Here is a 57,671-nt window from a genome sequence, read left to right as displayed (position 1 = left end):
CCAATGACCTACATTTGGTTCTGACGCCCAGGGTTCCTTTGTTGGCAAAGGTTCTCCTTTTTGCAGTAGTTCTATGGAAATATTATCAGGAGAACGAATAAATGCCATATGTCCATCTCGTGGAGGCCTGTTTATTACAACCCCGGAATCTTTCAACCGTTGGCAGGTATCATATATATTATCTACGCGGTACGCCAGATGGCCAAAATTACGGCCTTCTTTATACTCCTCTCTATCCCAGTTATAAGTGAGTTCAAGCAATGGCGTTTTGAGGTGTTTTGCTTGCTCTAAATCATTTGCTGCTGCGAGGAATATCAAGGTAAATCGGCCTTTTTGATTCTCTGTACGGTTGACTTCAATCAATCCCAATTTCTTGCAATAAAAATCAAGCGATTCATCCAAATTGGAAACTCGTACCATTGTGTGCAAATAATTCATTCCTTTTTCTCCTTAAGTGAACTATTTCAACTTTACTCTGTAGGTACTTTAACCCTCTTGTGTATTTACATTCAATCCCTTCTGAATCCAGTTGGAATAGATTTTACCGTCTATAATTAAAGTGTGGAGCTTATTATCACCACACTTGGGTAATAAGTAGTGTTTATTAACCTCGCAAAAAGGAAAAAAACATGCCTGATAAGATCCAACATACTGCAGCCAGTCTGCAGCAAAAAATGCTCGCTCGTTATAGCGATGGGTTACCTCATAAACATAACAAACATCATCTAGAATATCGTCAACACTGTAGATCTCACCCATGTAATCAAAGCAATGGCTTAAGTAATGAAGAAGAAGGGTTAACCGGTTCTACGGGATTGCTACGTCAATTTAAATTGAGGAAAATGCGTAAACGGCCTGATAAGGGGAGTTTCCATTAAAAATACATCCTAAAAAAAGCGATTGTATGTATGTAATTCATCGAACGCTTTTTTTAGGATCACCCCACAGAACTATCTTGATACGTAAAATATTTAAGAATTTTTACTACACGAACTACATCATTTGTTCGTCTTGCCATATTAATTACTTTTTCTGCCTGTTCTTTACGAACATCGCCCATCAAATAGACAACTCGGTCTGAAGTAACTATTTTGAACGCATTAGGATCAATAGAATCATCAGCAAAAATTTGGCTGCGAATTTTAGTTGTTATCCAACTGTCTTGTACTGTATTAGACTCTGAGGCACTCACTTTAACTTGATTAAATAAACGTCGATAACCCCGTACTTTGGCTAAACGCCGGCTTAATTCCATTTGCATTTCAGCAGTAGGAACATGTCCTGCTACTAAAATATCGCCATTGAAAATTGCAATATCAATAACACTTTCAGTATTTTTAAAGGTGTTATCAACCATTATCGCATTATTTACTTTAATGTATAAACTGTAATCATCCAGTTTTTTATAGACATTATGTCGATTGTAAACCATAGTGGCGCCTGTCCATAAGCTGCCCATACAGCCGGATAAACACAAGAGAAGAGAAGCAAGTAGTACAGCAAAACATCCCTGTTTTAACATATTATTTAGTGAATATACTGAAAAATTTTAACTACTTTACTCACACCATTAACGCGCCGCGCAGCATCTACGGCAAGAGCTGCTTGCTGGGCATTAACGATACCCATGAGATAAACTACCTTATTTTCTGTCACAATACGAATCGAGCCAGACTCAAGTCCTTTTTTTGCCAGCAACATGCTGCGGACCTGGCTGGTAATCCAACTGTCTTTGGAGCGTTCGGTAAGTGGTATAGGGTAGCCTACCGATATTTCATTATATACTCGGTGTACTCCCGGAGTAGTTCGCGCGATTTTTTCTGCTAAATTGCGTAAAGAAGCGGTTGGTGTTTGACCAACAAGCAAGACAACTCGATTAAAGCTGGTTACAAGAACTCGTGAATCACTCAACTGTCGGTTTGTTACGATTGCTTTATGAATTAAATGAAACAAACGGGCATCTGCTTCCATAGTAATGATACCTCGCCGATCATAGACCATTCCCGCAACGGCGCCGGTTACTACCGCAGCAACACATCCTGTCAATAAGGCAGTTACTAAAAGAAAAACTATTGATTTTAATTTAAATCTCATTTTTTACCCCATAACCTGACCAAACAACGATTGGTCAATTAAATCACAAAAGCAATGTAATATGAACAAGTGCATTTCTCTTATTCGTGCTGAATTGTCTGAGGTTACACGGAGTTCAATATCTTCAGGACCCAAATGATTTGCAAGAACACCTCCATCACGCCCACTTAAAGCAACAGTATCCATTCCGCGTTCATTTGCAGCATGAAGTGCGTGCAACATACTGTCTGAATTACCCGAAGTAGTTAACAGTAGCAATACATCATTCTCTTGGCCTAAGGCTTGAATTTGTCGCGCAAATACCTGACTGTAATGATTATCATTTGCAGAAAAACTTAAACTGGTCGCATCAGTACTTAAATTAATTACGGGAAGAGATGGCCTTTCTACTTCAAATTGGTTCAACATGGCGCTAGCAAAATGCATGCAATTGGCGCTGGATCCCCCATTACCGCATAATAATATCTTCCCATCAGCAAGCAAACAATTCACTAATCGTTGTCCGGCCTTGGCGATCAAATCAGATAAAGAATCGGCAAGCGCTATTTTGGTTTCTATATTCACACCAATCAAATGTCTTACTCGTTCTTCCATTTGTACCATCATATTAAAACCTCTACTTCTTAATTTTTTGTAGTTTACTGTTTAGGTAAAAAATTTCCGCGTTACACTTCGCCGCATACAAGAAACCACTTCTCCAGGTCCCGCGACTTGTTCGTGGGGGATAAATGTTCGGATATTTAACTTTAAGGGCAACGACGCCTCACTTTATCCCGATTACATCAATCAATAATCTGCACCAAATGCATCTTTAACCCAATTAATGGATGCTGATTTCCCATCAATACTTACCACATCAAAACGAAGGGCAAATTGCTCATACTCTTGATGTTCCAGTATATAATATACAGCTGTTTTAAGTATTTTTTGTCTCTTTGCATAGGTAACGCTCGCAATACCGCCACCAAACTGCATAGAAACCCGCGAACGAACTTCTATAAAAACCAGCTGATCTTTATCTCGCATAATTAAATCAATTTCGCCCAGGCGGCAATTGTAATTTTTCTTAATCAGCTCAAGGCCTTGATTATTTAAATAGGCTAAAGCTTTTTCTTCAGCGATACGTCCTTTCTCATAGGTCATCAATTACACTGTCTCACCTAATGAATGTACAAGACCTTGTCTAAATTGTCCCCACTCCAAAACACGCGCAACCTGCTGTGACGGCTTGAGATATAAAATACCCTCTCCATTCTGCGATTGGTCTGCTGGGAATAACATCAATTGATTCAATTGAGTAGCCAAAGTATAACTATCTATTCCTAAAGCATACAATCGATTGTAACTATTAAATTGTTCCGGCCAATTACGCGTCCCCACCTGATGCGAGAAAACCCAAGGAATATCACAAAAAATAATTCCATCAAGATCTTTGTCTTTCAAAGGATTAGCACTGCCACCATAAACACTGGCTGTAGCATATACTGGAACATTGCTTGCATAATAGTAATTTAATAAAGGCATAATTTGCCGGGCTTTTGATGGATAAGCTAACAAAAATATCATGTCGAAATCTTGCCTGCGGCTGATAACTGGCTGAATTTTTTGCCCTAATAGCTCTCTTAATTTCTTTTCGCGCTGCTGGCTGTTGGTGATTTGCAGAAAATCTTTCATTTTTTTATTCAAATCATCATTAGAACCATATAAATAAGTATCAACAACATACCCGCCACTCTTTTGCCATTGTTGGGTAAATGCTTTGGCTACATCTTTTCCCCAATCATTTCCTGGTGCAATAATTAAGGCTCGACTATATCCTTTATTTTTTGCTCTGATTGCTACCTGTGTTGCTTCATTTGCTGGTGAAAGTCCGAATAAATAGGAATTTTCCTGAATGGTGGTATCTGCATCGTTGAGTAACAATGTAGGAACAGGATGTGGCAGGGCTGCAACTGCAGCTACTTGCGATTTAATTAAAGGCCCTACAATGTAATCCGCGCCATCGTTGACTGCATTTTGATACAAAGAGGCAACATCACCTTTATTGGTATCGTAGGTTTTCACCTGCATGGATATTTCGCTGTTATTGCTCTTGTATGCAGCCATAAATCCATCACGCACCGCAGTTCCTGGTCCTTGCAATGTACCACTTAGGGGTAACAAAAGAGCTACTTGTTTTGGTTGAGTACGTATTTTATCTGCAATAGAGTCAAGTGGAGTAGGCAAAATATGATTTGCCGGGTGATTCCTGTGTTGTGATTGCCAATGATCTAGAGCAGCCAACAGCGATTTTGGATTGTCGCGATATTTACGTGAAATCAATGAGAGTTCTATCCAGCCCTGTAACACCGATTGATTCGTGGCTTGCGACGCTATGAAAGAGTTTAATTCTGCTTGAGGTATGCGTGTTAAAGTTAACCAAAGCGTACGTCGGTTATTGGCTTGACTTTCCTCGTCAGTGAACAATGCCTCAAGTTGGATACGCTCATTAACTGATTCCAATTGCTTACCTGTACTACGATAAGCTTGTGCCAAAAGTTCATGAAGTTGGATCTTTTGATAAACAGATAATTCTTCACGCTCAGTAATACCATCTAATTTATTCAATGCGACCTGCGGTCGGTCACGAATGAGATCAATTTTTGCCAATAAAAGATTCTTTTCATCCTTAAGTGTCGGTGTTAAGTCAGAAGTCTGTGCTAAAATAGCAGCACCTTGTCGCCATTGCCCATCTGAAATCAGTCGGCCTGCAGCAAGAAGCAAGGATTGTTGTTTTTCCATACCTTCTTGATTTTTAGCCTGTGCAAGGTAACTTCCAGTAGGTTTGGAATAAGGATTCGCTATTTTTTTCTTCTCTACTTTTGCTGTTGGCACTGGCATTTCTGGAGGATTGATCGCTGTAGTGCATTGGCAAAGAAGAAAAGTAGATGTCAGTAAAAAAAATAGGCGAATTTTTAGTAGCATGTTTTTAATAATTGAATGAGCAATATCGCAAGAGGATAAACCATGACTTACTCACTAGCAACAGGCGCAGGAACTCTCTATATCGTTGCAACTCCAATAGGAAACCGTGAGGACATTACGTTTAGAGCATTAGAAGTGCTTAAGTCAGTTGATTTTATTTTAGCTGAAGATACCCGTCACTCGGTACAGCTATTAACTTCTTTAGGAATAAAAAATAATCTTGAATCACTCCATGCACATAATGAAAATGATAAAAGCAAGCACATTATTGAAGAACTTTTAGCGGGGAAATCTGTAGCATTAGTCAGTGATGCGGGTACACCACTAATTAGCGACCCTGGTTTTTTATTAGTAAAATTAGCGCATCAATACCATATTCCTGTTATCCCTGTTCCTGGGGCGTGCGCATTAATTACCGCACTTAGCGCGGCTGGCATTCCTTGTGATTCTTTTCTGTTTTTAGGGTTTCTCCCCGCAAAACAGCAGGCAAGAAAAAGCAAATTGGACACCTTACGTACAGAGCCTTATACATTAATTTTCTATGAATCGACTCATCGTATTCTTGAATGCCTTGATGATATCAGTGAACTCTTCGGTCAAACATGCGAGATTGTGCTGGCAAAAGAATTAACCAAAACGTTCGAACGATTTATTACTGGAACTTTGCTTGAAATCAAAAGCTGGCTTTTAGCAGATCCGGCGCATGTAAAAGGAGAGTTTGTGCTGCTTATTCCTCCGCGCCCAACTGCTCGTGAACCAGGTGCCCATGAAAAATTATTAGAAGTATTATTGGATGAGCTACCGCTTAAACAAGCGGTAGCTATCGCATGCAGGCTATGCAATGGAAGTAAAAATGAATTGTACGAGAAAGCATTGGCAATAAAAAATAAATCACTATAAACAGGGCGGGAGCAACTGAATACGCCTTACTGGCAAATTTCCCTATCCACTGTCACTTATGTAGGGATTACAGTGGATAGGGGATGATAGAATACATAAAAACAAGCTTTATGCGAAAACATAATGCTCTATTAGCCGATAGTTCAACGAGAACATCTACCAATTAAAAAGAGCAGCATAAGTCGTCCTCTTTTGTAAGCAGCCTCTCTTCATCATCATATTTGACATCTAGAAAATCGTCTTCTTCAGGACTTTCCAAAGCCAACCTTTCCGCCTCTTTTTTACTCTGGTGTTGATCGTATGAATGATAAATCTCATAACCTATATACAATACAGTTAAAGCAATTGCTGCAGGCCAGCATACAGCATAAGTAGCAATTAAAAGGGTGGGTATGACTGTATTTTTAATCATCGTAAAAACAAAATCATTATATGCAGCGTTATATTCCTGTCGTGCTTTTTCCAACTCTTTTCCCTTAAGATGGCCGAGCTCTAAACGATAACCTTTTTCCTGGTACTTTGTATAAGCATCAGAAGAAAGATACATTGCTACAGCAATGGTACATGCAAAGAAACAAACAATAGCTACTCCTGGGCCAGTTAATAGCAATGAAGCTGAAAAACCAAACATCAATAAAGCTGCTGCTGCGGCATTAAAATAAAATGTTACTTCTTTAGTGCGCCAGTTAATTTTCAGTTCCAGGATTTGCTCTTCAAGCATGGCTATATGCGTCTCTCGCTCTTTTTGACTTAAATGTTTAAACAAGTCTTTATTGCGGTAATCCTCTATTTCCTGCTCGTATTGTGTCTTTTTAGTCAGGTATTCCCGTTTTGCCAAATAACATTTATATAAAGTCATGCATACATCGAATCCTAAAAAGACTGCCGTAATCACTCCTGCAGTAGGATCTGGTATATGAGTAATATGATTAAAATTAGTTAAGAAATTAACTGTTGCCCATACCAAGTCATTCGCAAAATTACAGTGCCGTTTATAAAGTTCAAATTTAAAGCGCTCAAGGGCTGTAGTTTTATCTTTTTTTTCCTCTTCCGTAGGGAACCAGGTATGCCGTACCAATAAACCCGCATCGATCAAAAAACGTACCAAAAATAAGCCTACACTGAAATAATTTAATACGCCATTAGGTGCTTTAAGCGTGTCAATTATTTTATCAGCATCCGTATGCGTCCCTAATATTGCATCCAGTTTTTCAAGAAAATGAGTTTCCTTAGCTAGAGCAAAACCTGAAACTAAGGTTAAGCGGCAAAATATCCAATACACGCGACATAAATTCGAATACGCAACATAGTCACGAATTCGCGATATGTGCGCCGGTGCAGTGTATAAGTTTTCAAAACTATTGAGATAGCTGTTTTTTAGTAAGTTAATAAACTCCTCTTCAGCCTTTGCATCTTTTTCCTTTAACAAATATTTCTTGATATTTTCTTTAAACTTTTTATATTCAGCTTCTTTATTGTGCTGTGCGTAGGCTTTATGAAAAGCTTCTAAAAGAGTGGCGCAATAGTAGCAATACAACCAAAAAGCTTTGTTCTTTTCTTCATCTTCATTTTTTTGCTTTTGCAACACAGCAAACATCTGCATGAATTCAGCTTCGAGTGCTTTTTGATTTTCTAATATAAAGGTATAACTTAATTTACCTGCATCATCCTGAATTTCCTCTAGGGTTATCTCTTTACGGCCGTGAAGTTGCTCAAAAAATTTTTTTTTATTGTTACTAATGGGATTTGGGTTCAGACTTTTAGATTGAGCCATAGCAACCTCACAAAAAATATACAGATAGTTTTATTTATAGATTCTCATACGTTATCATTTGCCTTTCATTTTGACAAGATATTTTTGTTTGTTTTTTTGACATTATGTTTCAAATCAGTAAAGAAGACCTTCAGTTTTGATACATTTAAATTTTTGTGCAAATAATATTAACAACCATTTTTGTAGCGTATTTATTGCAGGCTATTTAGAAGACTATTGATGTGTGCTTATTTACCAATACAGAAGCTGGAAAAAATACGGCCTAACAGATCATCAGAGCTGAATTCACCGGTTATTTCGCATAAGCTTTGATGGGCTCGGCGTAAATCCTCTGCCAATAGCTCACCGGCACGATGCACTGTTAATTGTTGTTGGCCTGTGGCAAGAAAATTTTTTGCTTCGTCTAGTGCGTGTAGATGGCGTCTTCTGGCTAGGAAGTGACCTTCATTCGGTTGATAACCTACTACCTGCTTTATTATTTGTTTTAAACCCTCAATTCCTTCACCTGATTTTGCAGAGAGAAAGATTGCATGATCTTTTATTTCAGCGCTACGACCCAAGGTATCAATTTTATTGAATATCGTAATAATGGGAACATCTTGTGGCAATGCTGTTCTAATTTCCGTTGTTAAATAATGATGGTGTTCCAGATCATTCACATCAACGACGAGCAAAACACAATCTGCCCTCTTTAACTCTTGCCAAGCCCTTTTAATTCCTTCTTTTTCAACTAAATCATCAGAATCACGTAAACCTGCAGTATCAATGATATGTAGAGGAATATCATCAAGTAAAATATGTTCGCGCATCACATCACGAGTTGTGCCGGCAATTTCCGTAACTATAGCAACATCTCGCCCAGCGAGACAGTTAATCAAAGTTGATTTACCCGCATTAGGTCTTCCCGCTATTACTACAGATAGGCCTTCACGTAAGATCACTCCTTGATTGGCTTGCGAACGTATCTCATCCAATTCAATTAAAATATTGTGTAGCAAATGAGCTACTTTACCGTCGTTCAAAAAATCAATTTCTTCTTCTGGAAAATCTATTGCTGCTTCTACATAGAGACGTAGATAAATAATTTTTTCATTTAATTGATTGATTTTATTTGAAAATTGACCTTGTAATGATTTAAGTGCCATCCGCGCTGCAGTTTGAGAACTTGCCTGAATTAAATCAGCTATTGCTTCAGCCTGTGTCAAATCAATTTTATCATTTAAAAATGCACGCTCAGAAAATTCTCCTGGTCTAGCCATTCGCGCGCCTTGAAGAATACATGCTTTAGTAAGCATATCAAGGACTACAGGCGAACCATGCGCTTGTATCTCAATAACATCTTCTCCAGTAAAAGAATGTGGCGCTTTGAAATAGAGCATTATTCCCTGATCGATCAAGTCACTTTGATGCGTGGGTTCACTTGAAATAGAGTAAAAAGAACAAAAAGTAGCCACACGGGGCTGTAAAAGCTTATTGCCGTTAAGAGAAACAGCAATGGAGTATGCTTGGGGACCTGATAATCGTATGATTCCAACCCCACCTCTACCTGGTGGGGTTGCTATAGCTACTATAGTTTCTGTAGGCATTTATTTTACAGTTACCAGTTTTTTTGCTGTTTTTTCATCCGAATACTTACGTGTAATATACCATTGTTGCAGTATGGACAAGGTATTATTCACAATCCAATATAACACTAAACCAGATGGAAAGTTCCAAAATAATCCTGTAAATAATATAGGCAAGAACATCATGATTTTTGCTTGCATTGGATCAGGTGGCGCTGGATTTAATTTTTGCTGAATCAACATGGTAGCACCCATAATTAAAGGCAACACATGAAATGGGTCGGGCGAAGCCAAGTCCTTAATCCAAAGGATAAAAGGTGCTTGTCTTAATTCAACACTTTCTAATAAAACCCAATATAGAGCAATGAATACGGGAATTTGAATCAGTATGGGCAAACAACCGCCTAAGGGATTTACCTTTTCCTGTTTGTACAGTTCCATAGTTGCTTGGCTGATTTTTGCTTTATCATCACCGTAACGCTCACGTAAAGCTTGTAGCTTAGGCTGTAATTTACGCATTCCTGCCATTGATTTATAGCTGGCAGCAGACAAACGGTAAAAGGCTAATTTAATTAATACCGTAACTAAAACGATTGACCAGCCCCAGTTGCCAACAAAATTATAAATTGCTTTCATCAATGAGAATAATAGCGAAGATAAAAACCACAAAATTCCATAATCAACGGTAAGATCAAGCGAGGGGGCAATACTTTTTAATACGCTGGTGATTTCTGGCCCCACATACAACCTAGAACCAATGGTTGTCTGTTCTTCAGGCTTAAGCGTAATAGGTTTGCTTACAGAACCAATGATATAATCATTATTTACAGAGCGAGTATAAAACTTGTTGTTCGAATCGGGTTGTGGAATCCAAGCACTTAAAAAATAATGCTGTTGCATGGCAATCCAGCCCCCTTTACTGTCTACATCGAGGTTTGCCTTATTCATGTCGCTAAAGCTTACTTTTTGATAGCGATGTTTTCCTGGTTCTGAATAGGATGCGCCTGTATAGGAGCCAACGTGAAATACGCTTGACTTATCCTCTTTGGGAGAGCTACGCAACAGCTGGGTATTCAAATAACCAGTCCAATCATTGCTTCCCCTATTTGCAATTTTGTAATTTACCTCAATAAGATAGCTACCTTTTGTAAAGGTAAACTGTTTTTTTACATCTAGTCCTTCATCACTTTTCCCGCTAAGAGTGACGATTAACTGCTTTTGATCCGGACCTAATTCGAATTGTTGTTTTGATGCTGTAAAATTAAAATCGAGTGCTTGAACGTTTTGTCCCGAAGCGACAAAAAGACTGCTGTTAGCAACATATCGTTCGTTGGGCTGGTTTTGTAAAAGAAGAAAAGGTTTATTCTTTTCATCTACGCTTTGTGGGTAATCAAGAAGTTGACTTGTAACAACATCACCGTGTTGTGGATCAATCGACACGTTCAAAACATCAGTTTTAACATGGATTAGGGATGCAGTATTGCTTTTAGCTTGTTCAGAAACCGAACTAATTGGGGATGATGTTGACGTATTGGATGGGGTTACCTGAGGTAACAAAGGCTGACCACTTTTCTCTTGGCTTATCGCATTTTCTCTTGGCACTGGCTTTGGAGGATAGTCAAGTTGCCAAGCATTCCAAAGCGATAAACTTACTAGCGCAAGCGCCATATATAAAACAATACGTCGTATATCCATCAATGATTCTCGTTGTTGGGGAGTATAGGATCATAGCCACCACGTGACCAAGGGTGGCAACGCAATACTCTTTTTAAAGCCATCCATAAACCTTTGGTTATGCCACATTGTTGGATAGCACTTTCTGCATATTGTGAACAACTTGGGTAATATCGGCAACTTGGCTTTAACAAAGGGCTAATAAAATATTTGTATAGTTTGATAGGTAGACAAACTATTTTTCGTAACATGAGATTACTTTTTTCCATGTTTTGCCCATTCTAGCGTTTATAATTGCATTTGTTTGTTTTGCTACGCCATGTCTCGCTAAAAAAACCAAATCGACAGCTGGTAATTCTTTTTGTCGAAAGCTTTCTCTTAACAGCCGCTTAATACGATTTCGATCATGGGCTTTTGCTATCAATTTCTTCGACATCGCCAGCCCAAGTCGTGCATAACCTAAATTATTCTCTCTAAAGAGAACGATAAATTCGGATGTTACAATTTTTTTCGCTTGTTCAAACACATGATTGTAATCACTTTTTGTTAACAATCGCTGTGTTTTTTTAAAAGCAAACACTTAGGCAGTCAAACGCTTACGGCCTTTAGCTCGACGACGTTTGATTACTAATCTACCTGCACGTGTAGCCATACGCTCACGAAAACCATGATCACGTTTACGTTTTAAATTACTGGGTTGAAAGGTGCGTTTCATGATGAACCTGCTAATAAAATTATGAGGTTGGCAATAATAGATAACTTTTTTTCTACTGTCAATTTTGTAGTCTGATTATTTTTTGACTATTTTCTTTTTTTACACTTAACCTTCGTGCCTGTTAATAACTATATCATTTTATATTTTTTAATTTTTTATTATTATTATGTTACTAATCTCTTGTTGATAACTTATATATTTGTCTTTAAATCAATTAGTTATTGTAAATATAACCTTGTTTGTAAACTCTCTTTTATCCTGTGATCTAATTGTATGTAACTTTGTACTTTGATTTATTCATACTTTTATCATCATCTTATTCCCTATTTTTGATCCCGTTTACTCATAGTTAACTTGATCCAAAGTGATTTAAATTTAATCGCTTTATTTTCTTCTTAGATGTTTATTTACTTGTATCTCTTTTATTTTCTGCTTCTTTTCTTTGTCATATTGAGCAAAAATGAAGCTTGTAGTCACTTTCAACATTATTTTTATTTTTATTTTTTATTTGATTTGTACTGCTTTTACATAAAAGATATGGTTTCTCAGAAAACAACATCAATCATTTGATTTTAGTTACGTACTCTAATTATGGATTGCTTGGAAAAATTATGGTTTTTTTTAAATCAGTTTTAAATGGTATTGGTTCGGGATCCGGTGTTGCATGGCCATTATTTGGTATTTTATCGACAGCACTAGGAGGGACTATCGCGAGTATTTTTTCTTTAACTCTAGGGATTATTTCCATCACTTTATTTTTTGCATTAAGTAGTCTTGTTTTTTATTTTTCCTATCAAGAACAGAAAGATACCGAGCAAGTTTTTCAAAATCAATTTCATAAGAATCAACAAAAATTATTAACTGACATAAACGAATATATAAAAAGTATTGAGAATTATTTCTTATATGAAAAGGATGCAGAGGACTTTAATGAATTATTTAGGCGAATACTAATTATGGATCTCGATAGAATAGGTCATGTCGATTCGAATTCATCTTTGTATCAAATTTTATTACTTCTGAAAGAAGAATATGATTTGAATCAATGCATACCTAATAATAAAAATATATTACAAAATGTTACTGATAAAGTATCACGACAATCAGTGCCTGTATCAAAAAAAATGATTCCTGCTTTTTTTGCTTTTATAGGAACTTTTGGTTCTATTGCTGGGTGCTGTGCTGGAGTTTCGGGTTTATTAACTGGAATGGGAATATGTTCCAGTTTTGCAGCATTTCCCTTATTAGGATGCAGTGTTTTGTTAGTTGCATTAATCTGTGCTGCTGCTTTAGCTTATGAAGCCTTTATTAAGTCAATTGTAGATTTTAAAATGATACAGCTTAATCTGTTGATGAAAAATATGCATCAACAATTGAGTAAAGCTACTATGGAGCGTAATCTTAATACCACATTATATAATGCTTCCATGTTGTTAAGCGCTCAAAATGAAGGGGAATGTGAGGTTGCTCCTATTACTCAACGAATCTTTGCAAGGCCATATTTTATAAATTTACATGGAAAAAAAACCAGATTATCCTTTTTTAATGTGAATCAACCTGATCCTACCCTAGTTAACAGTACTTTAAATGTGTTCCCTAGTGCTCAATTGATGCCTCTATTTTAAATGAATTTAGGTACTTTGCGTGGTGATGTTTTTAAAAATATCCACACTTTTTTTGTGGATAACTTTTCTTTATCCAAAAGCCTGAGTATAATTTACCTGTAGCAGCACCTAGGTGAATCGAAGAAATTCTACTTTTTTACTTCATGCAAAGTTAATTTCATACTTAATTATCTTGCTGTCCGGGTACTTTCAGTGGCATATTTAAATGCTGTGGCTAATTAGTTTTATACTCTTTTTACCACCCTTCTTTGATGAGGAGTTATGTTGTGTCAGCATCTGTTTGGCAAAAATGTTTAGGTCTATTACAAGATGAATATTCTGCGCAACAATTTAATACCTGGTTGCGCCCTTTGCAGGCTCATACAGATGAGCAGCGATTCATTTTATTTGCGCCTAATCGATTCGTTGTTGACTGGGTTAAGAAACATTTCTTTTCTCGAATCGAAGAGTTGGTTAAACAGTTTTGTGGTGACGAGATTAAATCAATTTCCATAGAAATTGGTAGTAAAACTTCCAGTACAGACTCAGATTCGAGTTCTTCTGGTTCATTTTCTTCTGAAGTGAATACATCTCCTCCTGTCACTTCTAATGTGAGTAAGGCAGTACCGAAGAAAGCTGTTGATTATAAAAGTAGCCACTTAAATAAAAAATTTATTTTTGAGAGCTTCGTTGAGGGTAACTCCAACCAACTTGCTCGCGCGGCTTCAATGCAAGTGGCTGAAAGACCCGGAGATGCCTATAATCCTTTATTTATTTATGGTGGCGTAGGTTTGGGAAAAACTCATCTGATGCATGCTATTGGAAATGCCATCTTAAAGAATAATCCTGATGCAAAAATACTTTATTTGCATTCTGAACGTTTTGTTGCCGATATGGTTAAAGCGATCCAGACGAATTCAATTAATGAATTTAAACGTTTTTATCGTTCTTTAAATGCATTACTAATTGATGACATACAGTTTTTTGCCGGTAAGGACAGGTCGCAGGAAGAGTTTTTCCATACCTTTAACGCTTTATTGGAAGGACAGCAGCAAATTATTTTAACCAGTGATCGTTATCCAAAAGAAATTGAAGGCATGGAAGAGCGTTTGAAATCCCGATTTGGCTGGGGTCTAACTGTTGCTGTTGAGCCTCCTGAGCTGGAAACCCGAGTTGCCATTTTAATTAGTAAGGCTGAACAATCGAATATTGAATTACCTTATGAAGTTGCATTTTTTATTGCAAAACGTATTCGTTCTAACGTAAGAGAACTTGAAGGCGCGTTACGTAGAGTTATTGCTAATGCACATTTTACTGGTAAGCCAATTACCATTGAGTTTGTTCACGAAGCGCTGCGTGATCTTTTAGCGCTGCAAGATAAATTAGTTACGATAGAAAATATTCAAAAAACTGTTGCTGAGTATTATAAGGTCAAGGTGGCTGATATTTTATCAAAAAGACGAAGTCGTTCTATTGCCCGACCGCGGCAAATGGCTATGGCTTTGAGTAAAGAGCTAACGAATCACAGTTTGCCTGAAATTGGTGATCATTTTGGTGGTCGCGATCATACAACGGTCATTCATGCATGCAGGAAGGTTAAGGAATTGATTCAGGATGATAGTGATTTTGCCGAGGATTATAAAAATTTAATGCGTATTTTATCTTCTTAGTGCTAGTTAATGCGGTAATACGCCTTATTGCCCATATTTGTATTCTGGGTAGATAGTTTTTTAGCTTTGTCTATTAATAAATGATTCCACTAGTGTATCTATGCTGTATATGAATTAGATGAAGTGATTTATTTGTATTTTATTCTTATGCTCATATGGAGTTCTATCTTGTTTGAATTCGCTATTAAAAAAGAAGATTTACTTGCGCCCCTGCTTACAGTGGCTGGTGCTGTAGACAAAAAACAATCTTTAGCTATTTTGTCAAATTTTTATTTTAAGTTAGCGGATGATTTGTTGAATATAACTGCTACTGACTTGGAAATTGAAATTTCTGCACAAGTTGCCTGTGAGTCCGGGCAGCATTCTGGCAGTATTACTGTTCCTGCAAAGAAGTTTATCGATATTATTCGCTCTTTAGATGATGAAAGCAACCCAAAGGTAATCGTTGATAATGCCCTTTTAACCATTAAACAAGGGCGAAGCTCATTTAAGTTAACGACTTTACCCGCTGAGAGTTATCCTTTAAGTGAAGATGAATGTAATGAAGTTGAGTTAACTGTTCCGCGATTGGTTTTATTAAAGTTGTTGCAATCAACACATTTTGCCATGGCGCAACACGATGTACGTGTTTTCCTCAATGGTTTGTTCCTTGATTTTGAACCAAATCTTATTTCTGCGGTTGCAACGGATGGACATCGAATGGCGATTTGTCGTCATCCGTGTTCTAACACCAGTGAGAAGAAATTGTTATTGCCTAAAAAAGGAATTCAGGAGTTGTTGCGACTTCTTAATAGCATTGATGATGAAGAAGTTTTATTGGCAGCTGGTAAATCACATTTTAAATTAGTATCGCGGCAGTTTATATTTTTATCGAAATTAATCGAAGCTCGTTTTCCTCCTTATGCTAAAGCGATCCCCAAAAATCAGGATAAACAGATTATTATTGATTGTTCTGTTTTTAAGCGTTCTTTATCGCGGATTGTTATTTTGGCTCATGAAAAGTCAAGAGCCGTTATGCTTCATTTACAACCAGGTATGCTCACTTTAATTGCAAACAATAACGAGCAAGAAGAGGCCGTAGAGTCTCTAACTGCTGAAACTCAAGGTGATGAATTAAAAATTGGTCTGAATGCAACTTACTTACTTGATGTGCTGTCACATTTTGGGGAAGGAAAAATCCGTTTGTCCTTATCGAATACGGATAGCAGTATTTTAATTGAATCACTAGATGATGATAATTATCAATATATTATTATGCCCATGAAAATATGATCCTTTCTGAATTAAAAATTCATCACTTACGAAATATTTTATCGGTGCACCTTGGTTTATGCCCTAGATTCAATTTTATATTTGGGCCAAATGGAAGTGGCAAAACTTCTGTCCTTGAGGGACTCTATCTTTTAAGCTGCGGTCATTCTTTTAGATCTCGTGAAATTTCGCCAATTATTTCCTATGAACAATCTTCTTTAACTGTATTTGCTCGTTCTCAGCAGGAGGAGACGATCAGTATTCAGAAATCTTATTCTGAACCAACTCAAATTAAGCTGAATAGTCAATTTTGTTCTACTACGAGCCAACTGGCTTATGCTTTACCTTGCCAGATTTTCTATGCCGATATTTTTCAAATTATTGACGCTGGTCCTTCGGAACGACGTAGTCTATTGGATTGGGGATTGTTCCACGTGAAACAAAATTATCATGCTCTATGGAAAGAATATAGAAGGGTTCTTAAACAGCGTAATGCATTATTGAAACAACATGCGCCGCAAATTCAGTTCATTCCCTGGGATAAACAATTAAGCCAACTTGCGATCCAGCTCCATTTATATAGAGAAGAATATTTTAAAAAATGGGAGGAGGAATTTACCACTGTTTTAAGTGAATTAAGTCACATTGACTGCAAGATAACTTATTATAAGGGCTGGGACAAAAAATGCTCCGGAAAGAACTTGGAATATATTTTATCTGAGTGCTTCACTAGTGATCTTCAAAAAACATACACACAATTTGGAGCCCACCAGGCTGACATTCTGATCGAAATAAATCAAAATAAAGCCAAGCAGATTTTGTCACGCGGTCAACAAAAGATAATTTTGATTTCCTTAAGATTAGCTCAGGCAAATCTGCTTGAGCAGGACTGTTTGTATTTAATTGATGATTTACCTGCTGAACTTGATGAAGTGCATCAAATGAAAGTAATGCATTATTTAGCGAAAAGAAAAGGTCAATACGTTATTACGTCAACTACTAATCCCCAGCAATTGATTTCGGCTATATCAAATCAAGAATATTTCATTCATCAAATTAATGATGGCATTTTGAAGCAGAAATAATGTTTCACGTGAAACAAACTACACTTCATGTTCTATGGTATTTACACATATTGTATATAAAATATGTTGATAGCTTCCTATCCTGAGGTGTGCTCCTCTTTATGAATGTATTTTTTGTTCAAGCTGAGCTTAAATCTGATTTGTAACCAAGATTATAAGTTGCCCTGAACGGTTGCCAGTATACCAAAAGTATAAAAAAATCGGGAATAGTTGAGTTAATTATCCATAGGTATAATCCATAATCTTAGGCTTTCTATATGGAGTGACGAATGAATGTAAAGTTCCCCAATGAGATATAAACATAGGACAAAATATGCTATGATAAGGTATTTAGAACACCACTAATAGGGTTAAGAGGACCACTAATGAGCGTTGATGCCAGTTATGATTCAAATAATATTAAAGTCCTAAAAGGTTTAGATGCAGTAAGAAAAAGACCAGGGATGTATATTGGTGATACAGATGATGGCACCGGCCTGCATCACATGGTTTTTGAAGTTGTTGATAACTCTATAGACGAAGCACTGGCAGGCCATTGCAAAGAGATTTTTGTTACCATTCATACCGATGAATCAATTACTGTAAAAGATGATGGACGGGGAATACCCGTCGATATTCATAAGGAAGAAGGGCGATCCGCTGCCGAAGTGATTATGACTGTGCTTCACGCAGGCGGTAAATTTGATGATAATTCTTATAAAGTATCTGGTGGTTTGCATGGAGTGGGTGTTTCGGTAGTTAATGCCTTATCCGAAGAGTTACATCTAACTGTGCGTCGTCATGGCAAAATCCATGAGCAACATTACCGTAACGGGGTTCCAGATACACCAATGACAGAAACAGGTGATGCATCAACGACAGGAACTCAAATTTGGTTTAAACCAAGTGGCGAAACGTTTTCTAACATTGAGTTTCACTATGATATTTTAGCAAAACGGCTAAGAGAATTATCCTATTTAAATTCAGGTGTTTGCATCCATTTATTTGATGAACGCACCCAAAGGCAAGATACTTTTCATTATGAAGGTGGAATCACCGCATTTGTGGAGCACCTTAATAAAAACAAAAACGTCATTATTCCCGCTGTTTTTTCTATGAATGCTGAAAAAGATAACATTGTTGTTGAATTGTCTATGCAGTGGAATGATTCTTATCAAGAAACACTTTATTGCTTTACAAACAATATTCCTCAACGTGACGGCGGAACACACATGGCGGGGTTCAGAGCCGCATTGACTAGAACTTTAAATAACTATATCGAAAGCGAGGGTTATGCTAAAAAAGCTAAAGTATCGCCAACAGGTGATGATGCTCGCGAAGGATTAACCGCAGTACTTTCCGTGAAAGTACCCGATCCTAAATTCTCCTCGCAAACGAAGGATAAGCTAGTTTCTTCGGAAGTAAAATCTGTTGTCGAGTCCAGTGTTGCGGAAAAGTTCAATGACTTTCTCCTGGAAAATCCATCCAGTGCAAAAGCAATTGTCGGTAAAATAATAGATGCTGCACGCGCAAGAGAAGCAGCGCGGCGTGCACGGGAAATGACTCGCCGTAAGGGCGCATTAGATATTGCCGGACTTCCTGGAAAACTTGCCGATTGCCAAGAGAAAGACCCTGCATTATCTGAACTCTATCTGGTAGAGGGAGACTCAGCAGGTGGTTCAGCAAAACAAGGGAGAGATAGAAAGTTCCAAGCAATTTTACCGCTCAAAGGAAAGATACTGAATGTTGAAAAAGCACGCTTTGATAAGATGCTTGCATCTCAAGAGGTTGCTACCCTTATTACTGCTCTAGGCTGTGGCATAGGGCCAGATGAATATGATCCAGATAAAGTTCGTTACCATCGTATTATCATTATGACGGATGCCGATGTTGACGGATCACACATCAGAACTCTATTACTTACTTTCTTTTACAGACAAACACCTGAGTTATTGGAGCGTGGTTACATTTATATCGCTCAACCACCTTTATATAAAGTGAAGCGTGGAAAACAAGAGCAATATGTAAAGGATGATGAAGCATTGTTTGAATATTTGACACAAAGTGCTTTAGATGGAGCTGCATTTTATCCAGGAAAAGATACTCCTCCAATTAACTCTTTAGCTCTGGAGGAGTTAGTTCAGCAGTACAGGCGCGTTGAAAAAATTATTCGGCGTTACAAAAGAAGATATCCAGCAGATATACTGAAACGTGTTGCCTATTTACCAATTTTACAAAATGAAGATTTTAATCAGCAAGAAAGAATAGCAAATTGGTGCAAACAATTACATCTAAGCTTGCAACAGCTTGGAAGCAAAACAGAGCAATACCAAGTCGTGGTGCATACAATAGAGGATACGAATCAATTTATACCTCAAATAATCGTTAAACAGCATGGGATGGAAAATTACATTCCTATGAATGCTGAATTCTTCTATTCAAAAGACTATAAAGAAATGGTAAATCTAGGATCCAAGTTGGCAAGTCTGATAGAAGAAGGGGCTTACATTAAACGAGGTGACAAGGAGTTAGTAGTAGAAAACTTCGAGCAAGCCTTAAACTGGCTCATGGAAGAAGCGAAAAAAGGCCAGACGATTCAACGTTACAAAGGTCTTGGAGAAATGAATCCCAATCAACTCTGGGAGACAACGATGGATCCAGCAGTTCGCCGTATGCTGCAAGTCAGCATCGAAGATGCTGTTGCTGCCGATGCTATTTTTACTACATTAATGGGTGATAATGTTGAGCCCAGAAGGGAGTTTATAGAATCTAATGCTTTAGAAGCAGAGAATATAGACATCTAAAATGTATCGCGTGATCATTAAACTAATAATGATCACGCGACATTTATAATAACTTCCTAATCTGCTTTATATACCCCGGAGTTACCCATCCATTCAAAATACTATAATTAATAAAGAGATAAATATCTCTAAATTGGCCTGCTTTTGCATCTGCTCTTTATTTCTAACAGGCCTTTTCCTCGTCTCAACTTAATAAAATGGACCGGGCACAGCGAATATTAAACGAAACTGACTTGTCTGCGATTCCTTGAGCACCCATACTGTTAAAGTTAAGAAACCATGCATTATTAGGAGGATTAGCGCTTGACTGAGTGGAACTCCAATACGAGCCTGTTAAACCAGCAGTAAATCCCAAACTAAATAAGTTAAAAATCGATTCGGTATTAGCAGGGCAACCTGCACTACCTGTAATTCCTAATTCACAAATAGAAGGAAGGTACCAAGTATTCTGAGGTGTCGTTTCCAAATAACAGCTACCAGCCGCAATAGCCATAGGATCAAAGCTTGTTATGATACTTGTATTACAGAATCCATCAGTGGCGCCATTACAAAAAGAAGGAGGATTTGTAGAAGTTTCGTTAATCCCAGGTATTTCAGTATAGCCAATACTCCAAGAGCCTGGAAAATTAAAATCAGTATTTGCAATGACATGCGCAAAGTTACTTACCACAGAATAGATTAAAAAACCATCGATAGAAAAAGCTAAGGCGATTGTAGGAGGCGAGATCACATTATCTCCAGTAATTGAGATACCTCCCCGAGGAGCGAATGGAGTTAAGGCTGTAGAAGCAATGTTTATGACACATGAGCCGTTTGCAGGAATAACAGCACAAGTAGTGCTGGTGACGTTGGTCCAGAAAGCAGGCAAATTGACCCTGACATTTAAAGCTGGAATACTGGTAAGATTATTCACAGTAATATCAACGCCAACCGAATCATTAGTAGGAATAACTGCATTCGTGGGCGCACTAATAGTAGTTTGTGACGGAGCACATTGTATAGCCTGCATGTCAAAGAAGGTTGCGTTGGTATTGGTTCCTTTAACCATAACACTGGGTATCAAAAAGACAACCGAGGTATTCGTAAAAAAAGAAATGGCGCAACTTCTGCCCGGTAATAAAGAGGCTGGACAGCTGTTGTTTTGCAGGACATAGAGAGAAAAAAAACCATTTGACGAAGAGGCTTGAATATTATTTGCAGGAACTCTGGAGTTATTCGTAATTATAACAGTGCCTGGGGTTGGGAGGCATTGAAGTTGGCTCACTTGAATCAGGCAGTTTTGCAACGACTTGGAGCAAATGACTCCATTTTTACCTGCGCTAATGGTTAAGTGGGCTTTTTCGTCTATTTTAGAAGATTTAACCGCCCATAAGAGTTGAGTTGGAACAATAAAAAAAAGAAAAATATACAATGATAGTTGCTTCAAGAGGCGCATAAAATTCATCCTTTTAATTAAACTAAGCGCATAGTTATGCAACCATATTACAGACCCTATCTTTTTTGCAAGAGTTTATTGGGATATGTTGAAAGTTTTCCATGAAATGAAGTTTCTTGGACTTGAACTGATTGATCTAACAGTAATAATTGCCATCTCACCTATTGAACCCTTTCATTAGCACAAGTAAAAAAAGATTCATGTAGCGATGAAGAAAGGTACAATTTTAAAATAAAGTTTTTCTTGTATATTTTTAAAATGAATAAGAGTGATAGTGATTAAAAAGGAGCTCGGTTGCACTTCGATCATAGAGTTTAGACAATCCTTTAAAAAAATTACCTGCAGAAACTCTTTCTGCGATCAGGTATCTATCAAACATAGCACAGCAAGCATATGATCAGACCAGTGGGCTTGTGTTAATGAGCGAGATTCGATAGCATGATTTGTTATCGAACTATTCCGCAAATTGAATAGTTAAGCTTTATTGAGGTAAACTCTCTTCCCGTCAAATAGAAGGGAAGAGAGGTTCTTTTCTTATGGAGAAACAAGATATATTAAACGGTAAGTGTGCTGCATCCTTGCAGCGAAGTACGTCCTATGTACTTGTCCCTTAGCTTGACTTCCTGTCAGACAAATCCGTGTCTTCCCTTTGAGTTACAGTATAGTATTTTGATGACAGTTGTCATTGCGTCGATAGAGCAACAGGATGTAAGAAATTTCTCAAAGAGCAAGCTGTGTTGTCTTCGGTTGCTGTTGCGTAATGCAATGAATCCCGCCGCCGCCGGCGAATACATCCAGCGCATCAATTTGGGTAATTTGATAATCAGGATATAATTGTGTGAATAATTCGTAGGCTGCTTTATCTTGTTGATCATAACCGAAAGCAGGCATGACAATTCCCTTATTTGCCAAATAAAAGTTGATATAGGACAAGGTCAATCGTTCTCCGTCAAGATAAGTCGCAGGGGGTTGCTCAACAGTATAAACTTCTAACTTTCGCCCTTTCGCATCAGTTGCTGATTTAAGAATTTCCAGATTCTCATGTAATATAGAATAGTTGGGGTCATTTTTGTCATGAGTAATAAGACATAAGACTTTCCCTGGTGCTGCAAAGCATGCAATTTCATCAACATGGCCATCTGTTTCATCACCTAATAATCCCTTGTTTAACCAAATGATTTTTTGACCGCCAAGAAAATTATTCAGATGGTTTTCAATCTCTTGTTGCGTGAGTTGTGGATTTCGATTCTTATTCAGTAAGCATTCACGAGTCGTTAAAATGGTCCCTTCGCCATCTACATGGAATGAACCTCCCTCCATAACCAAAGGTGCGGAAAAGGATAAAGCCTGAGTTTGCTTTATGATTGCTGCGGCAATCTGGTTATCTAGGGCACAATCTTGATAGTTACCACCCCAAGCATTGTGAATCCAATTGATACCGGCTAATTGATGTTTCTGATGTAATAAAAAGGTAGGGCCTGTATCTCTAGTCCATGAGTCATTGATAGGAAGAGAAAACAATGTAATGCCCTCGCCACATAAGTTTTGCGCGGATTCTTCATCACCAGGATTCACTAACATGGTTACCGGCTCATATTGAGCTATAGCTTGGGCAACTCGAGCGTACGCTGTTCGGGCCTTTTGCAAGCCTATCTTAGACCAGGTTTCAAGGTGACAAGGCCATGCCATCCAGCATCGTTCATGTGGATGCCATTCCGCGGGCATAAAAAATCCACTTTGTTTTGGTGTCATCTTATTTTCTCCGAATGTTTTCGTCTAAATAAGTTAATTGAGAAAAAATGCTTCTTAACTCATTTAAATACAAAAGCGTTGTCTCTTTAGGTAATTCAGCATGAATTAATTGCTTCTCATAGGATTGAACTAATTTTTTAGTATCAAAATGAGCAAGATTCAGGACGTTAGTTACTGTATCTCCACTCACTAAATCGTTGAGTTCAAACTGTCCATCGTCAAAGAGTTTAACATCCAGCGAATTGGTATCCCCAAATAAATTATGTAAATTACCCAATATTTCCTGATAAGCACCTACCAAGAAAAAGCCCAATGAGTAAGGGTTATTATTATCATATGGAGGAAGCATTAACGTTGAGTTAACGCAAGAACTGCCTAGATATTCTTTAATAGTGCCATCTGAGTCACAGGTTAAATCTTGCAATACACTGTGCATAGCTGGTGTTTGTGTAAGTTGTGAAATAGGTGCGATGGGAAAAATCTGTCCTATAGCCCAAGCGTCAGGAATCGATTGGAAGAATGAGATATTGCAGAACACTTTAACTGCCATATCTTCATTGATTTTTGCTAACAAAGTTTCTTCAGTAGGATTTTCTACATTCAGCCGCTTTTTAAGCTCCATGCATATATTGGTATGGAATGCTTCTACCTTGGCTTTTTCTTGCAAACTAATCACTCCATGCTTAAACAAAGAATGAGCTTCATTCAACGAATGTTCTGCATAGTTATATATCTCCGTAGGTGAGCTTGCTGTTATTGCATGAAACGTATCATAAATATCACGAATTACATGGGAATCTTCATCGGTAATTTCTGGAAGCGAGGGCGATTTATTGATAATTTCTATATCACTGATATCAGAAATTAAAACAGCATGATGGGCTGTTAACGCTCTTCCTGATTCTGAAATAATGTTAGGTTCAGGAACATCGGCTTCCTGGCAGAGATATTGAATTGCAAGGAGAATATGCGTGGCATATTCATGCAAACTGTAATTCATGGAACAGCCTTGATTTGAATGAGTTCCCTCATAATCCACGCTGAGTCCACCCCCAACATCAATGGTATCGATGGGGGCATTTAATTTGCGTAATTCGACATAGTAACGAGATACTTCTTGCATACAATGGCGAATATCATGAATATTGGCAATTTGTGAACCCAAATGACAATGCATAAGTTGCAAGCAATCGAGCATGTCATGCGCTTTTAATTGAGTGATTACCTCAAGTACCTGCTTTGCTGTAAGGCCAAATTTGGATTTGACGCCACCAGTATGTTCCCATTTGCCTGCACTTTTGGTGATTAAACGGATACGAACTCCAAGAGAAGGTTTTATTTTCAAGCGAGCAGATTCTTTTAAAATAATATCCAGTTCAGATATCTTTTCAATAACAATAAAGACCTTATGCCCCATTTGCTGGGCGATTAATGCAGTACGTATATAATAGCTGTCCTTATAACCATTACAAACTATCGTACTGTTTTGCTGATTGCCTAACATGCCAATTACAGCCATAAGTTCAGGCTTTGAACCAGCTTCCAGGCCTATAGAGTGGTTTGGGGACTTTAATAACTCTCTAACCACACTTTGCTCTTGGTTTACTTTAATGGGATAAACCAGCTTGTAGTCCCCCGTGTATTCATTTTCTGCTATGGCCTGAGTGAATGCCTCATAAATGCGATGCACGCGATCATGTAAAATATCAGAACAGCGAATAAGAAGCGGTAAATGGAGTCCTGCCCTGCTCGCTGCCTTAACAATGGCCTGCAGTTCAACACCAGGCTTCCCTGGTGCCTTGCTGATTTCGATATTCCCTTCGGCATTAATACTGAAGTATCCCTCACCCCAGTTGTTGATGTTATATAAATTTTCTTCAGATGGTGCACCGACGTTCATAGTATCAATATTCCAAAGGGATTAACGTGATTTTACAAGTTCATGATAGGTGGAAGGCTCTCGCTGTTGCGCAAAAGGAAATAATCGTCCCCATAATTCGCGTTGGCTAAAGTCTAATTCCACCACTAGTACTGCAGGTTTGTCGCGGGGTGCTTGTGCCAAAATTTCACCCATAGGCGTACTGATAAAGCTACTGCCATAAAACTCCAATCCATCTTCACAACCTATTCTATTAGCTGCAATGATAAATGTATTACTCATGATTCCTTGCGCAACCATAACTTTTTGCCACATCGGCTGTGTATTTACTTCAGGAGCAGTGGGCTCCCCACCGATTGCTGTGGGATAAACTAAAATTTCCGCTCCTTTTAAACCATAAATGCGTGACAGCTCAGGAAACCATTGATCATAACAGGTAGGTAACCCCCATTTGTGTGCTGCGATGTGATGAACTGGGTAATTGGAGTCGCCGGGTTTAAAATAGAAATTTTCATGGTATTTTTCACCACTGGGGATATGTTGTTTCCGGGTTACGCCAATAAGCTCCCCCTCATTATTGTATGCCACAGCAGTATTATAGCCTGCTTTTTCAAACAATGAGGCAGTAATGCATACATTATGTATCTTTGCCATTTTGCTGACAAATTGGGCAGTTGGACCAGTATGAATATCTTCCATAAAAGGAGTCGAATTTACATCTGAACGAGTACAAAAATAAGGGCTTAGCGTAAGCTCTTGCAAACAAACTACAGCTGCTCCTTGTTGTGCTGCAGCATGAATTCCTGAAGCCAGCTTATCCTGATGTTCTTTGGGGTTTTCGTGCCATTTTTCTTGCACTAATGCGACAGTCAGTTTTTCTTGCGTCATTAACTTACCTCTCTTGCAATTAAGGATCAAAAAAAAGTGCCCTTACTTTGTAAGGGCAGATGTATTTAAAACGAAGTGCTTGTGAATGAGTCACTGCGTGTGCTTTCATCATATTCTTCCTCTTCCTTACGTTGGGAGCGTTCTTTTTCATCAGTATCATTGGTTGGTGTTATGCTCAACGGAAGTATTGGTGATCTGCTATTAAAATAACCATATGGATTTGTTGTCTGAGAGCCTGTTTTCTTTTGTTCAGAACTTTCTTTTGCACGGAGGGAATCAGCAATGAGTTTGAACGGATTTGTTTCATCGAATACTTCAGTGTGCAGTAACTCTAAGTGACGCTTGACTGATGCTCGCGTGCTTTCAGACTCGATAGTACATAATTTTTCACCGATTGTTTCTTCTTGGCCTTTTAATAAGGTGCGAAACATATTGATGAACATCCTGCAGGTATCTTTACTGTAATCACGATTCGTAAAAAATTTCTCTGGATTGTCTCCTAATAACAACTTTTCTATATTCCGACGCATCATAAACGCAAGTTGAGTTTTTTCTGCAAGGATATGCTTGGGGAACATAGTACTTAAATTGTGAGCTACTTGACTGCGATCCTGCTCGGGGACACTTAAAGCTAAGCGTTCTGCAATTGCAGGCTCATTACTTTCTAATAAATGCTTGGCTAACGTGCTAAAACGATGGAACGGGCCGGGGTTAAATTCCTTTCCTAAAAATAAAGCATGTGGTGTTTTATTGCGAGAGTCAAGTAAGGAGTTAAGGCGCTGTCTAACTTGATATGCTTCAGAGAGTACAGAGTGGAATGTATCCGCGCTTTGGGTTAGGTTCCCTAATGCTCTAATGTGATGGGCATATTGTTTGAATTTTGCTTCAGGGCAGGCGGCGATTATATTAGTAGCCAGTGCGACTTGTTCTTTATTGCTTAATGTATTGAGCACTTCAGCATTCTTTGCCAATGCATCCCCATCGCTCAACTGCTCATAGGGATTTTCTAGCGCAATTATATCTATACGAGTAAATGCCATTTAATCCTCCTTAAATAAAGATGAGAAAGTGTAATGAACAATTAGGGTCTGTTTCCATTTCTACCCTCTTGGCGGGGCTGCCCAGATTTTCGGTGCGCCAATGCTTTCGTACTGCGTGCATGCTGTGCTTCGGGCGCGCGAAAACTAGGCCATTTGGGCTCAAGCTAGCGAAATGTAAACAGCCCCTGTACAAAGGAGTTACTCCAATTAAAAATAAATATTATCTCCTTTGTTCTCTTCCGGCATAAGCTACCGAAATTCCTTTTTACTGACATCAGAGCTAAATTTGGAAACTATAGTAACGGATAAAAATCGAACTGTCATGAAATTAATCTAAAGTTTTACGAAAAAATGTCGAATAAGTGATCAGATGCATGTTTTGCCTTTAAAAAATACAATAACAACAAGGAGTGGGCAATGTCTAAAACTCATTTACTACAAGACCCCTTTTTAAATGAATTACGCAAAGAAAAGGTGCCTGTATCCATTTTTTTGGTAAACGGAATCAAATTGCATGGTATTGTGGATTCTTTTGACCAATATGTGGTCATGCTGAAAAATTCAATTACACAAATGGTTTATAAGCATGCCATTTCTACCGTGGTTCCTTCACGAGCAATAAAAATGCCTGTTGAAGACGAAACTGGTGGAAGCGAAGGAACTGTGGCAGACTAGAAAAATTTCAGTATCCATCGTAGGTTGGGCCTTTGGCTCAACCTGAATTCCGGTAATGAGAAGATAATTCATTTCTGGGTGAAAGCACTCGTCTGAAAATTTACATATCTCTCAGAGGAGGCTTTTGTTTGTTCTCAACCGTGGATTCAGTTTTTTCGGAGAATAAGTTAGTGTTTGAACGACCTCAAGGCGGGGAGCGAGCGGTATTAGTGCAACTAACACTGCCGGGAGTTGATGCAGATAAGGCATTGCAGGAATTTGAAGAATTAGCACTTTCAGCAAAAGCAGAAATATTGGATTGTGTTTTAGGCACTCGAGCAACTCCTGATGCCAAATATTATATCGGTAAAGGTAAGGCGGAAGAAATTGCGCAGCTGGTTAAAGTGCTTGATGCTGAATTGGTGCTGGTCAATCATGAATTGTCGCCATCGCAAGAACGAAATCTGGAGCGTTTATTTGAATGCCGCGTAGTAGATAGAAGCGGTTTAATTCTGGATATTTTTGCTCAGCGCGCACGAACTTTCGAAGGGAAACTGCAAGTTGAGTTGGCTCAATTACAACATTTATCAACGCGCCTGATACGTGGTTGGACCCATTTGGAACGGCAAAAAGGAGGTATAGGATTAAGAGGCCCTGGTGAAACGCAATTAGAAACAGACCGTCGTTTATTGCGAGAACGCATCAAATACATTAATAAACGTTTGGAAAAAGTACGTAGTAGTCGGGATCAAAACCGACAGGCCAGACGTAAAGCCTCTTTGTTTACCGTGTCTTTAGTAGGCTATACCAATGCTGGTAAATCCACTTTGTTCAATACTTTAACTGGTGAAAGCATTTATGTGGCAGATCAGTTGTTTGCTACTTTGGATCCAACCATGCGTCAACTCAATTTACCTGGTTCTTCCTCAGTGATTTTAACTGATACGGTAGGTTTTATCCGCGATTTGCCTCATCAATTGGTAGAAGCATTTCGTGCTACTCTGGAAGAGACACAACAGGCTGATTTGTTATTGCATGTAATTGATATTTCTGACACTCATTGGCGAGACAACGTTTTTTCAGTGCAACAAGTTTTAGATGAATTGGGTGTGCATGATATCCCCATCATACAGGTATTCAATAAAATTGATTTAAAGGAAGGGTGGAAGCCTAAAATTGACTATCAGGACGAGAAGTGTAAAGTCTGGATTTCTGCTGCAGCAAATTTAGGGTTGGATTTACTTAAAGAAGCGATTAGTACCCAATTGCATGGAGCAGTGCTTATTGAAAATGTAGTGCTTAAAGCGACCCAAGCTAAATTACGCTCACAACTTTATGAATTGGGCTCTGTTTTAAGTGAGTCACATAATGAAAACGGTGACTGGTTGCTGAAGATTCGGATTACTCAAGCACAAAAACAACGCTTGTTTGCGAGTGAGGATTCCTGATAGGAGAAAGGCAATTTCGCAGCGCCTCCACTTTGGTGAGTGTTTAGCCCCGTGCGAATAGACATTAACATGGGGGATCGGAGCTAATAGCTTATTTGAAGCTTTGTTTCTGTATTTTATGTCTTTCCTATCTCCATATCCAGGGTCTTAAGGTCTTGGCCGCCATAAAGAGTATTAACAAGTTCCCCTTTAGGATTAATGACGAAAGTAACAGGTACCCCAATAATATCACCTAGCCCTAATGCAAGCGCCGCATCGGTCACAAGTGAGGGATACTGAATATTGAATTTTTGAATGAGCTTTTTTTGTTTATGTACCGGGAGTCCATCGTAATTTACTGCAAATAATACAACAGGATCTTTTTCGTGTTTTTGATAAAATCGATTCAATTCAGGAATTTCCTCAATACATGTTTTACACCAGCCCGCCCAGTAATTAATAAGCACCCATTTCCCTTTTAAAGAGGCAAAAGAAATGGTATTGCCTTGAGTGTCCTTAAGCAGAACATCCGCCTTGCTTAGGGGAGCGGTGGCCATTAAAATCAATAGGACAAAGGTTTTTATTTTCATCATAGTTATCTCATACAAATATTGAATTACTTCATTCTATGTAAAACAGCCCCTAATGGGAAAAAATATTTTTTTACTATATCAAAAAACACTCCTGAAATCGCATAAATTTAACGAATTTGGCTAGCATGGTAGACCATTGGTAAATGATTTGGGTATGATGAGGGTATTTCAAAAAACGAAACGCTCCAATGGCAAAACTCTATTTTTATTTTGCAGCAATGAATGCGGGGAAAAGTACGGTTCTCTTGCAATCAAGTTATAACTATCGTGAACGCGGTATGGATACTTTGTTATTTACACCGGCAATAGATAATCGTTATCAGCATGGTGCTATCCATTCGCGTATTGGTTTATCTGAACACGCTTTGATTTTTAATCCTGAAGACGATCTGTACAAGCAAGTTCTAATGCAAGAAAAAAAATACGCTTGTGTTTTAGTGGATGAAGCTCAATTTTTAACGCGGATACAAGTTCATCAATTAACGGAAATTACTGACCAATTGGACATTCCTGTGCTCGCATATGGATTACGTACTGATTTTCGTGGTGAGTTATTTGAGGGAAGCCAATATCTTTTAGCTTGGGCGGATGAGTTGGTCGAGCTTAAAACCATCTGTCACTGCGGTCGTAAGGCAACCATGATCCTACGATTAAATGCCCAGGGTGAGGTGATTACCGAAGGCGAGCAGGTCGTTATCGGTGGCAATAACATGTATTCCTCGACGTGTCGTAAACATTTTAAGCGTCGGGATCCAGGATGTACATTGATTATAAAAGAACCAAAAGAAGCAGAGAGTTTAGCCTAATTGGAGTTAAGTTTGTACAGGAGTCGGCAAAGAAGAATGCGCTAATCTACAGCTTGCACTTAAATTTTTTTGTTTAACTTCCAATTTAATGGAACCGAGAAAAAAAACTTTTGTTCGATCATTAAGTTTATAAACTCAGGGTACTACTGTCCTCGATAACTGGCTTTTTATGAGGACAATCTATAATTGCAGATATTGCAAACTCAACGAGTTCCTCGTCAGTACGAATACTTTTTGGAACACCTTTCAATGCAATCGTTTCACCGGTTGTCTCATATGAATCCAGCATAGTCAGGTATTTGGCAGAACTCATTAGATAAGCAGTATCGGTTAGACTTAAAATTCTATCACCTTTATCAATAAGTCCAAATGCTATTGCCCGCTCATTCATTTTTGCAAAATATTTGTCGTACTGGGGGCCATGTCCAGTAGTGGTTGAGAAAACTTCTAGCGACATTATTCTTTTGCGAAAGTTTGGATTAATGATAGTAGTCGTTTCTACTTCATCCGCTTTGGCAAAGCCACTCCAGATACGTCCCGCGGCTTGCACGAGCATCAGACTATGAACATCCGTGTCAAATACTGGGCGCCAGTCATCCTCTTCTGTTACCCCCAAGATTGCTGTTGTCTCATTATTTCCCTCAGCGAGATCAAAAATATTTTCAAGCCGTGTGCGGTTCCCCAATTCTACCTCTGTCGCGAGAACCTTTTGAAAATACTCAAATTGTTCAATATCAATATGTCGAGCTGTTTGTGGACGAATATAGACCATAGGCAAACACATCGATGCGATGGTTCCTTTCGCTTGAATGAGCTGAAATCCTATAGTGTATTCTTTAACTGTATGAGGATCAGGTGAGGTTGACAACAGCAAGCTACTTTTTGTTGGATCGAATATAAACTCAGCAATATTTAAACCTTTAGGCCTTTTTTGGTATTTTCCTGCACCAAGTCTTCCATCATGTGCAATATTTTCTGCTTCTTTCAAACCAGCCATTCCGCGGTGGACTAAGCTTGGGTCCGACGGCAAACTATGAATCATATCTTTATAACTTACTTTTACCTTTGTAGCAGTCAGAGGCTTATGATGCTCGGAATGTGTAATTCTAGGGAGATCGAGGCCGAATATGCCTTTATTAGGGTATAGATTGCGTAAAACCAAACTACGGCAAGGACTGATACTACTTACTCGAGTTAATCTTCTCATGATGGGCTCTCTTCTAGTGCACTCTTCAAACAAAAGATAGTAAATTTAAGTTTATTGCTTATTTTATAAGCATAGTTTAAAAAAATAATTGTTCAAAAAATGAGTAAGAAGAAAATTCGCCATTACACAATTTATCCAGTAAAAATGGGTTTCTATTTAATAGTTTTAATTCCAGGTAGCAAAAATACTTTTCCTTAGCTTCCAATTTGCCGAAAGCTAAGAAAAGAATTTAGTGGTTGAATTTACATCCTCAATTCATTGAAAGATGATACCAGTTCTTTTTCAGGATTTGATTCAATTAAGGAAAGCGCATACTTAACAAGTTCTTCAGATGCAATGGGAATACTTTTAGGTACGGAGCTTAATATAATAGTTTGTCCGTTTGTCTTATATTTTCTCTGAGCCTCTTGGTATTCAGGAGAGTTCATTAGCAAAGAAACATCAAGCAGTGTTAAAACTCTCTCGCTATCATCGATTAATCCTAATTTGCGTGCTCGTTTGCTCATGCGATCAAGGTGTTCTTGAAAGTGCTTTCCTTCACCTGTCGATGTTGTAAAAACTTCTATCGCCATTACTTTTTTTTGAAAATCTGGATTACTAATTGTTGTTGCCTCGATCTGGTCTGCTTTCATAAAGCCACTCAAAATACGCCCAGCAGCGTCGCTCACGAGCACTATACTATGAAGATCTCGAACTCTTGGACGCCAATCCTCCCCTTTTTTTGAGGCAAAGATAGCTGTTGTTTCATTATTTCCATCAGCAAGATCAAAAATGTTTTCACCTCGGGTAAACTCTGTGCTGTCTCGTTCTGCTTCAAGACATTTTTGATAGTATTGAAACTGTTCTTCATCCACATGCCGTGAAGATTGCGGGCGAACAAATACAGAGGGTAAGTTCATTGAGATAATACCACCCTTTGCTTTGATGAGTTGAAACCCTATCATGTATTCTTTAACGGTGAAGGGATCTGGTGAGGTAGATAGCAATACACTGCTCTTGGGTTTATGTATAAATAGAGGAAGACCTAAATCAAAAGGTCTTTTAGCATAAGTGCCGCCGCCTATTACGCCCTCAGTTGCAATATTGATTGGCTCCTCATGTCCAGACATGCCACGATGAACTATGTCTGTACCTGACGGCAAACTGCCAAGCATATCGGTATAGCTTACCTTTCCCTTTGTAAGCGGGATGTGATCACACCCTGTGAGATCAAAAGTTTGAACACCGCTGAAAAGTTTTCCAGTTAACGAGCTCCTTGTCTGACTTAGAATTACAGCGCCAAATGGATGTATATTTAGACCAGCTAAATTTTTGGCTTTACTCCACATAATTTGCCCTCCAGGTGCTTGAATAGAACATTGGTGATTTCTTTTAGTCATAGTGGGTTAATTTAAAGCATAGCACAGGCAGGATTTTGTTCAAAAAAAGAGGACAGATTGCTTCATAAAAATGCTAAAGACACTGAAAGTATATTAGAGACGCTGTTAGGAAGATTATTGAATGAAATGGTTTCTCATTTTGTCTCAGTTTAACATCTATATCGGATGACGTATTTTAGGCTATGCTATATAGCAACGATGGAAATTATGTTTTAGTTAGCTAACATGGAGTGTATTCATGAGCGAAATTAAAGTGGAGCGATTAATCAAAGGTATCCTGGTCCGTGAAGGTGGTGGTGTAAAATTACATCGCTACATTGGTATCGAGAGAAGCAATGATTTTGAACCTCTTCTTTTACTCGATTATTTTAATAGCACCGATCCTTTGGATTTTATGGCTGGTTTTCCTCCTCATCCACATCGTGGTTTCGAGACAATTACTTATTTGCTTGATGGCAGTATTACTCACGAAGACAATAAAGGCCATAAAGGAGTTATTGGTGCTGGAGATGTCCAATGGATGACTGCTGGTAGAGGAATTATTCACTCAGAAATGCCTTCATCCAATGGTAGACTACATGGGTTACAGTTGTGGTTGAATTTACCAGCGTTAGAGAAAATGCGTGATCCACGTTATCAGGAAATGCAAAGCGCCCAATTGCCGGTGGAGACAAATGACACCGGTGCTCAAATAAAGGTTATTGCGGGGAAGACAGATAAAGGAACCTATTCGCCAATTTCAGGCATTGCCACACAACCTTTATTATTTGATATTATTTTACCTCCTGGCGCAAGCTTGCAACAGCATATCCCTAATGATTACCAAGCTATTCTGCTTGTGATTTCGGGAACGGTTCGCATAGGCGAGCAATTAGTACAACACGATACTTTGGCAAAACTTGGAGGTGGGGATGCTTTATTTTTGAAAGCTGAGACAGCAAGTCAATGTATTATGATTGCCGCGGCCAGGCTTCATGAGCCGATTACCCGCCATGGACCGTTTGTAATGAATACCCAGGAAGAAATAATACAAGCGCTGGATGATTTTCGAAGTGGCAGATTCTAACTCCAATGCGATTGTATGTAGCAGAATTACCAGGTGCTGTTCCTTTTTCGCAGGCTTGAGTGAAAATGGTTAGATTTTTCGAGCACCGAAGCCCAAATGGAAAAAGACCCTAAATTTGGTCTAAAATTGGATTATTAATGGTGAAATAAGAGAGGGAATAGGAGTAAAACTTGTGCATCCACGGAAAGAGCAGTCTGCCAAAGAGATCTATAGGATTGTAGATCAATACTGCGAAGGAAATTTACACAGCAAATACAGCTCAAGTTCAGCGATATCTCTGGTTTTGGGTATTACAGATACCGATGCGCAGAAATTGATTCATAAAATTCTAATTGCTTTGCCTGATTGTTTTTTTTATTTGGCAAAACCAGAGCGTGTTAGTGAGATGGTGGGCTTTATTGCGCAACAGTTTTTGCTTTTTCAAGTACAAGAAAATATTAATGATGAATTATTTCCTACCTTGCTTATTAACTTTGTCAACAACTTAGTCGAAGAAATTATGCTTCGGTATTACTCATACGCGTGACCAGGTGATTTATGACTAGAGAAGAGATAGCTCAGGGAACAGGACTTAGCAGCGGAGATCTGGACACATTATTTTTGCTGGAACGGGTTATCCAAACGGATAAACAAGGCCCAGATGGCGAGTTAACGCCCGAAGAAAAAAAGAAAGTTGACGCTTTTTTAGAAAAATTGATAAGTAATCTGGAATTAAGCAAACAACTTCTTGAGCTAGGAAAACTGGAGCGGCAAGATACAGGCATTAGTTTTGCGATGATAAATATGCTAAAAAACATAGCGTTTAAATCAAGACATTGGCATGAAATTCGTTCTGATGGTTATCAGAAATTAACGTTATCTAAAATAGGAGCTTTATCTGATTTAGCTTCTCTTGCACGTGATTTGGCTGTACTTGAGCGTTCTGGGTTAATAATTGAATCCTCTTCTTTGGCGGAACTGTATTCTGATGCCCAAAAAGCATTAAATCAAGGCTTTTCCAAAGGTATTGATATTTCTTCCCAGGCTATGGTTTTTGAGATTCAAGCAAAAGGTGCCCCCATGTTACTCCATCCCAACTATCAAAAAGAAGATGAATTTGTCTTGTCTGAATTTCTCTATAGTGAGGAATATAGGATCAAGCTGGATAAATTAATTGAAGGTGATGAACTAAAAGAATTCCTAAAAAAACATTTAGGTGATGACTGGTTACCGCAATTGGAAAATAAATTTGCGATTATTCAACGCGAAATCCATGATGCCCAACTCATAGGTCCTATTTATCATGGGCTCATTCATCAGAGTACATCAGCCCAAGAAGATTTCCGCTCGGAAGATAAAAGCCCAGTTACCCTTATTTGCTCCCCATTTGTAGGTGTCTGTACTATATCAGCTATTAACGAATTAAATGAGCAGCTGATGTATGAGTTGAAAAATAAGGGTGTGGAGGATATCCCTTCTCCTGTGCTGCAATTACCGGTTAGTGAAAAACTAAAGGCATTGTCTCCTTCTCAATTTATTGATGCTCTGGACAAAAGTGGTGCTTTAGAGCGATTACCCGGAAAGGCAACTATTATGATGAAAGAGCGTTTGAGTGGTGCCAAAAACGAGGGCGAAGATAAGCATCCGCGAAATCATCCCAAATAGCGATAGGCTTCTAGCGAATTTTCGAAGAAGTCTATTGGTAAAAACCTCTTACGTCCCTTTCCCTATTGTGGGAAAGGGTTAAGCGAATTTACTTAAGCCACTCAGTCAATAACGATTCCATTGTTTTGCGAGCAGCAATTAAAGCAGCGGAGTCAAGCAAAGAGGGGCTGTGTAAATCGTCGCAATGCGCTGCCCCTTGAATCAATTGATAAGTTAGTTTGGGGTTCATCGCGTTGCTATTTTTTTCAGCCAAAGAAAGAGTAGACCAGGGATCGTTTTCTCCATTAGTGAAATAAATATTAGATGCCAGGATGTCCATTAAAGGAAAGTATAAGGTATTATTGAGTTCTGTTGTATTGGCCGGTTGAGTTAGACCAAACAAGCGCAGACAGACATTATGGTGATAATCCAAATTAATTAATGAAGAACGCGTAGAAAGTGCAGAATTAGGATGGGCATTTTGCCAATAACCGTATTCTCTGCATGATTGATAGTACCACTGGCGCATTCCTAAACCATCTTTATAATCGCCGGGATTTTCGCTTAGCGCTCCTTGGGCTGTCATATCTACCGCATTAACCCGCATGTCTTGATATAATTTTCTGGCAAATTCAGCATAACCTTGAAGTGGTGTTGGGCTTGCAGATAAATTGGTGCAAAAGGCATCCCGCATTCCGTATTGAACTGCTGCTGCGCCGGTATCCGCAATTAAGTATAAAAAATCAACTGGATCAGTAACCGCAGAGGCATCAAACAATGATTTCATTTGTGCTAATTTCACTGGGTCACTCAAACTGGCTTCCACTTCAATGACAACTTCACGCATTTGACTGGCGCAATGTAAGCCGGCAACTTGGGTGACATGCGCATCGTACTCAACAAAGTCTTCTTTAGCCATGACTGGTGCTGATGAAGCCAAGGCACCGACAACCAAATAAGGGAATTTTAAGCGGTAATAAGCCGATAAAGAGCCCGGATAAGAACCACCAAAAGCAATCCATTTCCCAGTCCAGTTTTTTTCACTTTTTAAATGGCGTTGGAAATAAGCCAAATCATCTAAAGCTGCTTCTGTAGTTAAGAAACGTAAGTCTTTAGTTGACAATGAATTGAAGGGTAAACTTTCACCATAATATCGATGCTCTAGGGCAACCAGTTTGGCATGAAATTTTTGGGCATAATTTCTGATAGCGCCGTTTAGCGCGCGCTTCGTGCAGGCGGCTTCGCCGCAAATATAGAAAAATACCGGTGAATCCTCTTTAGGACCATATGTTTCATCAATATAGAAACGCTGGGGAAAAGTTCCCATAGCCGGGTCATTATGGTCAATCAATTGTTTAAAATATGCGGGTCGGATGGTTTTTCCAGCAATTAAAGGAGTTTTTTCTTCTTGTTTTTTTAGCAAGTAACGCTCTACAATTCCTGCATGGGATGCAGAAAAAGTAGCGTAGAGGCCAAGAAAAAGTATCATCCATTTTTTAATACACATCATATTTATCATCCTTAATATAAAAAAGTATCTGAGTTAAACCAGGCCAAAAACCCGGAGGCAACGGGTCCCATAAGTATTGCTTTTGGTGCCGTTTCCCTAAGGACTCATTCCATTAGCAAAAAATTCCTGGAACCACGCGTTATTTGTTGGAGCGGTGCTGGTTTCAGTAGAGCTCCAATACTTACCATTTACTGCCAATTCAGGAAGAAATCCTAAACTATATAAGTTTTTCGCAATATTGGGGGTATCCGCAGGGCAATTTGCATTGGTGCCGCTAGGAAATCCTAGGGTAAATATTCCTAACTCACAAATCGCTGGTAAATACCGCACATGTGGAGCGGGTGACTCCAGCTGCTACCCAGGGAGCAGGTAAAGCAATTCTAACGTTAACTGCTGGAGTGCGAAGTTTGCTTTTCCAATAGTTTTGGAGGATTCAAGTGCCATAAAGATTGAATAGGAACAATAAAAAAAAGAAAAAAATATAATGGTAGTTGCTGCATGCGGCGCATAAATTCATCCTTTTAATTAAACTAGCGCATAGTGATGCAACCATATTACTGACCTTATCTTTTTTGCAAGAACTGGAGTCTTATCATAGGATGATCTTATGAAAAAAGAAAAGTTGTCTGGGCAATTTACTTGTAGATTGTCCATTTTCATGCCATCATGGTGCCAGTGTAAATTTTTTGAGTAATTTTTATGTTAAAAAAACTTCTCAGCGTTACTCTTTCTTTGGTCACTTATGATGCATTTGCTGTAACGGAGGTGGATTTATATCAAGCGCCATTAAGCAGTTTGAACCAATTTTCACTCAAACAACAAGCAAACATAAGAGCCCGTGCAGCGGCTCCATCTGCGGAAAAGAATGCATTAGAACAAGTGAATCAGACCCAGGAACACTCAAAAACAATCTTGAGATACCAACAAACGTATAGGGGAATCCCAGTTGTTGGCGCACAAATTATGATTACTAAAGAGGATGCACAAGTCAATGGACATTTACTTAGCGACATCCAACTAAATACAAAGGCCGCACTGACCTCAAAGGAGGCTGTTGATTTAGCCAAAAAATCTTGGTTCCGTTTTAATTCACAAATGCCTACCTATGAGGAATTGAGTGAGTTGCAAATTAGGGAAGATCAAAATAATGAACTGAAATTGGTTTATCAGGTTTCATTTAAAACCACTCAAAATGATAACAAGCCAGTGTGGCCCTTTTTTATTGTAGATGCACAAAGTGGTGAAATCAGTAAGCAGTGGAATAACATAAAAAATTTTATGGATGGCGGTCCGGGTGGAAATGAAAAAGTTCATGAATACTGGTATGGAAGAGATGGACTGCCTTTTTTAGAAGTAACTCAACATGGCAGCCAATGCATCATGGATATTGCCAAGGTAAAGCTCGTTAATCTGGAATCTGCCTGGGATTGGAATGATCTTTTGGTTACTCCTTTTGAATATCCTTGTAGCAAAAATATAGAAGAAAACATCAATGGTGCATATTCACCAACTAATGATGCTTATTATTTTGGCCAGACCATAGTGGATATGTATAAAGAATGGTATGGGGTCAATGCACTGCAACATACTAATGGTGCCCCAATGCAGTTAGTCATGCGCGTACATTTTGGCCAGCATTATGATAATGCTTTTTGGGATGGACAATTTATGTCTTTTGGCGATGGGGAGGATTTTTATCCCCTGGTATCTCTTGACGTAGCGGGTCATGAGGTAACACATGGTTTTACTGAACAGCATTCGGGACTTGAATACCATGATCAGTCAGGCGCTCTCAATGAATCTTTATCCGATATGGCAGGCCAGGCAGCGCGTGCTTATCTCTTGGAAAAATTTCCTCAGCTTTATAATAAACTTTACTTGGAGCCAAATACTGTAACTTGGGGTATTGGTGAAACGATTGTTCGTGATTCCTTTGGTAAAGCGTTACGCTTTATGGACTTTCCTTCTTCAGATGGAAGTTCGGCTGATTGTTTGGATAAAAATCTAGCTCAAAGTCATGGGGTCTATTGCGCGATTAGTTATCCAGAAGTGGTTGCTTATGCAAAAGCACATATTTCTAATCCTCAAGAAAGACAAGGTTTTATTGTACATACGGCCAGTGGGGTATTTAATAAAGCATTTTATTTATTAGCGAAAAATATAGGCATTAAAAAGGCTTATCAGATAATGATTATTGCCAACAGCAAATACTGGACACCTACCACTAATTTTACTCAAGGTGCATGTGGTGTACTGTATGCCGCAAAAGATATACGTGTTGATCAGAAAATGGTTCAGACTGTTTTTGGTCAAGTAGGTGTGAAGACCACTGGTTGTAAGGTAAATTAAAATATCTTTCTTCTACCCGGGAAGGTCATAGCGCTCATCCTGGGTTTCATAACACTTTCGATTACATAGTAATTCATGGGGTCGATAACCACTCTATTTTGCTTTAGGCAAATAGATTTTAGGTCTAATGTGTTTCATTTATGTCTTCGGGTAATTCATAAAGCATTTTTTTTGGTCTACATGTTGTTTGCCGGTCAACAGAATTAGTATATAATAATCAGGTTTTTTAATTTGAGTTCACTCTTTTATTTAGGTTGGTCGCCGAATGGTCATCTTTTTTATTACTCTATGCATTTTGGTATTAAGCCTGCTTTGTGTAGCCGTGATGGTTTTCAAGCTCATTCGCCAGCCCGCCGATCCTCTGTCTTTAATGCAATACTTGAAATTAAGTGTAAGTGGAATGATTGCTTTTATTGCAGATACTTTGGGGGTTGGAAGTTTCGCTGTTAATGTGGCTTTGGCAAAATTGATGGGCACATTCCGCGATGACGAAATGCCCGCAGTAAATAATGGAGCGCAAGTGATCCCAGGAACAATTGAATCGTTGTTTTTTATGGGATTGGTTGATGTTGATTTAACCACGCTCCTGACCTTAGTTATGGGTACTTGTGTTGGCGGTCTACTGGGTGGTTTTGTTGTAAGTCATATGAGTAAACAGGCAATCCGTTTAGCTATGGTTTGCTGTTTTGCTTTAATTATCCTGCTTTTAGTTTCACATCAATTCCGTTTGTTACCTGTTGGTGGTGAGTTAACTGAATTGCATTCATGGAAGTTAATCATAGGCTTTTTAGCGATGGTAGTTTGCGGTGCTTTAACCTCAGTGGGAATAGGTTTATTTGTTATGGTACAAGGCATACTGTTTTTGATGAATGTTTCGCCTGTAGTGGCGTTTCCAATTATGACTACCGCAGGAGCCATGCAGCAACCATTAACTACATTTGTATTCTTGAAACATAATAAAATCCCTTTAAAGAAAACCATGATTCTAAGTCTTTCAGGTTGTTTAGGTGTTTTTATTACCATCCCTATTTTTATGCAGCTAACCATTACCTGGTTGCACCTACTTTTATTATTGATCCTGACCTATAATTTTTTTACGGTCGGACGTTCCTATTTACGCTCCAGACCCAAAAAACATTATGCAAAAAACCCAACACCTGTTTCCCTTGTAGCAGCTGAATAATAGTCTATACTTTACACGCTCATTTTGTGAGCGTGTAAAGTATATAATATGATTAGCTAATTTTAAGGTTAAAAAGTACATACTATGGATGAACCTGTCAGTAAATCACAAAAAAAACGGGATGCCGATTTTTTGCAAAAAATGGGCGTACAATTGATTCACTTGAGTTTGTCTAAGCTTGAGTTACTACCGCTTCCTGATAATCTGTACAAAGCAATTATCGATGCAAGGTCCATTAAAAGTCATGGTGCGCAAAGAAGACAAGCCCAATTAATCGGAAAGTTAATGCGTACTGCTGATCATGAAGAAATTTTGGCAGCTTATGAGCGTTTGCTTGAAGAAGACAAATCTGTAACGGCGTCATTTCATGAGGTTGAGCATTGGCGTGATCGTTTGCTCAACGAAGGTAAAGAAGCATTAACTGAATTTATTGAAGCGTATCAGCCCGAAGATGTGCAGCATTTAAGACAATTAATAAAAAAAGCGGTTGATGATCAACAAAAAGAAAAAAATACAGGTGCTGCAAAAGCTCTTTTTCGCTATTTGAGGTCATCTATAGAATGAAATATTCTCTATTTATAAGCTGCCCACGCGGACTTGAATATTTATTAGAAGATGAATTAAAAGCCTTAGGTTTATCGGTTACGCGTGTCAATCCACAAGGGGTATATGGAGATGCTGATTTACTGACCGTTTATAAATTATGTCTTTGGTCACGAATAGCCAATCGTGTGCAGTTAATTCTTTTTAGTGGTTATGCAGGTAATGAGCAGGCGCTGCATCAACTGTGCACAGAGTTTCATTGGCAGACTATATTTTCCCACAATAAAACGATTGCTATTGAATTTCATGGATTTTCTGAGCACATTCGCAATACGATGTTTGGTGCACAGGTTGTTAAAGATGGAATAGTTGATCATTTTCGTCGATTAAATCATTCGCGCCCTTCAGTAGATAAAGAAAAACCACAAATTCTGATTCATGCTTATTTGAAAAACGATGTGGTAACTGTGAGTTTTGATCTCACTGGATACAGTTTGCATCAAAGGGGATATCGTCATAAAGCAGGTGCAGCTCCTTTAAAGGAAAATGTTGCTGCCGCACTGCTTCTGCGTGCGAAATGGCCGGAATTAGCTGCTAAAGGATATGCTTTGCATGATCCCTTTTGTGGTGCGGGTACTTTAATTATTGAAGCAGCGATGATGGCAGCACATATTGCTCCTGGTTTATTGCGCCAGGATCAATCGTTACAATATTGGGCACAACACCAATCTTCGTTATGGGAAAAACTACGGCTAGATGCGCTGCAGCAAGTTAAAACTGTGCCCCTGACCTTATTGGGTACCGACGCGGATAACAAAATAATTGCTATAGCGCGCCAAAACGCTGAACGTGCTGGTGTCACGCCATTGGTTGATTTTAAAACCCAAACATTAAATGAGGTTAAAGCCCCAGCGAAAAAAGGATTAGTTATCTGTAATCCTCCTTATGGTGAGCGCCTAAGTGAGGCGACGCATTTGGTTCCACTTTATCAGCAATTGGGTAAAATTTTGCATGCACATTATCAAGGCTGGCAGGCTGCAGTTTTGACCTCCAATCCTGTTTTAGCCAAAGCCTTAGGACTTCGTGCCGGCAAGCAATACACCATATATAACGGCGCATTGGAATGCAAACTGTATTGTTTGGATATTCATGTAACGAATGAGCTTAAAGGCATCATGAGCAGTACCTTATCTGAAGGTGCGCAGATGCTGTTTAATCGACTGGAAAAAAATTATCGTCACTTACAGAAATGGGCGAAAAAGAATCATATTTCGTGTTATCGAATATACGATGCAGATTTACCTGAATACGCATATGCCGTAGATATATATAATGATTGTGCTGTACTGCAAGAATATGCTGCTCCTGCAAGTATTCCTGCGCATAAAGCAGAGAAACGTAGCTTGGAAGTAATGCAAGTTGTTCCCAGGGCGTTAGGGTTGGAAGCCAATCAATTAGTAGTAAAGCAACGCAAACAACAAAAAGGCAGTGAGCAATACCAAAAACTAGGACAAAGTCGAAAAACCATGATTGTTACAGAGGGGCAGGCTAAATTTAAAGTTAATTTATATGATTATCTGGATACTGGGTTATTTTTGGATCACCGATTAATGCGCTTAAGCTTTGCCAAATTAAATCCAGGAACACGATTTCTCAATTGTTTTTGTTATACGGCCAGTGCCAGCGTTCATGCAGCTTTAGCTGGAGCATTAACAACTAATGTCGATCTCTCCAATACTTATTTGCATTGGGCAGAAGAGAATTTCAAGTTAAATCATCTTGATTTATCGAAGCACCAATTTGTGCAGGCTGATTGCCGTGAATGGATGAGAATGGCTCGCGATCATTTTGATGTTATTTTTTTAGATCCACCTAGTTTTTCCAACTCCAAGCGCATGACGGATACTTTGGATATTCAACGCGATCATGTATCCTTGGTCAACTCTGCTATGCGTTTGCTAAACCCAAACGGCGTTTTATATTTTTCTACTAATTTTCGCCAGTTTAAATTGGATCCTCAACTTATAGAAAAATATTCGGTGCAGGATATAAGCGCTCAAACAATAGATCAGGATTTTAAACGAAATCAAAAAATTCATCGTTGTTTTAAAATAAAGATGCCCCAATTTGCCAGTACTTGAAACAGGAACTGTAACAGGATGTTACGAATGAAAAAACAAGAAAGGAAAAAAAATATATTGCATCCTGCAAATGTATATCTGCATATGGTGCGTAACGCTTTTTTGGGGATTTTAATAACCGCGTTGGCGCTTTTTACAGGTATGTTGGGATATCATCATTTAGAGAAAATGTCCTGGATTGATTCATTTATGAATGCTTCCATGATTCTTTCAGGCATGGGACCAGCATCCAGTCTGGTTACGAGTTCCGGGAAGATTTTTGCTGGATGTTATGCGTTATTTAGCGGTTTGGCAGTTATTGCAATTATGGTGATAATCCTTTCTCCCCTGATTCATCAGTTTTTTCGTAAAATTCATTTGGAGAGCAAAACGATCTATTCCGATGATCAGGACTAGGCCTGTTTACATTTTTACTATCTTGGTCAAACGGTCCTGATTTTGTCTGCCAATGCTCACGTATTCCATGCATGCTTTGCTTCGATGCTCCAAAAACAAACCATTTTGACTCAAGTTAGCGAAATGGAGACAAGATCCTAAAGAGTATTTTTATCTACCCCATATATCTGATCTTTCAAAGAGTTCATGAGCCCGGCCATAAAAAATAGCTCTGCAACAAGAAACAAAGGAGCTATGAGCGCTTGGCCCAAGTTGTCCATGAACGCTGGTTTTTTACCTTCCAGATAATGACCATAAAATTGTAATCCCCAGCCTATAATAAAAAAGATGACAAATGCCCAAACACCTAATGTTGTCGGGCCATCTTGGCTAAACCAATTTGCTATCAATAACAGGATGAGCATAATTGGAGTAAGTGCCAAAGCGAGTTGCCAATTTAGGCGGAAGTAATAAGCTAAGGCAATTATAGTAGCGAAAAAGGCAAGATTTGTTGCAAAAACACCTGGCATAATTATTTTTATAAAACCCAATAAAATCATTACTGATAAAATTATAAGAGGAACTCCCGCCATGTGTGTATAACGAGTCTTGATATTTTGATGATATGCAGCATAAAACTGTGCTTGTTCAATAAACGGTTTCATTTTAAAAATATTCTGATTGGGGTTCTATAAACAACCATAGCACATTCTCTTAAAAAAAACAGTTGGGACTTAGTCTTAAGGATATCCGCATTTAACAGGTATGAGAGTATTTATTTCGGCTCCAAATTACTATCAGTATGCTGAACACCCAGTTCATCTGATTTTTCTGTATCATTTTTTTGGTTTTTCCAAATGGAGACGTTAAGTAAACTTGATGGTTCTTCCTAAAATTTATGAGGCTATTACTATCTTGCCTATCAGATTCTGAGTGGCCTCACTTACACCATTAGCACAGTTTTGAAGTCCATCATAAACAGGACTATGTTCAAACGCACTCTATCACTTTATGAGATAAAAGAGTACGAACATCATTTTCGTCATAAGGGGATGACTGAGCGATTCTAATAGAGTTTAATTGATGCAGCGAAGCCAATTAGCACAGTACAGAACATGCTCTCTATTTATCAAAAGCATATGTTCCTACAAGATAAAGCACATTTCCATTAGTTGATGATCCGGGAATGTATGCCGCTTTCAGGGATAGCTTTTTATAGAAAACGCCTGCCCAGGGGACCGCTCCTGGAAAAGGAATACTATGCAGGATATCAGGGCGTGACGTAATCAACACAGAAAATCCTAGCCCTGCTTTAAAATTTTTAGTCAAATTTGCGACTTTCAAATAGGCATATCCAGCAGTTGGCTCAAGGTTGCGATGGGAGTCGAGGAACGCAAACGCGTACAGTCCGTGCCAATTTCCTTTTTCATCAAAAAAACCTTTGCCAAATCCACCTCCCCAAGCGAGTTCATTGTATTTTTTTTCTCGAATTTGTTTTGCAGAATAAGTAAAACGGTTATGCCATGCATAACCTGAGAGATACAGTTCGGTTTCGCCTTCAGTCCACGTTTGATGCAGATGGCGACAAAAAGGTCTAAAAAAGGGAAGCCAATATTTACATCCTTTTGGTTCTTCAGTTTTAAAAACAGGAAGATCCTTTTTTGTCATATTGTTTTGTGCTGTTGGGATTGCAGGAGAACTTAAGTTTTTTTCGTTGTTGGATAAAGATGAAGAAGTTGCCGCAGGAAATCTACTGCTGTAGCTATTCAAAGAAAACAGTATTAACAGACCAATAATGATCATTCGTAAGGTTATTTTTTTCATTTACTTTAAACCTATGCGGGATCTAGACTATAAAAAATATAGAACTTGTGATCTATTTTCCTATTGTTGATTGGCAGCATTCTTGCTTGTAAATAGAACTATGAAGTTTCAAAATTGTGAGCATATCATGGACTTGTTTCGTAAAAAAGAGATTAGTACATCATTTGAGAGCGAATCTCATCTCGTTAAATGTCTTACCGCTTTTGATCTCACTTTTTTAGGCATTGGAGCTATTATCGGAGCAGGTGTTTTTATTTTGACAGGAGTTGTTGCTGCAATAGATGCGGGGCCTGCTGTTGTCTTTTCCTACGTGTTAGCTGGACTGGCTTGTGTATTCGCTGCGTTATCTTATGCTGAACTAGCTGCATCTATTGGAGGATGCGGAAGTGCTTATGGTTATGCATATGCTGGTTTCGGAGAGTTAATTGCATGGATTGTTGGTTGGGATTTATTGTTGGAATATGCTATTGCTGTTTCTGCAGTATCTGTAGGCTGGAGCAGTTATGCGAATGATTTTCTCAAGGCTATAAAAATAAATATACCAACAGTGCTGGTACATGGTCCTCAGGATGGCGGTGTTTTTAATCTGTTGGCTTGTGTGATTATTGCTTTTTTAACGACATTATTAATTTGGGGCGTCAAATCAAGTTCCCGTGCAAACAATATTATGGTTATGATCAAGCTTGCGGTCGTTTTACTTTTTATTGTTGTTGCCTCCAGGGAGGTTGACCCGTCTAACTGGTCACCATTTTTACCTTTTGGTTGGAGTGGTGTAATTCAAGGAGCTTCATTAATATTTTTTGCTTACATCGGATTTGATGCTGTCTCTACAGCTGCTGAAGAGGCTATCAACCCACAGCGTGATTTACCCATAGGAATAATAGGCTCATTATTTATCTGTACGATAATATATATTATCGTTGCTGGGTTATTGACCGGTATAGCACACTACAGCACTCTGAATGTTGCATCCCCCATCAGTCATGCTTTATTAGTTTTAGGTTATAAAACAATAGCCAGCTTTATCAGTGTTGGAGCAGTAGCAGGATTGACTACTGTAATGCTGGTATTATTTTATGCGTTAACACGCGTTATGTTGGCAATGACACGTGATGGTTTATTACCAAAGGTTTTTTCCAAAACAAATCGGTATACTCGTACACCGATACGAGTTATTTTATTGTGCGGTATTTTAATGGCATCACTGGCTGCCGTCGCTCCAATACATGTTCTGGCTGAACTAGTGAATGTCGGTACTTTATTCGCCTTTTTTATTGTCTGTGCTGGGGTAATTTATTTACATTATAAACAGCCACAGATGGATCGACCGTTTAGGACTCCTGGCATGCCCTATGTACCTATTTTAGGGATGACGAGTTGTTTTTATTTAATGATTCATTTGCCTCTGATTACGCTCCTTCGTTTTATTATTTGGATGGGCATTGGGATGGTGATTTATTTTGTTTTTAGCTATAGGAATAGTGCTTTGGCCAAAAAATAGTCTGGCTTAGGCTTTTTCTGCTTGCTTGCTTATATATGACTTAGTACTAATGCAGCTGAAATTATTGCAGATGCAGGAATTGTAATAAGCCAGGAAAAGAATATTTTCTTGATGACCTGCCAATGCGGTCCAGCAATTCCATTAATCAAACCAACCCCAGTAATTGCACCCGTAACAGTATGGGTGGTTGAGATAGGAATACCACATTGAGTTGCTATAAAAAGCGAAACGGCAGCGCCCGTTTCTGCAGCTGACCCCTTCATTGGGTCGAGTTTCGTTATTTTAGTCCCCATAGTATGGACGATCCGCCATCCTCCTGCCAGGGTTCCAAGACTTATTGCTGCTTGGCATGAAATAACCACCCAAAATGGAACATAAAAAGGGCCTTCTATCCATGCAGCGGAAAACAATATTATAGAAACAATACCCATTGTTTTTTGTCCATCATTACTGCCATGGGTTAAGCTAAGCAATGCTGATGAACACAATTGGAAAATTTTAAATAGCTTGAACTCAGTTTTTCTTCCGTTGTGTAAAAATTTATTAAAAAAATAAATAATAAGCAGCGCAATGAGCAATCCAAGAGCTGGCGATATAAATATTCCTCCAATCACTTTGACAAAACCTGGAATTTTAAGCGATAAAAAGCCACCTTTGGCGATTGCAGCACCTGCTAATCCACCAATCAGTGCATGTGACGAACTGGATGGAAGCCCGTAATACCAGGTAGCAAGATTCCAAAATATAGCGCCAATCAATGCGGCTAAAATAAAATGCGTATCGACAATATCTGAATCAATCAGGCCGCTACCAATGGTGTGTGCAACAGTGAGATTGAATACTAAGAAAGAGATGAAATTGAAAAAAGCCGCCCACACTACTGCTTGTTTTGGGGTTAAAACCTTAGTAGTGACAATAGTGGCTATTGAATTGGCTGCATCATGAAAACCGTTAATAAAGTCAAAGATATAGGCAACTAAGATAACAAAAAGTGTAAACGAAATGGCTGAGTCCATACCAATAGTTCCTTGTGCCATGATTTTATAGTCTGCACAAAGCGTAGCGAACTCAGGAGGGTTACCTCAACTTTGGATTCCGCTTTGTTTCATTAGACTACTATACATAATAACTACTTTTAGTCATTAATTTAGATACAACACGCATTAATTGTTTCACAAGATAAGGTAGTTCTATAGCTCCAGCATTCAAAGCTGCAGTTGCATGTTGTTCTTCATCTTCTTTCATTTTAATAAGAATTGCATGTGATTTTTGATCTTTTGCTGGTAATTTTTTTAAATGGCGATGCAAATGGTGCGCGACTTGTCGTTCAGTTTCTGCAACAAATCCCAAGCTGACTTTGTCACCGGCCAAACCAGCGAGTGCTCCTAATATAATCGACCCGCCATACCATAAAGGATTCAATATGCTGGGCTTTGAACCCAGTTCCGCCAAGCGCCTTTCACACCAAGCTAAATGATCGGTCTCTTCAGCCGCAGCATCACTCATTTGTTTTTTTATATGAGTCAACTCTGCCGTTAAAGCCTGACCTTGGTAAAGTGCTTGGGCACAGACCTCTCCTGCATGATTGACACGCATGAGTCCGGCCGCATGTTTTTTTTCTTTTGTAGACAGTTCTGTATCTGCGAGTGATTCTGCAGGGGATGGGCGAGCACTCGTACGCTGCGCAGGGGGGAATAAGGTGCGCAAGGCATTATCTACTTCGAAGATAAGTGAATCAAGGATGTTCATATAAGGGGCGGTTTTATGTGAAAATTATTTTGTCTATGGTAGCTTGATTATCATTAGGTTTGAAGTCATCACCTGTTTTTTCTTTAGTGCTTGAACGACGTTTTTCTAAAGGAGAGTCGAATATATAACTTTCTCCTTCAATGGAAGGAACCTCGGTTGTAAATCGATTATCAAGGCCATAAATACTGGAGCGTCCTAAATGGTTGCTTACATTGCTTCCTGTTAGGGTTTGTTGGGGTATTTCATTCATATCTTCCGAGGGGGAGGTTTCCGGATAAATTGTTTTTCTGCCCAGCAGATGCAGGATTCCTAAAAATAATGCTCCTGTAGCAAAAGACAGCATTGCTCCTGTAGCAGCTGGAAGCGAGAAACTCACTAAAGAAAATAGCTGAACAAAAGGATAGGCCAAAGTGCTAAGCAAAGAGAGTGCCCCAGGCCCCATAGAAGGCATTAGCGCTGCAAAAATTGGCGGCGCAAAGAACGCAAGAGCAGCAATTGCGGCCCCAATAATGCATACAGAGGCTAAAGCACTAAGATATCCTAAAGCAGGATGAACTTTCCGGGCAGCTTTATAACTGACTAGCGGTGACGTAACGGTTCGAAGCAGATAATAGGCGCCTTTAAAGAGGCCTTGCAATCCTTCGGTCGAAAGTAACAAAAGAGTACGTATGCTTTGAGTTATTCCATGAGTAGGTGCCCAAGAGAGCACTTTATTTTTAAAAAAGGAGCATGTTTCACTAAGAAAATTAAGCGGGAACTCAGTGATTAGTGACAGCAAATTGGTTAATGGAGCAGTAATAAATTTCAGGGTTAGGAAATAGGCTATTTTAGAAGCGTTTGGTTTCGAAGGCCACCCAAAAAAGTAATGTCCAAAATGATATGTATCCTTTTCATCTTCTTGAGCAAGAGACAAAAAGGTATCGTGCCAAGCCTTTTTCAAAAAGGAAAAAAAGGAAATTTTTATTAAATTAGGTGCATTTTCTTTAAGTATTTGTGCTGATTTTGCTACTGGATTTATTAACGCATCTAAAAGTTGTTCAGGACTCGGATTAATATCTTTCTTGAGAAAAGACGCCAAGGTTTTGATGATACTCCTAGTATGGTAGGCATAAGTAATATCATCAAAAAATGATTGAGTGCCAAATGCGTGATATGTTGCAGACTCAATTTGCTCACAATCTAAATGTTTTAAATTAATTGTTTGATTTGAGTTTGGATTTAGAGCATACAATGCATTGCGTATCTTGTTTATTAAGGAGTTTTTGGTACGGGGAAGCGAGAAAAAGCGTTCGGGATTACTGTATTTTGAGTCATAGACATGCGGTTGCTTTCCAGGTGGAAGATGCATGGTGACAATATGGTCATTAGAGACCCCTTGACCTACGACTCCAAGGACAACATGCATTTGAGATAAATCTATTCTTTCTTTAAGATCTTCAAAAAAAGTTTTAAATGACTCAACATGTATAGGGGTACGCACAATAACTACATTTTTATGTCTTTCCAAGACATAGCTTATTTTTGAAGCACAAATAGGCTCAAGCGATTTTTTATTTTCCCGAAATAAGCAGGGAAAGGTTAAGTCATTAGTTGGAAGATAGCCTGGCATATTACTCTTAATTTAGTTTGTATTTTTATATGAAAATTGAGATTTTTAAGTGCATTGATGCTCGATATTATATATATTGATCAATATTAAATCAATATTAAGAAGGTATATGTAGGGTCAAATTTTAATCAAGCTTGGATATAGAAAGAATAACAGGAAATTCAGACTCGGCTGAAATTTACTCTGTGGGGATCGCTCATATTTTATATGCAGAATCCAGCTTCGGTTTTCAGCAAGGTCGTATATAAATAACTGGGAAAAGAGCAGTTTTATCTCCAAGAAATGGAGGTGTTAACCGTATATATTGACGTTGAATTCATTGGCTTATTGTTGAAGCCAATTCTGCAACGCAACTACGGTTTCTTGATGAACCTGGAGAAGTTGATGGTAAAGTGCCGTAGGGTATCGTTCTGGATTATTTTGAAAATGTTTTTCTAATGCTTCACAAGCCTGGCGCATGCGAAGAGTTCCGCAATAAAGCGCGCTGCTTTTCATTTTATGTGTTAGCTTATGGATTTCAATCAGATCTTGTTTTTCCCATGCCTGAGCAGTTTTTATTAAATCTTTAGTATTTTCTTCAATAAAGAGATGCAGCATTTTTTTAAGTGTTTTTTCCGATCCCAGATTATTGATTCCATGAGTACTGTCGAATAATGGATATTCATTAAATGGGAGTGGTGACTCAACCTTTGCGGCAGGTACATCGTGGATTTGTAGTTTAGCGGTGCTGTAACGAGCCAGCAATGCCTGTAGCATAGTGCTACGAAGAGGTTTGGTGAGTATTTGATTTATACCAGCCTCTACACATTCACGTTCAACATCAGGTACTGCATGGGCTGTTAAGCAAATGATGGGGGTGGGTGCGAGATTCTTGCTTTGTTCATAATGACGGAATTGTTTTGCTAATTGTATCCCTGTGGTATCAGGTAGACCAATATCGCTCAAGACCCAATCGAAGGTATGCGATTGAAACAATTCCAGTGCTCGAGTACCTGTTGCGGCGGATAAAAATCGGATGCCCAGTTGTTGTAAAAGATTTTCAATCATCTTTAAGGCGATTGCATTATCTTCAATAAGGAGCACAAGAGGTGAATCATTTGTTTTTTCTAAGATCAGTGTCTCAGGAGGGAGAGATGTTGATGCTTGGTGGTCTACAGGTTTTTCTCCACAAACAACCGGAATGGTTAGCGTAAATGTAGTCCCTGCATGTATTGTAGAGTCAACGCGTATCTTTCCCTTCAAAACTTGGGTATAACGCTTCACAATATGCAATCCCACACCATGACCTGTATAAATCCCTTGATGTGAAGGGGTTGCCCGGTAAAAGCGTTTGAAGATTTTGTCTTTATCCTTAGGTTTAATTCCAGGACCGCTATCTTTGACAAAAAACTCCAGAAACATTTTTTCATGGTGATCCGCTTTGGGCCTAACTCCAATTTCAATAAATCCTTTTTCGGTAAATTTAACGGCATTACCTAAAAGGTTTAATAAAATTCTATGAAGTTTTACGATATCTGTAGTTATCCATTCAGGGGTATTGCCGTCAATACTGATGAATAAATCCAATTTTTTCAAAGCGATGGTAGGAAGCTCCAGATCGGCAATACTGCGAATCAAATCATGGACATTACCGACTGTTTCATTGAAAATATTTTCTTGTTGACTTCCGGCAGCAATAATATCGAGCACCCCGTTAAGCAATGCCAAGAGTTGCTCCCCGCTTATATTGATCATATGAGCGTATTCTTTTTCCTGGCTATTTTGAACTTCTCGTTCGAGGATGCTGGACATGCCGATAATCCCACTTAAAGGGGTACGAATGTCATGGCTCATATTACGGATGAATTCATCTTTGGCGCGGTTCGCTGCCTCTGCTTTTTCTTTCGCTTCTTTGAGTTCGGATTCAACATTTTTTAGATAAGTAATATTAATGGTATTACCAAGAATACCAATAACTTTCCCTGATTTATCCAACAAAGGTCTTTTAGTTGATAGCAAAACCACTTCCTCTCCTGATGGCAAAAGAGTTATTTCCTCGCGTGATAATTCAACGTTCTTTTCAATCACTTCAAGGTCATTAGCTCGATATACATCAGCCGTTTTCTTACCAAATAGTTCATAATCTGTTTTACCAAGAACTTCGCTTTCATCACATTTATTAATAAATTTCATATGATGAAGACTTTGAACACATCGTTGATTAATTCCGGACCAAATACCCTTTAGATCCTTCCAATAGACATCTCCAGGCAAGACATCAAGCAGATTTTTTAATTGGGCATATTGGTCTTCCAGCTGATTTATTTTATTTTGTAATGTATTAATTGTTTTTTCTAAATCGGCTATCAAATTCGCTGTGTTGGAAGTTTCATTTTTTGCCATTTTTTTCCATAATAAATTAAAATTCTTGATTTAGAGTATGCTGTGAAAGCCTAAATCTAATGAACATGAATTATCCTGTATTTTAAGGCCTGGTCAATTGTGTCCATAGGCATAAAAACTAAAGAAAAGCCCCTTTTATTTTTAAGCATAGCATAGGGTCTGTTCACATTTCGCTAAATTGAGCTCAAATGGTCAGATTTTCGGACGCTTAAGCCTGACATATATGAAGTATATGAGGTCGAAACATAAAATGTCAGGCCAAAGACCAAGATTAGAGTTACCTTAGACAGATATATGTGATTTTTATTGAATTAGTTGTACTTATAATTGATGTCATGTTTTATTTGCATTCTGTTATAATGTGTGAAATTGAGTATTTGATAATACCATGTTAACTCCTGATGGACATTGCGCTAAAAAAATCGAAAAAGTGATGCTGTTAGCATTATGGGCCAATACTCTAAGGGATGAAATTCAAGCACAAGGCTTAGCTGAAACAAAGAAATTGATATTTGCAGGCCTTGGAAAACCAACTTATCCTATTAATTCAAATACTATTGCTTCGTATCTTTCATATTGGCAAAAATTAGATGATCTAACCAAAAAATGGAAAGTAGATCCACATCAGGTTGAAGAGGATATTGCCATTGATTATGGAGATCCTCGCGGTGACTATGCGCCACGAGCATTAATGGCTGACATGATGTCACGATGGTATGAGACAGAAATTAAAGCAGAAAACATATTGTTTACTGTGGGTGGTATTGGCGCTTTGCGCGTATTATTTGAAACCTTTAACACTCATTTTGAAGAGGTGCCAGGATATCGAGTCATTACCCCTTTTCCTTATTACAGTGCCTATTCCAACAATTCGTTACATTGTTTACATCCGATCTATGTGATGGACAAACCTGGATACAAACTCACGGCGCAAGCAACGGAAGAGAGTATTAAAGAGGCTTATACTTTAGCTGAGGTGGATCATGGTTGGCCCAAAGCCATATTAATTTGTAATCCATCAAATCCGTTGGGAAATATTATTGATGAAGAAGAGTTAATAAAAATTGCTGATGTTTTGCGCCAATACCCTAACTTGTATATCATTTTTGATGAAGCTTATACCGAAATGAGTTTTTCAGATACGCCTTCTTTTTTAAAAATTGCTCCTGATCTAAAAGAGCGAGTAATAGTCTTACGCTCAGCAACCAAAGCTTTATCTGCAGCAGGGGAGCGAATGGCCGTGCTTTTAGTATTTGAATCAAGTTTGATGAATGAAATGCTCAATAAAAATATAAGCTATTTCATTCATGCACCGCGCTCAGCGCAAGCTGCTTATGCACAAACCATGGCGAATTTTGGTGTCGAAGAAAAAAATAATATAGCAACCTTCTATGAGAAAAAAGTAGGGTATGTTGTCGCACGCTTAAAACATATGGGTGCTGCAATGCCAGATCCTTTATACACTGTAGAAGCTACTTTTTATGTGCTTGCAGATTTTAGTGATATGTTCGGTTTACCTCTACCTAAAGATGCGGCGCGAGTTTTGCAGAAAACTGGCTTTGTGGAAACGGACGAAGATCTTGCATATTATTTATTGTTTGAAGATAACTTGATGGTTACACCTTTATCATATTTTGGTTTGTCAAAATATGATGGTTTTATGCGTATTACCTGTAGTGGCCGAGAAAATGAGCTATGCGAACTCATGGACAGGCTTGAAAGACGGTTGTTTGAGTCAAGAAAAAATATAAAAAACTTTTTCCTGGAGCGAATTAATCAAAGTCTCCCGGAGTTAAAAAAAATAGATGTTCATATGTTTGAACTTATCTGTCAAAAACTTCAAGCAGGAAATAAGGAAGAAGATACCTGTCTGAATTTAAAGTCAAAAAACCAATCGTTAAGAAAAATCAATGATACGATCGTCGATTTTTTTGCAATCATGAAATCATAAGAGATCTAGTTTGGGGGCTGAAGTGGAAAACATGGCGAGGTTGTGGGTCACTTTGACCCACAACCTCCTCGCTAGGCTGCAAAGTCCAGCCTAGCGAGGAGGTTAACCCTGAATGAATTGCTTGATCGTAAGCGTTAACCGATTAACTAATTCATCAATCTCCTCTTCATTAATGATGAGTGGCGGTAACAGTCTCACCACCGTATCTGCAGTAACGTTAAAGAGTACGCCGTTAGCAAGTCCCAGCAAGCGAGCATCATTAGCTGGTCGATCCAATTCAATACCAATCATATAACCCTTGCCACGAATTCCTTTTACACCAGGATGCTCCCCAAGATTTTTGATTAATTTCTCCATCAATAGACCACTGTTTTTTGTGACTTTTTCACAAATTTTGTCGCGCTCTATGACTTCCAATACAGTTAGAGCTGTGGCACAAGCCAGAGGATTGCCACCAAAAGTTGATCCATGATTTCCAGGTTTAAATAAATCTTTCGCTCGTTTACTCATCAGGCAAGCGCCTATCGGAACGCCATTACCCAAACCTTTAGCTGTAGTAAGGACATCAGGCTGAATGTCATAGTGCATATAGGTAAATAGTTTTCCGGTACGGCCGTTTCCAGTTTGGATTTCATCCAGAATAAGCATCCAGTCATGTTGTTCACAGAGCTTCACCAGCGAACGAAGATAACTTTCTTCTGCCGCATGAATTCCTCCTTCTCCCTGAATTGGCTCAAGCATTACCGCAACAACATCTTCTCTATTTGCTGCAATAGTATGAATGGCATCCAAATCATTAAAAGGAGCGCGAATGAAGCCTGGCACCAAGGGTTCATATCCTGCTTGTACTTTTCGACTTCCTGATGCAGTTAAGGTTGCCATAGTCCGACCATGAAAGGCTCTTTCCATAACAATAATTGAAGGAGTTTCAATTCCTTTTTTATGGCCAAAAAGACGGGTCAATTTAATCGCTGCTTCATTGGCTTCAGCACCTGAGTTAGCAAAAAAAGCCTGCTCCATACCCGTCATGGCTGTCAGCTTTTCAGCGAGTAATTCTTGTTGTTTGATATGAAAGGTATTTGATGTATGGATTAGCTTGGCTGCTTGTTGTTGTATGGTTTTTGTCACATCCGGATGAGCATGTCCTAATCCGCACACTGCTATCCCGCTTAAACCATCAAGATAGGCCTTGCCTTGCCCGTCATACAACCAAACTCCTTCTCCATGGGTAAAAGTTATTGGCATAGGATTGTAACTAGTAATTAAAGCCATAATGTTTTCCTTGTAACTGAAGGATCTCCACCCAAAAATATCTCTCCTTATTCGTGGAGAGATAGGGGTGGCCACATTATAGCCATAACTTTCTTTGCTACGCTATACGAACGGAGAAATCCTCAGTAAAAAAGAATTATTTTATTGCATATTACTGGTTGCAAAATCCCAATTTACCAATTTCCAAAATGCAGAGATATAGTCCGGACGTGCATTTCGATAATCAATATAATAAGCGTGCTCCCATACATCACAAGTCAAGAGTGCGTTTAAACCTTCAGTCATTGGAGTACCTGCATTGCTGGTGCTGATTATTTTTAAAGCACCTGCATTATCCTGAACAAGCCAAGCCCAGCCTGAGCCAAAAGTGGCTATTGCAGTTTGGGTAAATTGTTCTTTAAATTCGCTAAATGAACCAAAATGTTTGTTAATTGCGTCAGCTAATTTGCCTTTTGGCTCGCCGCCACCATTAGGACTAAGGCAGTGCCAGTAAAAAGTATGATTCCAAACTTGGGCGGCATTATTAAACATCCCACCTTTTGATTTTTTAATGATCTCTTCCAGCTCCATGGATTCAAATTCGGTTCCAGGAATTAATTTATTTAAATTGTTTACGTAGGTCTGATGATGCTTGCCATAATGATATTCTAGTGTTTCACTGGAAATGTGAGGCTCTAATGCATTCTTGGCATATGGTAACTCAGGCAATGTAAATGTCATCCTAATCTCCTAATTATTTTATTTTGTGCGGTAAGTTTAGCAGGAAGGACATGATATTCAATGACGATTAATCATAATCCTCATACTGAAGACAGTTTTGCTAATAGAATAGGGGATCATTGCAATAAAAAATGCATGCTTGTACGGAGAAGAACTATTATTTTAACTGTTTTTTTGATTACTATTAGATCAAATGGGGCATTAGTTGGCTTTTAGACTAAGATCTGCTAATCTATTATGCAAAAATTTATTGGTTGCGGGCTTTACAGGTTTTCGCGATAATGGGGTAATTAATTTATTACTTAGGGTGTGTGAGTGGATACTTTAGAAAAAATTAAAAAGCAAATAGCAGAAAGTGCCATTCTGCTTTATATGAAAGGCACGCCGAAGATGCCGCAATGCGGATTTTCTGCGCGCGCAGTGCAATGCATAGAGTCTTGTGGCGTAGATTTTGCCTATGTAGATGTTCTTGCTAATCCTGAGATTCGCCAAACATTGCCACAGTATTCTGATTGGCCTACTTTCCCGCAACTTTATGTGAAGGGCGAGTTAATCGGTGGATCTGATATCATTGCGGAATTATTCCAGCAAGGTGAATTAGAAACCATGCTGCGTGATGCGATTGCCGCATAATATATCGAGTAACCATAATAATAACTATAATGATGGAGATCATAGAATGAGTGTATTAGTGGGACGAAAAGCCCCTGATTTTACCGTTGCGGCTGTTATGC

51 protein-coding genes (2 of these 51 running past the window's edge) are annotated in these 57,671 nt (G+C 38.6%); 22 read left to right on the top strand and 29 right to left on the bottom strand.

All coding sequences use genetic code 11. The annotated features are described in order from the left end of the window. Positions 1-438, bottom strand: the 5' portion of a protein-coding gene (locus tag Lpar_RS03995) for a VOC family protein (RefSeq protein WP_058516696.1). The gene continues 3 nt to the left of window position 1, outside the view; only the first 438 of its 441 coding nucleotides appear in the window; its start codon is at positions 436-438; its stop codon lies beyond the left edge, outside the window. A 191-nt stretch (positions 439-629) separates the two neighbouring features. On the opposite strand from Lpar_RS03995, the gene Lpar_RS03990 reads away from it, so the two are divergent. Then, on the top strand, positions 630-878 hold the full coding sequence (locus Lpar_RS03990; protein ID WP_058516695.1) for a hypothetical protein: 249 nt from the start codon (positions 630-632) through the stop codon (positions 876-878). Between the two features lie 59 nt (positions 879-937). On the opposite strand, the gene Lpar_RS03985 is transcribed toward Lpar_RS03990, so the two are convergent. From Lpar_RS03985 to Lpar_RS03965, 5 genes are all read right to left on the bottom strand, one after another. Then, positions 938-1,522 (bottom strand): BON domain-containing protein, encoded by a 585-nt coding sequence (locus Lpar_RS03985; RefSeq protein WP_058516694.1) that lies wholly within the window; start codon positions 1,520-1,522, stop codon positions 938-940. A 5-nt stretch (positions 1,523-1,527) separates the two neighbouring features. After that, the gene (locus Lpar_RS03980) at positions 1,528-2,094 is read right to left on the bottom strand and encodes a BON domain-containing protein (RefSeq protein ID WP_058516693.1); all 567 of its coding nucleotides are present in this window, start codon (positions 2,092-2,094) and stop codon (positions 1,528-1,530) included. A 3-nt stretch (positions 2,095-2,097) separates the two neighbouring features. After that, a complete protein-coding gene (locus Lpar_RS03975; RefSeq protein WP_058517070.1) occupies positions 2,098-2,697 on the bottom strand; it encodes a D-sedoheptulose-7-phosphate isomerase in 600 nt (199 codons plus the stop codon). A 183-nt stretch (positions 2,698-2,880) separates the two neighbouring features. After that, positions 2,881-3,237, bottom strand: coding sequence for a YraN family protein (locus Lpar_RS03970; protein WP_058516692.1), 357 nt, complete (start codon positions 3,235-3,237; stop codon positions 2,881-2,883). Between the two features lie 3 nt (positions 3,238-3,240). After that, positions 3,241-5,058 (bottom strand): penicillin-binding protein activator, encoded by a 1,818-nt coding sequence (locus Lpar_RS03965; RefSeq protein ID WP_058516691.1) that lies wholly within the window; start codon positions 5,056-5,058, stop codon positions 3,241-3,243. Positions 5,059-5,100: 42 nt separating this feature from the next. Between Lpar_RS03965 and rsmI the strand changes: the two genes are divergently transcribed. Further along, the gene (rsmI, locus tag Lpar_RS03960; RefSeq protein ID WP_058516690.1) at positions 5,101-5,958 is read left to right on the top strand and encodes a 16S rRNA (cytidine(1402)-2'-O)-methyltransferase; all 858 of its coding nucleotides are present in this window, start codon (positions 5,101-5,103) and stop codon (positions 5,956-5,958) included. A gap of 163 nt (positions 5,959-6,121) precedes the next feature. Here the strand turns inward: rsmI and Lpar_RS03955 are convergent, their stop codons facing one another. The 6 genes from Lpar_RS03955 to rpmH form a co-directional block, all read right to left on the bottom strand. Next, positions 6,122-7,732, bottom strand: a complete 1,611-nt coding sequence (locus Lpar_RS03955; RefSeq protein WP_058516689.1) for a hypothetical protein — start codon at positions 7,730-7,732, stop codon at positions 6,122-6,124. A gap of 227 nt (positions 7,733-7,959) precedes the next feature. Next, on the bottom strand, positions 7,960-9,318 hold the full coding sequence (mnmE, locus tag Lpar_RS03950) for a tRNA uridine-5-carboxymethylaminomethyl(34) synthesis GTPase MnmE (protein ID WP_058516688.1): 1,359 nt from the start codon (positions 9,316-9,318) through the stop codon (positions 7,960-7,962). Continuing rightward, entirely contained in the window at positions 9,319-10,992 is a 1,674-nt protein-coding gene (gene yidC, locus Lpar_RS03945) for a membrane protein insertase YidC (RefSeq protein ID WP_058516687.1), read from the bottom strand. It lies immediately after the preceding gene. Continuing rightward, positions 10,992-11,240, bottom strand: a complete 249-nt coding sequence (gene yidD / locus Lpar_RS03940; RefSeq protein ID WP_058516686.1) for a membrane protein insertion efficiency factor YidD — start codon at positions 11,238-11,240, stop codon at positions 10,992-10,994. Before yidD ends, yidC begins: the two co-directional genes overlap by 1 nt. Next, positions 11,207-11,551 carry a ribonuclease P protein component gene (gene rnpA, locus Lpar_RS03935; protein ID WP_058516685.1) on the bottom strand — a complete coding sequence of 115 codons (345 nt, stop codon included), beginning with the start codon at positions 11,549-11,551 and terminating at the stop codon, positions 11,207-11,209. Before rnpA ends, yidD begins: the two co-directional genes overlap by 34 nt. Continuing rightward, complete coding sequence (gene rpmH / locus Lpar_RS03930) at positions 11,552-11,686, bottom strand: 50S ribosomal protein L34 (protein ID WP_019232681.1); 135 nt, start codon at positions 11,684-11,686, stop codon at positions 11,552-11,554. It lies immediately after the preceding gene. A 611-nt stretch (positions 11,687-12,297) separates the two neighbouring features. On the opposite strand from rpmH, the gene Lpar_RS03925 reads away from it, so the two are divergent. The 5 genes from Lpar_RS03925 to gyrB all read left to right on the top strand — a co-directional run bounded on the left by Lpar_RS03925 (position 12,298) and on the right by gyrB (position 20,079). After that, positions 12,298-13,311, top strand: coding sequence for a hypothetical protein (locus Lpar_RS03925; RefSeq protein ID WP_058516684.1), 1,014 nt, complete (start codon positions 12,298-12,300; stop codon positions 13,309-13,311). A 266-nt stretch (positions 13,312-13,577) separates the two neighbouring features. Next, positions 13,578-14,960, top strand: coding sequence for a chromosomal replication initiator protein DnaA (gene dnaA / locus Lpar_RS03920; protein ID WP_058516683.1), 1,383 nt, complete (start codon positions 13,578-13,580; stop codon positions 14,958-14,960). A 168-nt stretch (positions 14,961-15,128) separates the two neighbouring features. Further along, positions 15,129-16,232 (top strand): DNA polymerase III subunit beta, encoded by a 1,104-nt coding sequence (dnaN, locus tag Lpar_RS03915; protein WP_058516682.1) that lies wholly within the window; start codon positions 15,129-15,131, stop codon positions 16,230-16,232. After that, positions 16,229-17,296, top strand: coding sequence for a DNA replication/repair protein RecF (gene recF, locus Lpar_RS03910; protein WP_058516681.1), 1,068 nt, complete (start codon positions 16,229-16,231; stop codon positions 17,294-17,296). Before dnaN ends, recF begins: the two co-directional genes overlap by 4 nt. 365 nt (positions 17,297-17,661) lie before the next feature. Next, positions 17,662-20,079 carry a DNA topoisomerase (ATP-hydrolyzing) subunit B gene (gene gyrB / locus Lpar_RS03905; RefSeq protein WP_058516680.1) on the top strand — a complete coding sequence of 806 codons (2,418 nt, stop codon included), beginning with the start codon at positions 17,662-17,664 and terminating at the stop codon, positions 20,077-20,079. Between the two features lie 184 nt (positions 20,080-20,263). Here gyrB and Lpar_RS03900 read toward each other — a convergent pair whose 3' ends face one another. The 5 genes from Lpar_RS03900 to Lpar_RS03880 form a co-directional block, all read right to left on the bottom strand. Continuing rightward, complete coding sequence (locus Lpar_RS03900) at positions 20,264-21,514, bottom strand: Lcl C-terminal domain-containing protein (protein ID WP_058516679.1); 1,251 nt, start codon at positions 21,512-21,514, stop codon at positions 20,264-20,266. Between the two features lie 720 nt (positions 21,515-22,234). Further along, a complete protein-coding gene (locus tag Lpar_RS03895) occupies positions 22,235-23,266 on the bottom strand; it encodes an agmatine deiminase family protein (RefSeq protein ID WP_058516678.1) in 1,032 nt (343 codons plus the stop codon). Position 23,267: 1 nt separating this feature from the next. Next, positions 23,268-25,166: a biosynthetic arginine decarboxylase gene (gene speA / locus Lpar_RS03890; protein ID WP_058516677.1), complete on the bottom strand. Its 1,899-nt coding sequence runs from the start codon at positions 25,164-25,166 to the stop codon at positions 23,268-23,270. A 21-nt stretch (positions 25,167-25,187) separates the two neighbouring features. Next, complete coding sequence (locus Lpar_RS03885; protein WP_058516676.1) at positions 25,188-26,033, bottom strand: nitrilase-related carbon-nitrogen hydrolase; 846 nt, start codon at positions 26,031-26,033, stop codon at positions 25,188-25,190. A gap of 65 nt (positions 26,034-26,098) precedes the next feature. Further along, the gene (locus tag Lpar_RS03880) at positions 26,099-27,073 is read right to left on the bottom strand and encodes a lpg0008 family Dot/Icm T4SS effector (RefSeq protein WP_058516675.1); all 975 of its coding nucleotides are present in this window, start codon (positions 27,071-27,073) and stop codon (positions 26,099-26,101) included. 417 nt (positions 27,074-27,490) lie between these two features. On the opposite strand from Lpar_RS03880, the gene hfq reads away from it, so the two are divergent. After that, the gene (hfq, locus tag Lpar_RS03875; protein WP_058459568.1) at positions 27,491-27,748 is read left to right on the top strand and encodes an RNA chaperone Hfq; all 258 of its coding nucleotides are present in this window, start codon (positions 27,491-27,493) and stop codon (positions 27,746-27,748) included. 170 nt (positions 27,749-27,918) lie between these two features. Next, positions 27,919-29,175, top strand: coding sequence for a ribosome rescue GTPase HflX (hflX, locus tag Lpar_RS03870; RefSeq protein ID WP_058517069.1), 1,257 nt, complete (start codon positions 27,919-27,921; stop codon positions 29,173-29,175). 116 nt (positions 29,176-29,291) lie between these two features. Here hflX and Lpar_RS03865 read toward each other — a convergent pair whose 3' ends face one another. Then, positions 29,292-29,747, bottom strand: coding sequence for a TlpA disulfide reductase family protein (locus Lpar_RS03865; protein ID WP_115341201.1), 456 nt, complete (start codon positions 29,745-29,747; stop codon positions 29,292-29,294). 188 nt (positions 29,748-29,935) lie between these two features. On the opposite strand from Lpar_RS03865, the gene Lpar_RS03860 reads away from it, so the two are divergent. Further along, complete coding sequence (locus Lpar_RS03860; protein WP_058516674.1) at positions 29,936-30,553, top strand: thymidine kinase; 618 nt, start codon at positions 29,936-29,938, stop codon at positions 30,551-30,553. A gap of 127 nt (positions 30,554-30,680) precedes the next feature. On the opposite strand, the gene Lpar_RS03855 is transcribed toward Lpar_RS03860, so the two are convergent. Continuing rightward, positions 30,681-31,760: a hypothetical protein gene (locus Lpar_RS03855; protein WP_058516673.1), complete on the bottom strand. Its 1,080-nt coding sequence runs from the start codon at positions 31,758-31,760 to the stop codon at positions 30,681-30,683. A 242-nt stretch (positions 31,761-32,002) separates the two neighbouring features. Continuing rightward, positions 32,003-33,088, bottom strand: a complete 1,086-nt coding sequence (locus Lpar_RS03850; RefSeq protein ID WP_058516672.1) for a hypothetical protein — start codon at positions 33,086-33,088, stop codon at positions 32,003-32,005. Between the two features lie 289 nt (positions 33,089-33,377). On the opposite strand from Lpar_RS03850, the gene Lpar_RS03845 reads away from it, so the two are divergent. From Lpar_RS03845 to Lpar_RS03835, 3 genes are all read left to right on the top strand, one after another. After that, positions 33,378-34,205, top strand: a complete 828-nt coding sequence (locus tag Lpar_RS03845; protein ID WP_058516671.1) for a pirin family protein — start codon at positions 33,378-33,380, stop codon at positions 34,203-34,205. 172 nt (positions 34,206-34,377) lie between these two features. After that, on the top strand, positions 34,378-34,731 hold the full coding sequence (locus tag Lpar_RS03840) for a hypothetical protein (RefSeq protein ID WP_058516670.1): 354 nt from the start codon (positions 34,378-34,380) through the stop codon (positions 34,729-34,731). Positions 34,732-34,742: 11 nt separating this feature from the next. Continuing rightward, positions 34,743-35,849: a hypothetical protein gene (locus Lpar_RS03835; protein WP_065236062.1), complete on the top strand. Its 1,107-nt coding sequence runs from the start codon at positions 34,743-34,745 to the stop codon at positions 35,847-35,849. Between the two features lie 88 nt (positions 35,850-35,937). Here Lpar_RS03835 and Lpar_RS03830 read toward each other — a convergent pair whose 3' ends face one another. Continuing rightward, entirely contained in the window at positions 35,938-37,338 is a 1,401-nt protein-coding gene (locus Lpar_RS03830) for a S28 family serine protease (protein WP_172465755.1), read from the bottom strand. Positions 37,339-38,037: 699 nt separating this feature from the next. Here Lpar_RS03830 and Lpar_RS03820 point away from each other — a divergent pair. The 5 genes from Lpar_RS03820 to Lpar_RS03800 all read left to right on the top strand — a co-directional run bounded on the left by Lpar_RS03820 (position 38,038) and on the right by Lpar_RS03800 (position 43,950). After that, complete coding sequence (locus Lpar_RS03820) at positions 38,038-39,687, top strand: M4 family metallopeptidase (RefSeq protein WP_058516668.1); 1,650 nt, start codon at positions 38,038-38,040, stop codon at positions 39,685-39,687. A 265-nt stretch (positions 39,688-39,952) separates the two neighbouring features. After that, positions 39,953-40,870 (top strand): sulfite exporter TauE/SafE family protein, encoded by a 918-nt coding sequence (locus Lpar_RS03815; RefSeq protein ID WP_058516667.1) that lies wholly within the window; start codon positions 39,953-39,955, stop codon positions 40,868-40,870. A gap of 84 nt (positions 40,871-40,954) precedes the next feature. Next, a complete protein-coding gene (gene yjgA, locus Lpar_RS03810; protein WP_058516666.1) occupies positions 40,955-41,434 on the top strand; it encodes a ribosome biogenesis factor YjgA in 480 nt (159 codons plus the stop codon). Continuing rightward, positions 41,431-43,554, top strand: coding sequence for a bifunctional 23S rRNA (guanine(2069)-N(7))-methyltransferase RlmK/23S rRNA (guanine(2445)-N(2))-methyltransferase RlmL (gene rlmKL, locus Lpar_RS03805; RefSeq protein ID WP_058516665.1), 2,124 nt, complete (start codon positions 41,431-41,433; stop codon positions 43,552-43,554). The genes yjgA and rlmKL overlap by 4 nt, the downstream gene beginning before the upstream one ends. 27 nt (positions 43,555-43,581) lie before the next feature. Further along, positions 43,582-43,950, top strand: a complete 369-nt coding sequence (locus tag Lpar_RS03800; protein WP_058516664.1) for a hypothetical protein — start codon at positions 43,582-43,584, stop codon at positions 43,948-43,950. 137 nt (positions 43,951-44,087) lie between these two features. On the opposite strand, the gene Lpar_RS03795 is transcribed toward Lpar_RS03800, so the two are convergent. Further along, positions 44,088-44,594, bottom strand: a complete 507-nt coding sequence (locus tag Lpar_RS03795) for an Mpo1 family 2-hydroxy fatty acid dioxygenase (RefSeq protein ID WP_058516663.1) — start codon at positions 44,592-44,594, stop codon at positions 44,088-44,090. 457 nt (positions 44,595-45,051) lie between these two features. Continuing rightward, positions 45,052-45,597, bottom strand: a complete 546-nt coding sequence (gene pagP / locus Lpar_RS03790; protein ID WP_420324251.1) for a lipid IV(A) palmitoyltransferase PagP — start codon at positions 45,595-45,597, stop codon at positions 45,052-45,054. Between the two features lie 283 nt (positions 45,598-45,880). On the opposite strand from pagP, the gene Lpar_RS03785 reads away from it, so the two are divergent. Continuing rightward, the gene (locus Lpar_RS03785) at positions 45,881-47,254 is read left to right on the top strand and encodes an amino acid permease (protein ID WP_058517066.1); all 1,374 of its coding nucleotides are present in this window, start codon (positions 45,881-45,883) and stop codon (positions 47,252-47,254) included. 29 nt (positions 47,255-47,283) lie between these two features. Here the strand turns inward: Lpar_RS03785 and Lpar_RS03780 are convergent, their stop codons facing one another. From Lpar_RS03780 to Lpar_RS03765, 4 genes are all read right to left on the bottom strand, one after another. Further along, positions 47,284-48,270, bottom strand: a complete 987-nt coding sequence (locus Lpar_RS03780; protein WP_058516661.1) for an inorganic phosphate transporter — start codon at positions 48,268-48,270, stop codon at positions 47,284-47,286. A 100-nt stretch (positions 48,271-48,370) separates the two neighbouring features. Further along, complete coding sequence (gene coq7 / locus Lpar_RS03775) at positions 48,371-49,003, bottom strand: 2-polyprenyl-3-methyl-6-methoxy-1,4-benzoquinone monooxygenase (RefSeq protein ID WP_058516660.1); 633 nt, start codon at positions 49,001-49,003, stop codon at positions 48,371-48,373. A gap of 13 nt (positions 49,004-49,016) precedes the next feature. Continuing rightward, positions 49,017-50,612, bottom strand: coding sequence for a hypothetical protein (locus tag Lpar_RS03770; RefSeq protein ID WP_058516659.1), 1,596 nt, complete (start codon positions 50,610-50,612; stop codon positions 49,017-49,019). Positions 50,613-50,936: 324 nt separating this feature from the next. Beyond that, a complete protein-coding gene (locus tag Lpar_RS03765) occupies positions 50,937-52,994 on the bottom strand; it encodes an ATP-binding protein (RefSeq protein WP_058516658.1) in 2,058 nt (685 codons plus the stop codon). 388 nt (positions 52,995-53,382) lie between these two features. Here Lpar_RS03765 and Lpar_RS03760 point away from each other — a divergent pair, with 388 nt between their 5' ends. Next, complete coding sequence (locus tag Lpar_RS03760; RefSeq protein ID WP_058516657.1) at positions 53,383-54,945, top strand: pyridoxal phosphate-dependent aminotransferase; 1,563 nt, start codon at positions 53,383-53,385, stop codon at positions 54,943-54,945. Positions 54,946-55,047: 102 nt separating this feature from the next. Here Lpar_RS03760 and Lpar_RS03755 read toward each other — a convergent pair whose 3' ends face one another. Continuing rightward, positions 55,048-56,217: an aspartate aminotransferase family protein gene (locus Lpar_RS03755; protein WP_058516656.1), complete on the bottom strand. Its 1,170-nt coding sequence runs from the start codon at positions 56,215-56,217 to the stop codon at positions 55,048-55,050. Positions 56,218-56,358: 141 nt separating this feature from the next. After that, complete coding sequence (gene sodB, locus Lpar_RS03750; protein ID WP_058516655.1) at positions 56,359-56,937, bottom strand: superoxide dismutase [Fe]; 579 nt, start codon at positions 56,935-56,937, stop codon at positions 56,359-56,361. A 315-nt stretch (positions 56,938-57,252) separates the two neighbouring features. On the opposite strand from sodB, the gene grxD reads away from it, so the two are divergent. Next, entirely contained in the window at positions 57,253-57,570 is a 318-nt protein-coding gene (gene grxD, locus Lpar_RS03745) for a Grx4 family monothiol glutaredoxin (protein WP_058516654.1), read from the top strand. A 46-nt stretch (positions 57,571-57,616) separates the two neighbouring features. Then, positions 57,617-57,671 carry the 5' portion of a peroxiredoxin gene (locus tag Lpar_RS03740; protein WP_058516653.1) on the top strand. Its footprint extends 551 nt past the window's final position, so the window shows 55 of its 606 coding nt (coding positions 1-55); the start codon lies at positions 57,617-57,619; its stop codon lies off the right edge, out of view.

This window comes from Legionella parisiensis (assembly GCF_001467945.1).
GTDB classification, from domain to species: Bacteria; Pseudomonadota; Gammaproteobacteria; order Legionellales; family Legionellaceae; genus Legionella; species Legionella parisiensis.
This window is presented reverse-complemented; position numbering and strand designations above follow the sequence as displayed.

What these genes read in the sequence shown, in the direction of transcription:
- Lpar_RS03990 (WP_058516695.1), top strand. Translation starts at nt 630, where the DNA reads ATGCCTGATAAGATCCAACATACTGCAGCCAGTCTGCAGCAAAAAATG.
- Lpar_RS03985 (WP_058516694.1), bottom strand. Translation starts at nt 1,522, where the DNA reads ATGTTAAAACAGGGATGTTTTGCTGTACTACTTGCTTCTCTTCTCTTG.
- Lpar_RS03980 (WP_058516693.1), bottom strand. Translation starts at nt 2,094, where the DNA reads ATGAGATTTAAATTAAAATCAATAGTTTTTCTTTTAGTAACTGCCTTA.
- Lpar_RS03975 (WP_058517070.1), bottom strand. Translation starts at nt 2,697, where the DNA reads ATGGTACAAATGGAAGAACGAGTAAGACATTTGATTGGTGTGAATATA.
- Lpar_RS03970 (WP_058516692.1), bottom strand. Translation starts at nt 3,237, where the DNA reads ATGACCTATGAGAAAGGACGTATCGCTGAAGAAAAAGCTTTAGCCTAT.
- Lpar_RS03965 (WP_058516691.1), bottom strand. Translation starts at nt 5,058, where the DNA reads ATGCTACTAAAAATTCGCCTATTTTTTTTACTGACATCTACTTTTCTT.
- rsmI (WP_058516690.1), top strand. Translation starts at nt 5,101, where the DNA reads ATGACTTACTCACTAGCAACAGGCGCAGGAACTCTCTATATCGTTGCA.
- Lpar_RS03955 (WP_058516689.1), bottom strand. Translation starts at nt 7,732, where the DNA reads ATGGCTCAATCTAAAAGTCTGAACCCAAATCCCATTAGTAACAATAAA.
- mnmE (WP_058516688.1), bottom strand. Translation starts at nt 9,318, where the DNA reads ATGCCTACAGAAACTATAGTAGCTATAGCAACCCCACCAGGTAGAGGT.
- yidC (WP_058516687.1), bottom strand. Translation starts at nt 10,992, where the DNA reads ATGGATATACGACGTATTGTTTTATATATGGCGCTTGCGCTAGTAAGT.
- yidD (WP_058516686.1), bottom strand. Translation starts at nt 11,240, where the DNA reads ATGGAAAAAAGTAATCTCATGTTACGAAAAATAGTTTGTCTACCTATC.
- rpmH (WP_019232681.1), bottom strand. Translation starts at nt 11,686, where the DNA reads ATGAAACGCACCTTTCAACCCAGTAATTTAAAACGTAAACGTGATCAT.
- Lpar_RS03925 (WP_058516684.1), top strand. Translation starts at nt 12,298, where the DNA reads ATGGTTTTTTTTAAATCAGTTTTAAATGGTATTGGTTCGGGATCCGGT.
- recF (WP_058516681.1), top strand. Translation starts at nt 16,229, where the DNA reads ATGATCCTTTCTGAATTAAAAATTCATCACTTACGAAATATTTTATCG.
- gyrB (WP_058516680.1), top strand. Translation starts at nt 17,662, where the DNA reads ATGAGCGTTGATGCCAGTTATGATTCAAATAATATTAAAGTCCTAAAA.
- Lpar_RS03900 (WP_058516679.1), bottom strand. Translation starts at nt 21,514, where the DNA reads ATGCGCCTCTTGAAGCAACTATCATTGTATATTTTTCTTTTTTTTATT.
- Lpar_RS03895 (WP_058516678.1), bottom strand. Translation starts at nt 23,266, where the DNA reads ATGACACCAAAACAAAGTGGATTTTTTATGCCCGCGGAATGGCATCCA.
- speA (WP_058516677.1), bottom strand. Translation starts at nt 25,166, where the DNA reads ATGAACGTCGGTGCACCATCTGAAGAAAATTTATATAACATCAACAAC.
- Lpar_RS03885 (WP_058516676.1), bottom strand. Translation starts at nt 26,033, where the DNA reads ATGACGCAAGAAAAACTGACTGTCGCATTAGTGCAAGAAAAATGGCAC.
- Lpar_RS03880 (WP_058516675.1), bottom strand. Translation starts at nt 27,073, where the DNA reads ATGGCATTTACTCGTATAGATATAATTGCGCTAGAAAATCCCTATGAG.
- hfq (WP_058459568.1), top strand. Translation starts at nt 27,491, where the DNA reads ATGTCTAAAACTCATTTACTACAAGACCCCTTTTTAAATGAATTACGC.
- Lpar_RS03865 (WP_115341201.1), bottom strand. Translation starts at nt 29,747, where the DNA reads ATGATGAAAATAAAAACCTTTGTCCTATTGATTTTAATGGCCACCGCT.
- Lpar_RS03860 (WP_058516674.1), top strand. Translation starts at nt 29,936, where the DNA reads ATGGCAAAACTCTATTTTTATTTTGCAGCAATGAATGCGGGGAAAAGT.
- Lpar_RS03855 (WP_058516673.1), bottom strand. Translation starts at nt 31,760, where the DNA reads ATGAGAAGATTAACTCGAGTAAGTAGTATCAGTCCTTGCCGTAGTTTG.
- Lpar_RS03850 (WP_058516672.1), bottom strand. Translation starts at nt 33,088, where the DNA reads ATGTGGAGTAAAGCCAAAAATTTAGCTGGTCTAAATATACATCCATTT.
- Lpar_RS03845 (WP_058516671.1), top strand. Translation starts at nt 33,378, where the DNA reads ATGAGCGAAATTAAAGTGGAGCGATTAATCAAAGGTATCCTGGTCCGT.
- Lpar_RS03835 (WP_065236062.1), top strand. Translation starts at nt 34,743, where the DNA reads ATGACTAGAGAAGAGATAGCTCAGGGAACAGGACTTAGCAGCGGAGAT.
- Lpar_RS03830 (WP_172465755.1), bottom strand. Translation starts at nt 37,338, where the DNA reads ATGATGTGTATTAAAAAATGGATGATACTTTTTCTTGGCCTCTACGCT.
- Lpar_RS03820 (WP_058516668.1), top strand. Translation starts at nt 38,038, where the DNA reads ATGTTAAAAAAACTTCTCAGCGTTACTCTTTCTTTGGTCACTTATGAT.
- Lpar_RS03815 (WP_058516667.1), top strand. Translation starts at nt 39,953, where the DNA reads ATGGTCATCTTTTTTATTACTCTATGCATTTTGGTATTAAGCCTGCTT.
- yjgA (WP_058516666.1), top strand. Translation starts at nt 40,955, where the DNA reads ATGGATGAACCTGTCAGTAAATCACAAAAAAAACGGGATGCCGATTTT.
- rlmKL (WP_058516665.1), top strand. Translation starts at nt 41,431, where the DNA reads ATGAAATATTCTCTATTTATAAGCTGCCCACGCGGACTTGAATATTTA.
- Lpar_RS03800 (WP_058516664.1), top strand. Translation starts at nt 43,582, where the DNA reads ATGAAAAAACAAGAAAGGAAAAAAAATATATTGCATCCTGCAAATGTA.
- Lpar_RS03795 (WP_058516663.1), bottom strand. Translation starts at nt 44,594, where the DNA reads ATGAAACCGTTTATTGAACAAGCACAGTTTTATGCTGCATATCATCAA.
- pagP (WP_420324251.1), bottom strand. Translation starts at nt 45,597, where the DNA reads ATGACAAAAAAGGATCTTCCTGTTTTTAAAACTGAAGAACCAAAAGGA.
- Lpar_RS03785 (WP_058517066.1), top strand. Translation starts at nt 45,881, where the DNA reads ATGGACTTGTTTCGTAAAAAAGAGATTAGTACATCATTTGAGAGCGAA.
- Lpar_RS03780 (WP_058516661.1), bottom strand. Translation starts at nt 48,270, where the DNA reads ATGGACTCAGCCATTTCGTTTACACTTTTTGTTATCTTAGTTGCCTAT.
- coq7 (WP_058516660.1), bottom strand. Translation starts at nt 49,003, where the DNA reads ATGAACATCCTTGATTCACTTATCTTCGAAGTAGATAATGCCTTGCGC.
- Lpar_RS03770 (WP_058516659.1), bottom strand. Translation starts at nt 50,612, where the DNA reads ATGCCAGGCTATCTTCCAACTAATGACTTAACCTTTCCCTGCTTATTT.
- Lpar_RS03765 (WP_058516658.1), bottom strand. Translation starts at nt 52,994, where the DNA reads ATGGCAAAAAATGAAACTTCCAACACAGCGAATTTGATAGCCGATTTA.
- Lpar_RS03760 (WP_058516657.1), top strand. Translation starts at nt 53,383, where the DNA reads ATGTTAACTCCTGATGGACATTGCGCTAAAAAAATCGAAAAAGTGATG.
- Lpar_RS03755 (WP_058516656.1), bottom strand. Translation starts at nt 56,217, where the DNA reads ATGGCTTTAATTACTAGTTACAATCCTATGCCAATAACTTTTACCCAT.
- sodB (WP_058516655.1), bottom strand. Translation starts at nt 56,937, where the DNA reads ATGACATTTACATTGCCTGAGTTACCATATGCCAAGAATGCATTAGAG.